This window comes from Ensifer adhaerens (genome assembly GCF_001270265.1).
Taxonomy (GTDB): Bacteria; Pseudomonadota; Alphaproteobacteria; order Rhizobiales; family Rhizobiaceae; genus Ensifer; species Ensifer adhaerens_B.
In genome coordinates this window covers 1-57,671 of the sequence record NZ_LGAP01000027.1, presented here as the reverse complement: position 1 = coordinate 57,671, position 57,671 = coordinate 1, and the positions used below count along the sequence as shown (strand labels likewise).

Here is a 57,671-nt window from a genome sequence, read left to right as displayed (position 1 = left end):
GCGACCGCCGTACTCGGACAATCCGCGACCCCGGAATCTGTTGCGGCATTTGAGCGTGAACTTGGCTTGGATAGACCGGCAGTTGAGCGTTATGTCTCTTGGATCAGCGGCGCTGTCAAAGGTGATTTCGGGGCGTCGTTCACAAGTCGAGGCGACAGCAAGCGGTACGTCTCAGCGATGGTGGCGCCGCGCCTTTTCAACACGATGTTTTTGGCCGCCATTGTCGCGATTATTGCGGTTCCGCTCTCCATTTTTCTTGGAGTGATCTGCGCCTTTTACCGGAACGGTTGGGTGGACCGGATACTGAACAGTACCACGCTCACCGTGATATCCGTTCCAGAGTTCTTCGTCGCCTACATTCTCACGTACTTCGTCATCATGCGCGACAACTTCGTCATGACGGGCTGGGCCCAAGCGCTGCCGACTTGGCTTTCGGAGTGGTTGGCGACCGGTTTCGCGGCGATCCCAGCATTCCCCATCCTCTCGGACGTGGCCCCAGACATGGGGTTTATAGATCGGCTCTGGATGATCACGCTTCCCGCTCTCACGCTGGGCCTCGTGACGGTGGCGTATATGATGCGGATGACCAGAGCTGCGATCATGAATCTGCTCGCAACGCCCTATGTCGAGATGGCGCATCTCAAAGGCGTGAGCCCGTTTTCGATCATCGTGCGTCATGCGTTGCCGAACGCCTGGGGACCCATAGCCTACGTCGTCACGGTGAATTTGGCTTACCTGATCACTGGCGTCGTCGTCGTGGAGGTCGTCTTTGTCTATCCAGGCGCAGGACAGTTGCTGGTCGACGCGGTGCGCTCTCGCGACATCCCGGTTGTCCAGGCGTGCACGCTGATATTCGCGAGCGCCTACATCCTGCTTAATCTCGTGACCGACATCGTAACAATTGTAACCAACCCGAGGCTGCTGCACCCCCGATGAGCACTACAATCAACCCCGTTACGCAGCGGAAACCGTTCAAGCCGGGCCGCAGCCGTCGCACCAGAATATGGAAAGCCTTCGCCCGCGCACCCTTGACTGCATGGTTCGGCGTAGTCGTCGTAGCGTGCTATGCCGTGGTTGCGCTATTTGCGCCGATGATCGCTCCGTACGGCGAAGCGCAGGTGTTTCCGGAGGCCTTCGCTCCATGGAGTTCCGAGTTCATGCTCGGCACCGACCAACTTGGCCGGGATGTTCTTACGCGGCTGATTTACGGCGCGCGCAACACGCTCGGTATTGCGGTGATCACAACGGCACTGTCTTTCTTCTTCGGTGTTTCGCTCGGATTGGTCGCCGCTCTGTTCAAGGGATGGGTCGATCAGGTGCTTTCTCGATCCATTGATATCGTCCTATCCATTCCGGGTCTGATCTTCTCGCTGATGCTGCTGGCGATCTTCGGCTCCAATATTTGGAGCCTAATCCTGATCATCGCGGTTCTGGACTCGACTAATTTCTATAGGCTCGCGCGCACAAGCGGTCTGTCGGTCGCCTCGATGGAATTCATCGAAGCTGCGAGACTCCGTGGAGAGCGCCCGTCGTGGATCGTCTTCCGCGAAATCCTGCCGAACATTTTGCCGCCACTTGTTGCCGAAGCCGGGCTCCGTTTCTGCTTCGTATTCCTGACTATTTCTGCGTTGTCGTTCCTGGGCGTCGGGATCCAGCCGCCAACGGCGGATTGGGGATCGATGGTTCGCGAGAATGCGACCTTGATCACCTACGGCGACATTACTCCTCTTCTTCCGGCGGCAGCGATCGGGCTTCTGACGGTGGCTGTGAATTTCGTCGTCGATTGGTTCTTGCATAATATCAGTGGGTTTAAAGATGAGCACTGACACACGCGGCTTCGAAGCTCGCCAGAAGGGCGGCAATCTTCTCGAGATCCGGGATCTGAGGATCGACGGTTTCAGTAACGATACCTGGCACAAGATCGTCAAAGGCGTCGACCTCGTCGTCAATCGCGGTGAAGTCGTCGGCCTGATCGGAGAGTCGGGAGCGGGCAAGTCATCGCTGGGTTTGGCAGCCATGGGCTACGCCAAACCCGGATGCAAGATTACCGGCGGGCAAGTCTTATTTGATGGCGAAGACCTCGTCGGCTGTTCGGAAAAGCGTCTTCGGGAACTAAGAGGCAATCGGATCGCCTACGTAGCTCAAAGTGCCGCGGCGGCTTTCAACCCGGCCAAGCGCCTTATTACCCAGACGGTGGAGGCTGCAGTCTGCAAGGGATTGAAGACCCGCGATGAGGCCGAAGCGGACGCGATCGAACTCTATCGCAAGCTTCAACTGCCCAATCCAGAGCAGATCGGCTACCGCTACCCCCATCAGGTGTCTGGCGGCCAGCTTCAGCGGATCATGACGGCCATGGCCATGATCTGCAAACCCGATCTTATCATCTTTGACGAGCCGACCACCGCATTGGACGTAACGACCCAGGTCGAGGTTCTCGCATCAGTTCGTATTCTGGTCGAACATTATCACACAGCTGCCCTTTACATTACGCACGACCTCGCCGTCGTCGCGCAAATGGCCGACCGGATTAAGGTACTTCGGCATGGGAATACGGTTGAGGAAGCGCCAACGAGCGAGATGATAGCAGATCCGAAGGAGGATTATACCAAGTCCCTGTGGGCGGTTCGGAACCTCTACAAGGATCCGTCGGAGCGTGACAGTGTGCTGCTTCGGGTGCAAAATCTGTCGGCCTCTTATGGCCAACACAAAGTGCTGGACGATATCAACGTGGATCTGCCGCGCGGGCGAACGATCTGTGTTGTGGGCGAATCCGGCTCGGGCAAGTCGACGCTGGCCCGGTCCATCGCGGGCCTGCTGCCTCCGACGCACGGCTCGGTGCTTTATGAGGGCAAGGCTCTCCCCGGCGATCTGCAGCAGCGTGGTCGAGCGCTTCTCAAGAAGATACAGCTCGTCCATCAGATTCCCGATACAGCGTTGAATCCGCGCCATACTGTTGGGGAAATCCTTTCGCGCGCCGTACAGGTATTCAAGAATCTCAGAGGCGCAGCTCTGGTGGCCGAGACGGTACAGTTGCTCGAGCGTATCGAACTCGGAGAGACGTTTTACGACAGACTACCATCCGAGCTATCGGGCGGTCAGAAGCAGCGTATCTGTATCGCGCGGGCTCTCGCTGCCGATCCAGAACTGATTATCTGTGACGAGGTGACATCGGCGCTTGATCAAGTTGTCCAGGAAGGAATCCTAAAGCTTCTCACGGACCTGCAGCGGCAACTCGGGGTCACTTATATGTTCATCACCCACGACATCAACACCGTTCAGGCGATCGCCGACGAAGTAATCGTCATGAAGTCGGGGAGGATCATCGACCAGGGCCTCAAGACAGACGTGCTCGCTCCGCCGTATCATCCATACACAGAGCTGCTGCTGTCGTCGGTCCCTAAAATGGAAACGGGCTGGCTAACCGGGATCCTCGAAGCCCGATCCGCTGCGCCGTCGGCCGTAGTTTCCTCTTGAACTTCACTCGTCTTCGAAGACCGCTCGCACCGAGGTGCGAGCGGTTGGTGTTTTGGTGACGCTGATCGGCAGAAGTCTTGACGTCGGCTTTCGTCGTGTACTACAAAGACTAATAACATACTCGTTAGTTTGTGGAACGTCCCTTTCGGTTCGTCCTGTCACACGAGAACATTACGAGCAGATAACTGGGAGCGGCAAATCCATGGAGCGGGAGTTCGATTTCATCGTAGTCGGGGGAGGTTCTGCCGGATGCGCATTGGCAGCCCGCTTGAGCGGCGACCCGGCGGTGTCGGTTCTGTTGATCGAGGCCGGGCCGGATGCAAGCCCTTGGCAAGTGAGAATGCCACTCGCTGTAGATTCCCTTCTCACGTCTACCACCTACAACTGGGCCTTTGAGTCCGAGGTCGAAGAGGGCCTTGGCGGACGCGTAATGGCCCATCCGCGAGGGCGGGTGATTGGCGGGTCGTCTGCGATTAATGGCATGGTCTACACTCGTGGAAATCCTCAGGACTATGACGAGTGGCGCGACGACCACGGATGCGCAGGTTGGGGATACGCGGATGTCCTGCCGTACTTCATGCGAATGGAATGCGCCAAGTCCGGGGATGACCGCTATCGGGGCAGGAGCGGCCCATTGCGGGTTACACGTCCAAAGCCGACGAACCCGCTGAATGCTGCGTTTCTAAACGCGGGTCGTGAAATCGGCTACCCGATTTCCGAAGATTCTAATGGTCCGCAGCACGAAGGCTTTTCGGTCGCCGAGCAGACGATCGTAGACGGTCAGCGCAACTCCTCCGCTGCTGCGTTTCTCAATCCGTCGGTGCGGGCCCGCTCCAACCTGAAGATCTCTGCGAAAACCCTCGTCGAGAAGATCGTATTCGAAGGCCGCCGTGCAGTCGGAGTCAAATGCCAAACAGCGAACGGTCCGAAAGTCTTCAAGTCGCGCCGTGAAATCGTCCTCTCCGCGGGCGGTGTGGGCTCGCCGCATATCCTGAAGCTGTCCGGTGTAGGCCCGGCCGACGAGTTGCAGAGCCACGGAATCGCGGTTGTTCACGATGCGAAGGGGGTCGGCGCAAACCTCCAGGATCATCTCGATCTCCCGATCCAATACACTTGCAAGCAGCCCGTAAGCCTCAAGCGCAGCACGGAATGGCCGCGGAAGGCCTTTGTCGGCATCAACTGGTTTCTGTTCAAGGGCGGAGTCGCTGCGAGCAATCAGTTCGAGGTAAGTGCCTATATTCGCACCAGAGCGGGCATTTCCAAGCCCAATTTGAAGTTTGAGTTCTTTCCGCTGAGCATCTCGCACTCCAACTTCAAACCCTATCCACAGGAAGCGTTCCAAATTCACTGCACGGTGGAGACGTCTTATGCGAGAGGCTCACTGCGGCTTCGATCGGCAGACCCTTCTGTGGCACCGCTGCTTCAGTTCAACTACCTTTCCGACGAGCGTGACATGCAAACGTTCCGGGAGGGGATTGCGCTCGTCAGGGAATTGGTCGCCTCACGCTCCTTTGATCCGTTCCGCGGGGCGGAAATCGAGCCTGGAGAGGCTGTAAGGAGCAAAGAGGCGCTGGACGAGTGGATCCGGCATCGCGCCACAACCGCATTCCACATCTCCGGCACCTGCGCGATGGGGCGCAGCGACGACCCGAATGCGGTCATTGATTCCGAACTTAGGGTGCGCGGCGTCGAGGGCCTCCGCGTTGCCGATGCATCGATCATGCCGGTCGTCGTCACCTCCAATCTCAACGCTTCGGCGATGATGATTGGTGAGCGGGCCGCGGACCTTTGCCTCGGCCGTGCGCAACTCAGTCCTTCGAACGAGCCTTACTGGATCAACCCAAATTGGCAGACGATGCAACGATAGGATGGTCATGAACCACCCATATTCCAATCATCAGGCAACCGAACTAGCCGGTCATTGAGGAGACATTTATGGACACCAAACAATCAGTTCCGGAAAAGATGCGCGCTGTCCTCCTAACCGGTTTCGGGGGGATTGATAAGCTCGAGTACCGTGATGACGTCCCTGTGCCGCACCCCGCAGCCGGGGAAGTTCTAGTTCGCGTCGGTGCATGTGGCATGAACAACACCGACATCAATCTCCGCACCCGGTGGTATGACCGCGACGTCAATGAAAGCCTCTCTGAGGACGTGGGACTGAAAGGCGTCGGAGGCTCGAAATCCGATTCCGAGACAAGCGGCACGTGGAAGGAGGAGACGATCGTTTTCCCGCGTATCCAAGGCGCGGCCGTGGTTGGGACGATCGCGCAAGTAGGCGGGTCGGTCGATAGCGTGAGGATTGGCGAGCGTGTCATTGTGGACCCGCAGGTCAGGGATCTTTCGCTCCCCGAGCGGGCCCAGTTGGTCGCCTACCTTGGCGGGGAGCGCGACGGCGGCTTTGCGGAGTATGTGGTCGTTCCGGCGGAGAATGCCTACGCCATCGAGTCCAGCCTCTCGGACGCCGAACTTGCAACCTTTCCGACGTCTTATGACACTGCGGAAGAAATGCTCGTCCGTGCACGGCTCGCCAGGGGTGAGACCGTTGTTATCACCGGCGCTGCCGGTGGCGTGGGTACCGCACTCGTGCAGCTGTCGTTGATACGGGGCGCAACGGTGATCGCCATCGCCGGAGCTGCGAAAGAGGAACGATTGAGGGCTCTCGGCGCGCACCATTTCGTAGCACGGGAGAACCCGGATGTTCGCGGGGCGATCGAGGCGATCGAGGGGGAAAGGGCGGTGCATGTCGTCGCCGATGTCGTCGGCGGTCCCTTCTTCACGGACAGTCTCAAATTGCTTTGCCGCGGCGGACGATACTCCACTGCAGGTGCGATCGCAGGCCCCATCCAACCGATGGATCTCCGGGACCTCATCTACAAGGATCTGGAGATGTACGGGATCACTTGCCCAACCCCTGACACCTTCAAGTCGGTCATCAACCACGTCGCTTCGGGACGCTTGAAGCCCCTGATCGAAAAAACATACTCGCTTAAGGACTTGCCGCTGGCGCAGACCGAACTTGTTAAACGCAATCATGTGGGCAAGTTGGTCGTGGTTCCGTAAGCAACGGGCACACCCTCGCGAATCCTGACGCTGTGACACGAGATACATTTGATGAATGCTGTTGAGAACGCCCTCTCAAGTCTGCCCCCTGAGGTCGTCGTCCGCGATCAGGATATCGTGAGCAAGTACACGACCGACTTTCGTCATCTTTACGCCGGTCGTGCTGTGGCGGTGCTCAGGCCGCGTTCTGTCGCGGAAGTGCAGCAAGTCGTTCGGACACTCACCGCCCACGGCGTACCGATCGTCCCTCAAGGAGGAAACACCAGCTACTGCACGGCGGCGACTCCAGATCGAGGTGGAGGTGAAGTCGTTGTTAGCCTCGAGCGCTTGAACAAGGTTCGGGAGATAGACGTCGGCAACTTGTCTATGATCGTTGATGCAGGATGCATCCTGAGCGACCTGCACGACGCCGCCTCAGACTGCGATTTGATGCTTCCGCTGAGCCTCGGATCGCAACAGTCCTGCCAGATCGGTGGAAACCTATCTACCAACGCGGGCGGAATAGCGGTCGTGAAGCACGGCATGGCGAGGGACTTGGTCCTCGGGTTGGAAGTGGTCCTTCCCGACGGCTCGCTCCTGATCGACCTTAATCCGCTAAGGAAGAACAACTCCGGGTACGATACGAAGCAGTTGTTCATAGGAGCAGAGGGCACCCTGGGCATCATCACGGGCGCGTCGTTGAAGCTGGCCAGAAAACCCAGGGCCACGGTGACAGCCTTTTTGGCGATAAGCGATATCTCTGAGCTTTCGACCCTCCTCGATCGCGCCCAGAGGTTCACCGGAGACGCGGTGACTTCGTTCGAATACGTCTCGAATAGTTCTCTCGAACTTCTGTTGCGGAAGCGCCCCGCTCTCAGGCATCCGCTGGAGCAGGCAAGCGAACATTATGTCTTGCTTGAAGCGGCAACCTCTTCACATCTGCTCGATATTCAAGGGGCCGTTGAGGCGCTTCTGGAGGAAGCGATGACCGATGGTCTGGTCATCGACGGTGCGATCGCGGCTAATGAGGAACACAGGAGTCACTTCTGGCATCTGCGGGAGAACATCCCGGAGGCCGAAGTGCTGAATGGGGGCTCGGTTAAACACGACGTTTCGGTTCGGACTTCGAGACTCGCTTCGTTCATTGAGCAAGCCTCGCAGATCGTAAGATCGCATCGCCCCAGCGCCATTCTCTCGATCTACGGGCATGTCGGTGATGGAAATGTGCACTTCAACGTCGTTCCTCCGGCAGAGGCCGTTCCGTCTGAATTCAAGTCTTCGTTTGAGACTATTGTCTCGCCGCTGATCTACAGCTTGGCTGCCGACATGGGCGGCTCTTTCAGCGCGGAATATGGCATCGGGCGGGTGAAGCTCGATTTGCTCGAGAAATACGGGGACCCCGGCAAGATCGCGGTGATGAAAAAGCTGAAGCACGCGTTGGACCCGGAAGGCCACATGAACCCAGGGAAAGTCGTTCGACAGCTCTCGGCCGCTCCGCCCGACAACCTAATCTACTAGCTGGCCCGCTTTATCTGCGAGACCTTCGCCCGGCTGAACACGGCTTCCGCCATCTCGAAGCTCAGCTCCTTGGCACTCTTCGACTCAGGATCGGAAAAATACTGGAAGCTGCAACCGTCGACGATAACGAGCAATGATTGGGCGATCGTCATGAGGTCCCAATCGCAGGACTCGCCCGAAGCGTCCTGCGCCTGCTTCAAGACGGAAACAATTTCGGTCAAGTAGAGCGGGTACATTACGCTCCGGATGCGGTCGCTGTTGCGCACGGCCCAGAGAAACAGCTCGAACTGAGCTTGGGCATTTTGCGGTACTTCCTCGATCGCATCCCACCAGGCCTGCAGCATGCTCCGAACGGTTGCTCGCATTCCGCCGCCCGTCTGGAAACGCATGGAATCAGGCACCATCTCCTTCAGCCACCGTTCAACAGCGGCGTGGACTAGGTCGTCTTTGTCCTTGAAGCAGTAGTGAACCGCCGCGAGTGACGCATTTGCGCGTTTGGCCACCTCACGCATGGTGACCGATTGCATACCGTTCTCGCGCATAACCTGGATCGTGGCGTCGACGAGTTGTTCGCGCCGAAGCGCTGATGGAATTCGCACTGAACATTCCCCTGTTCGTACCGGGCGGTTGGCCGAAAGGTATCGGCATCGACCGCATCGAAGCAAGGTAACAAATTTGACGTAAAAAGGACATGGGCAATTGACTGAGACAATCGTCCATGTCACTCTACGTACTTGGCGGTATAAATACCGACCGGAGGAGTATCTCGGAAAACCGCGGCCCGTAGGGGCGTTAACGACTTCAAACGTGGCTTCGGTCGCTTTGAAGATCGAAGCGGCGCGTCGGATCGCGGACAAACATCTAGCGAGTTGAAAAACAGGGGAACTACAAATGAACCTATCCAAACTAATCGCGTCGTTTTGTTGCGCGACGGCTCTGGCGGTCGGCTCCGCGGCCTTCGCGGAGCAGCCTGCCCCAACGCCGATCGTAGACGAGGCGAACGGCATTTTTTCGGACCCTGCCAAAAACAGCGCCGAAGCGTTGAAACAGGCAGTTACTGCCGACGACTGGGCTGTGCCGGTGGTCGTCGTGGATTGCGAAACGCCTGGCTGCGATGGATCTCGTACTCCGTCGGTCTACACTCCGCTTCCGGCTAATGAGATTAAAGGAAAGTGGAACGTTTGCGCGGTAATCCCGCATCTCAAGGATCCGTACTGGGTGGGTCAGGATGCCGGGTTCGTCGCCGAAGCCAAACGAACTGGGGTCTCGCTTCAGATTTACGAAGCGGGCGGCTACACGGAAATCTCGAAGCAGATCAATCAATTGAACAACTGCGTGGCTGCGGGCGCGGATGCGGTAATCGTAAGCGCCGTGAGCAGCGAGGCGCTTTCACCGATTGTCGAGCGCATCAAGAACGACGGCACCGTCGTCATCGACCTGGTCAACAGCCTCGCCACTCCGGCGGTCACCGGCCGTGCGTTGTTCGACCACTGCACGATCGGCAAATTCCTGGGCAAATACCTCAAAGAAGCAGGCGAGCCGGTCAAGGCTGTCTGGTTGCCAGGCCCATCCGGCCAAGCTTTGCTTGAGAAACTTATGACCTGCTTCTCGGACGAAGCCGGGGAAAAGATCGAGGTCTTGACGAAGCTTTACGGCGATACCGGCAAGGACGCGCAGCTCGCGCTCGTCGAGAACGCAATCAATGCCTATCCCGAAATGAACTACATCCTTGGAAGCGCGGTTACGGCTGAAGCCGCCGTGAGCCCGCTCGCGCAAAACGGCCTTTCGGATAAGGTCAAAACCGCGTCCTATTACATGACCCCCGGTCTTTACGAGCAGCTCAGGGCAGGCAAGGCTACCTGCGCCAGTGCCGGCAACGAAATGATCTTGTCCCGCATCGCCATCGACATGGCTGTCCGCGCGCTGGAAGGCAAACCTTTCAACGGCGGCAAGTACGTCAGCATGACGGCAAACGTGATCTGCGGCCCGGCGGCAGGCGAGAAGTTCAACAACGTCGACACGATGTCCAAAGAACTCAACCTTCCGCCCGAGGGCTTCCGCCCGGTCTTCAGTGTAAACTGAGGGAGGTGATCCGCTTTGACTCTGCCAGTAGCAGCAACGCGGGGGGTCTGGAAAAGCTTCCAGGCTTCCCCCGCCCTCAGAGATGTGAGCATCGACTTCAAACCAGGATCGGTCCACGTCCTGTTTGGCGAAAACGGCGCGGGAAAGTCCACTTTGATCGGCCTTCTTTCGGGCGTGCACCAGCCGGACAAGGGACAGATCCTCATTGGAGGCGAAGCAACAACGATTTCGAGCCCGCGTGAAGCACGCGAACTCGGGGTATCCACAGTCTTCCAGGACCCGGCCCTCATTCCCCAGCTTACGGTTTGCGAAAACCTGACATTGGGGAGAGAGCCGCTGAAACGAGGGTTTCTTCAGCGGCGACGTCAAACCGCGATCGCTGTCGAAGCACTCGAGCGAATCGGCTCCAGAATCTCGGTCTCGGCGCTGGCCAGCGATTTGAGCCGCGCGGACCAGCAGGTCGTGGAAATCGCGCGTGCCCTTCAGGGCTCGGCGCGCCTGCTGATCTTGGATGAACCTACGGCGACACTGACGGAAGAGGAGACGGAGCGTCTCTTCGCGATCCTTGAACGGCTCCGTGCAGACGGAATCGCGATGATCTACATCACTCACCGGATGGGTGAAATCAGAAGGATCGGCGACGAGGTTTCGATACTTCGGGACGGCGCGCTGGTCCGCACTACCCGCGTCGCCGACGTGAGCGACCGAGAACTTGTCGAACTCATGACGGGACGACGCGTGGATGCGATTTTCCCCGAAGTTCCTCACAGGCCCAGAGATGGTGGGCTGGAGTTTCGGGGAGTCTCGGGAGGTTCCATCGAAGACATCACATTTCACGTAAAGCGGGGCGAGATCGTTGGCCTGACGGGTCTTGTCGGGTCCGGAAAGGGCGAAGTCGGAAAACTGTGCTTCGGTCTTTCCAAGACACAATCCGGCGAGATTTTGATCGACGGCAGCGACGTCGGCCCGGCGTCGCCTGAAAAACGGCTCAAGCGCGGTATCATTTACTATCCGGGCGACCGCAAGAGGGATGGTCTCATAGGTGTGAGATCCGCACGAGAGAACGTGACACTCTCATCGCTGGACGAATGGCAGAATTGGGGTTTCCTCAATCGCGCAAGCGAGAAGAAAGCGGCGAGTGACATCCTTGCCAAGCTTCATTTGAGGCCGGCCAACCCGGACGCGCTGCCGACGACATTTTCCGGCGGCAATCAGCAGAAGATCGTGTTGGGGCGCGGGTTCACCCGGTCGTATGCGGTTCACGTGTTTGACGAACCGACCGCAGGAGTCGACGTCGGTGCACGCGCGGAAATCTACGACGCGATCATGAAGCTGGCCGAGAGCGGAGCCGCAGTGCTCGTCATCTCCTCGGACCTGCCGGAAATCGTCAACCTCTCACACAGGGCGTATGTCGTCGCACATGGTCAAATCGTCGGTGAGTTCTCCGGCGAAGAACTCAGCGAGAAGACGCTGCTTCCCTTCTTTTTCCACGAGCCGACGAGGGCCGTAATATGACAGAACACACCGCAAAGGTCGTAGCGCTTCCGCACGGCCAGCCAATCCATCACGCAACCAGTCATTCTCAGCAAGCCGGCAGTGATTTCTCCACATTCTTCCGTCGGCAGTTCATCAACTACGGCATCCTTCCGCTTCTTCTGGTAGCTCTCATCTTGACGTTCGCGATCATTGAGCCGCGATTCCTGTCTTACGCCAACGTGATGAACGTCACGCGGCAGGTCAGCTATCTGGGGATCATCGTCGTCGCACAGATGCTCTATCTGGTAACCGCCAATTACGATCTTTCGAACGGCGCAACGGTGGCGCTTTCATCGATCGGTTGTGCCTTGGTGATGGCCGCTACGGCTGGCGGCGATCCGGCGACTTCGATCGCGCTTGGATGTTTGGCGGCGCTTGGGGTCTCTCTCTTCATTGGCATCGTCAACGGGGTGCTGATCGCTGTAGTGAAAGTATCCTCGTTCATGGTGACCCTGGGCATGGCTTCCGCAGCGGTCGGCGTCGCGTTGTTGGTTACGGGAGGGGTGCCCGTTTACGGTCTTCCCCCCGAGTTCTCGAGGTACTTCGGCGAATACGCAGTATTCGGCGTTCCATTTCCTGCGATCGTCTTCGGGATTGTCGTGGGCGCGGCCTACGTGTTGCTGAATTGGACCAAGATAGGCAGGCATGCCTTTGCGGTTGGGGGCAATGAGCGCGCCGCCTTCCAATCTGGCGTGAACGTCAGGCGCACGCTGTTGTGCATGTGCATTTCCGGCAGCGTGCTCGCTGGTCTTGTGGGGCTCCTGTTGACCGCGAGAATGTCGACCGGGGAAGCGAACGTCGGAGTCGAGTTTCCGATGCAGTCGATCATTGCATGCGTGATTGGGGGCATAGCGCTCTCCGGCGGCGAAGGGCGGGTGTCCGGCGCGGTTATGGGCGCGCTTTTCATCGTCCTCCTGAGCAACGGCATGGATCTTATCAGGGTCCAAAGCTACGTGCAGGATATCCTGCTTGGAGGCCTCTTGGTCCTCGCGATCATCGTAGACAAGCTGCGCACGCGTGTAAGGCTGCGGCAGGTAGCAGCGCCCCAAGCCGCATAGGTACGAGACAGGTTATGGCTCACGACAAACATTCCTCGGACGCATCTGCGTCCGAGTTCGCGCTCGGCCACTGGGGCTTGCATCGGGTTGCGCGGGACGCCGCGGGCAACGCTAGTCTCCAGCCTTGGGAAGGCGACGGCAATCCAAGCCCGATCGGGCTCGACTTGCTGTCGGAAGAGGTTCAATCGCTCCGCGTTCGCCGACCGGCGTTCCGGGAAAGCTGGCTCCGGGAAGGGGCGGGCGCACACCGCGAGCGACGCGGAAGCGACAGATTCGTCGAGGTCCCTTGGGACGAGGCGTTTGAACTTGTGGCGGGTGAGCTCTCCCGGGTGAAACGCGAAAATGGAAACCGGGGGATCTTCGGCGGATCCTATGGCTGGGGCAGCGCCGGTCGGTTCCACCACGCACAAAGCCAGATCCACCGTTTCCTCAATACGATCGGCGGTTATGTCCGTGGTCGCGACTCCTATAGTTTCGGCGCCGGCTCGGTGATCATGCCGCACGTGGTTGCACCAATGGAGCAATTGCTCGAGCAGCACACCGATTGGAATACGCTCGCCGGCCACACGCAACTGTTCGTGGCGTTTGGCGGTATTCCCCTGCGCAACACGCAGATGACCGCCGGAGGTCCCAGCCGTCATCGCGTCCGCGAATCGCTCGATCTCATGAGGTCGAGCGGCGTGCGCTTCGTGAACATATCGCCGCTTCGCCAAGACATCGACGGTTCCTCGGAGTGGATTCAGGTCCGCCCGAACACTGACGTAGCTTTGATGCTCGGATTGATGCATGTCCTCCTATCCGAAGGCCTGCACGATACCGGCTTCCTGACGCGCTATTGCACGGGTGGCGACGAGGTGAGGGCATATGTCTTCGGCGAAAACGATGGGGTCCCCAAGACACCGGACTGGGCATCGATGATCACCGGGGTGCCGGCACCGAGAATTGTCGAACTGGCGCGCGAGATGGCCAGGTCGAAAACGATGATCAACGCCTCCTGGTCGCTCCAACGCCAGAGCCACGGAGAGCAATCCTATTGGGCATTGGTCACCCTGGCGTCGCACCTCGGGCAGATAGGGACGCCGGGAGGCGGATTCGGCATCGGATATGGTACCCTGAACTCGGTCGGCTCCAGCGAGTTGAGGGTTTCAGGACCAAGACTTTCCCAGGGAAAGAACCTCGTCGACGAGTTCATACCAGTCGCGCGGATTGCGGACATGCTGTTGAACCCCGGCGCGCAATTCGAGTACGATGGAGGCACCTACACATACCCTGACATCAGGCTTATCTATTGGGCGGGCGGGAACCCCTTCCATCATCACCAGGATCTCAATCGTTTCATTTCCGCCTGGCAACGCCCCGAGACGATAATCATCCAGGAGCAGTATTGGACAAGCACCGCTAAAGCGGCAGACATCGTATTGCCTACCAGCACCTCCTTGGAGCGCAACGACATCGGATTCGCCTCACGAGAGGGACATCTAGTCGCGATGCGTAAAGTGACGGACCCGGTCGGGCTCGCTAAAAGCGACTTCGAGATCTTCTGTGGCATCGCCGACAAGATGGGCATGGGCCGTGAGTTCTCGGAAGGACGAACCGCGGAAAATTGGCTGGAGCACATGTACGAGGACTTCCGGCAAAGAGTTGCAGCCCAGGTCCCGCTGCCTGACTTCGGTACGTTCTGGGAACTCGGACGTATCGAGTTTCCGCCATCCAACAAGCCCACCGTCATGCTCGAGGGATTCAGGACGGATCCCGAGGCACACCCGCTTAAGACCCCATCCCGGCGCATCGAGCTCTATTCTGAGAAGATTGCCGGCTTCGGGTACGACGATTGTCCAGGACAGGCGACTTGGATGGAGCCCGTTGAGTGGCTGGGTTCACCGAAAGCGACAAGGTTTCCGTTGCACCTGCTCAGCCAGGAGCCTCGGCTACGCCTCCATAGCCAACTGGACCACTCTCCCCACAGCCGTGCGGGTAAGGTCGACAGCAGGGAGCCTATCCTGCTGAATCTTGCCGACGCCGAAGCTCGCGGGATCCGGGAGGGCGATATCGTTCGCGTGTTCAACGAACGCGGTGCCTGCCTCGCGGCAGCGAAGATTACCGAAGATGTCGTTCCGGGCGTCGCCATCATCGCGACGGGGGCGTGGTTCGATCCACAGGATTGGACGGCGACAAACAGTCTTGAGAAACACGGCAATCCGAACGTCCTCACAATTGACGTGGGTGCGTCGAAACTCTCCCAGGCGACGGTTGCTCAGTCATGCCTCGTCGAGGTCGAATCCTATCTCGAGTCGCCCCCGAAAGTGACCGCTTTCGAGCTTCCGAAGTTCGATGAGTAGCCACTGGTGACTTTCGGAACTGGGTCAGCGGCAAATGGCAAACTTAAATCGTTGTCTCGGATGTAGACATTCTACCAACTAGGATATATTGATACCAATCAGTATGTGTTCGCAACGGCGCCTTTGGAAGCCGGATTTGTTGATGACCACGGCCCGGCAGATGCGAAGAAAGAGGGAGAATCATGGAACACGCGACTAAGTTCTACATCGACGGAAAGTGGGTCGAACCCGCCTCCAACGCGACAGCGCATCTTATCAATCCGGCTACCGAAGAAGTCTTCGCCACTATTGCCATGGGAAGCGCGGAGGATGTCGACAAAGCCGTGAAGGCCGCTCGCCGAGCATTCCCCGCTTTTTCGAAGTCTTCCGTCGAGGAACGCATCCATCTTCTCCAGAAGATTGAAGCAATCTTCCTCAGACGCGAGCGCGAGATCGCCGAGACGGTTACGCAAGAAATGGGCATGCCCATTTCATTGAGCACTACGGGGCTTTTGGACTGGTGCAAAGTTCATACCGCCGCGACAATCGAAATACTCAAGAACTTTCAGTTTGCCGAGAAGCTCGGCACAACGACCGTGTACAAGGAGCCGATTGGCGTGGTCGGCTTGATCACCCCGTGGAATTGGCCGATCGGTCAGATCTTTACGAAGATCCTCCCGGCGCTCGCAACGGGTTGCACCATGGTGCTCAAGCCGAGCCAGCTAACTCCCCTCGACGCGATCATCCTCGCGGAAATCATGGATGAGGCCGGCGTCCCCGCAGGCGTGTTCAATCTTGTCAACGGCGAGGGACGAGTGGTCGGCGAAGCGATTTCGCAGCACCCTGATATCGACATGGTTTCGTTCACGGGCTCGACCCGCGCTGGGATCCAGATCAGCAAGTCCGCGGCCGACACCATCAAACGCGTCGTAAGCGAGCTTGGTGGAAAATCTGCGAACATCATCCTGGACGACGCCGACTTCGACACGGCCATCGAAAGTGCGGTAGCGAATTGCTTCTTTATTAACGGGCAGGCCTGCGATGCCGGTACCCGCTTGCTGGTTCCCCGCACTCGATTGGAGGAAGCAACAAAGCTTGCCGCTGCCGCCGCAAACGCGAACGTGTTGGGTTCGCCTGCCGACCCTAAGACTACGCTTGGTCCGGTGATGAATGCGAACCAGTTCGCGCGCGTGCAGGAACTTATCCAAACGGGCATCGATGAGGGAGCACGCCTTGTGGCCGGCGGAACGGGACGGCCTGAGGGGATCGAGGCCGGCTACTACGTCAAGCCAACGGTCTTTTCCGATGTGAAGCCGGGTATGACGATCTACCGTGAGGAAATTTTCGGTCCGGTACTGAGCATCACGGCCTACGAAGATCTTGATGATGCCGTCCGGATCGCTAACGACACCGTATATGGCCTTGCGGCCCATATCACGGGAAAGAACATGGACACGATCCGAAAGCTCTCACGTGAGCTCCGTGCAGGCTCTGTGTTCGTCAATTCGCCGGACTGGGATCCCAAGGCGCCATTCGGCGGTTACCGGGAGTCGGGCAACGGACGCGAGTGCGGGGAGTACGGCTTCACCGAGTTTCTCGAGATCAAGGCCGTCGTCGGTCACGGTTGACACCTACCATGGGCCGCATTCGATCGATGCGGCCCTTTTGTTTCCTTGCTACCAACGTTGCCTGTGAAACAACTTGGAATGCATCAGCGGGTCATAGCGGGGAGCCTATCGCCCTTGTTGTGAAAAAGTGTCTCGCAGCAAGCAGCCGCGGTGCTGATTTAGACCCTGTTGAACGGTGCGCGGACATTCCCTTTGAGGATCCTCCACATCATCCACGCATGGTCTGCAGCACCCAAGACGAGCCGAGATCCAATCATAAGAGGAGGAGGATACAGATGGATGCAACCGTCTCCAGCGCAAGTCTCGATTTCTGGGTGCCGTCCCAAGAGGCGTGGGCGAACAGCAAGAAGAGAGTGGAACTGCCGAACGGCATGTCTATGGCATACACCGATTTCGGTGATCCTTCCGGCGCGCCGCTTTTGTTGATCCACGGCTATACCGACAACAGCAGAGCTTGGTCTCTTAACGGGCCTTACCTGCGGGGGCGTCGCCTGATTGCGATCGATCTCAGAGGACACGGACAGAGCTCCGTCACTGATACCTATAGTGTCGACGAACTGGCCAACGATGTCGCGCTGTTCATTGATAAGCTCGGTTTGGGTAAAATAGACGTAGCCGGACACTCGCTCGGATCCATAACCGCCCAGGTCCTCGCGGCATTCTACCCAGACAAGGTCAACAGTATCGTTCTTGTGAATTCGACGCTGAAGGTAAATGCCGGTCCCGGAGAGTTTCTCTGGGATACGGTGATGGACCTGAGTTATCCACTCGATCCCGATGGCGCATTGATGAGCGAGTGGTTCTGGAATCCTACCCCTATAGATCCGACTTTCCTGCACTACTCGATCCAAGAAGCAGCTCGAACGGATGAAAGGACCTGGCGAGGTGTGCTTCGGGCGCTGAGCACGACTGATCTTGCACCTATCCAGTCCCTTATCAAAGCCAAGGTCATGATCATTTGGGGCGACTTGGATCCTCTCTTCGATCTTGGATCCCAGGAAGCTCTTCGGGCCGTCCATCCTGACGCGGAGATCCTCACCATCGAGGGGGCCGGTCACAACCCGAACTGGGAGCACCCGGAAAAAGTGGCGAAGGCTATCCTGCGCTTTCTGGCGCGATAGCAGAGGAGGAACGGAGATGGCCGTCCCTCCGCGATAAAGGGCACCCCTTAGGGCCAGCTTCCATTCCGAACTCCCGATCGAACAAGGGCTCATCAAGGAGGGACACTGGAACTCACTCGATTGAACACGTCCTTGCAGGCATCGAGTTGACTCAGCATTTCTCGAGAAACGGCGCCCAGTATAAACCGTCACGACGACGGGTTCCAATCGCGAGGAGGGGCGGGTGCGGGATCAGTGATTGTTCGAATTCATAGCGCACGAACATTGCAGAAAAAAAACAAGATTGTGCAGGAAGGAATATTGTACTAATAGGAATGTGTTTGTACTAATGCGTATATGACTGCCCAACGACGTGCCGAGTGCCGGGGTTGGCCAAATCCGAACAGTCCGGATGGAGACAAGCATGAAGATTCTCGTTCCCGTCAAACGGGTGGTTGATTACAACGTTAAAATCCGCGTGAAGGCTGACGGCTCGGGGGTCGAACTGGCCAACGTGAAAATGTCGATGAACCCGTTCGACGAAATCTCGGTCGAGGAGGCCCTGCGGCTCAAGGAAGGCGGGGAAGCCAGCGAGGTGATTGTTGTCTCGATCGGCCCAGCCAAGGCCGAAGAGACATTGCGCACAGCCCTCGCCATGGGAGCCGACCGCGCTATCCTGGTAGAGACCGAAGACCACGTCGAACCGCTCGCCGTTGCCAAAATACTCAAGGCAATCGTCGATTCTGAGCAGCCGGGCCTCATTCTCGTGGGCAAACAGGCTATCGACGACGATTCGAACCAGACTGGACAAATGCTTGCCGCGCTGCTTGGTTCCTCGCAGGCAACCTTCGCCTCTGCCCTCGAGCTATCCAACGGCAAGGCACGCGTAGTGCGCGAAGTCGACGGTGGTCTGCAGACGATCGACATCAAGCTGCCAGCGGTCGTCACCACCGACCTGCGTCTGAACGAGCCGCGCTACGCCTCGCTGCCAAACATCATGAAGGCGAAGAAGAAGCCGCTCGACAAGAAGTCGCCGGCCGACTTCGGCGTCAACACCGCTGCCCGTCTAAAGGTACTGAAGACCGAGGAGCCGTCGGGCCGCAAGGCAGGCATCAAGGTCAAGTCGGTCACCGAGCTCGTCGAAAAGCTCAAGACCGAAGCGAGCGTTCTCTAGGTTCGAGAAGGAATTAAACAATGGCCATTCTTCTTCTGGCTGACCACGACAATTCAACCCTTTCCGACCAGACCTCCAAGGCGCTGACGGCGGCCACGATGATCGGCGGCGACGTGCATGTGCTCGTCGCTGGCAGGGCCGCAAGATCCGTTGCCGACGAGGCCGCTAAGCTTTCCGGCGTAACCAAGGTCTTGCTCGCCGAGAGCGACGATCTGGAGAACAGCCTTGCTGAGCCTCTCGCCGACCTGGTCATTTCCCTCGCAGCCAACTACGAAACAATTATCTCGGCCGCGACGTCGAACGGCAAGAACGTGCTCCCGCGCGTGGCGGCTTTACTCGACGTCGCACAGGTCTCGGAGATAGTCGAGGTGGTCTCGGCAGATACTTTCAAGCGGCCGATCTACGCCGGAAACGCCATCCAGACAGTGCAAGCTACCGATGCAAAGAAGGTAATTACCGTTCGCACTGCGTCGTTTTCCCCGGCCTCCCAGGGCCCCTCTGCTGCCGTCGAGGCCATCTCGACGGCAGCTTTTTCTTCCAGTCTTTCCGCTGTCGTGTCGACGTCGATCGCGGCCTCAGATCGCCCTGATCTGAATTCTGCCAAGATCGTGATCGCCGGCGGCCGTGCACTTGGTTCCGCTGAGAAATTCAACGCCGTCATCTTGCCCGTGGCCGACAAGCTCGGTGCGGCCGTTGGTGCTTCGCGGGCGGCCGTCGACGCCGGTTACGCCCCTAACGACTGGCAGGTGGGGCAGACCGGCAAGGTTGTCGCTCCTCAGCTCTATATTGCCGTTGGCATTTCTGGGGCGATCCAGCACTTGGCCGGCATGAAGGACTCGAAGGTCATCGTGGCAATCAACAAGGATGAGGAGGCTCCGATCTTCCAGGTTGCCGACTACGGTCTCGTCGGAGATCTGTTCGATATCCTCCCGGAACTCGAGCGCGCACTTTAGGATTGGGAGGCTCTGTTGGCAGCTTCCAATGCAGCATTGAAGCGGAGCGAGGACCTTCTGCTCGAAGACGCCGGTAAGCTCGAAAGTACCGGAGTCATCAAGCGAGCAGCCGGACGTCCAGCAGACCTCCAAAAGGTCGTCCTCGCGATGGGCGACCTTTTCCTAGCGGATTCAGCCCCGTTGATGGCGAAGTTTAACATCGGAAAGATAATCCATCTGCTTGAGAGACCGGGCCGCGTTAGAGTCGACCCGCTCCCCACAGCAGATGGATGCTTGCTCGACGCGGCGAGGGAAGTTCTCTCGAACGTCGCCCTGCACTCGGAAGGTTACAAGAGGTTCTCCGAGGGGCTTCAATCGGTCTTTGGTCGTTTGGAATGGTACACGGGAAGAGGGGGGGCGTTCGCAAGTATAAACTTTGAGCAGAACCATAGGCACGCGTTGCTTGTTGGTCCCGGCGCGGTGGAACATCGGACGGATGTTCGTATCGGGATGACGGTGCTTGGGTCGTATACGCGTTTTCCAGACCACGATCAGTTCCATTCCAGGGTCTTTATACCCTTGTCATTTGGGGAATATCGTTTTGGCAACGATCGTTGGGTCAGCGCAGGCCCTGGCGACGTCCTCTTTAATGCCGCGGGGAGGCAATGCGCTATCCGCTGTACGCGCGAACCTTTGGTCATGCTCTGGTGCCAGATCGAAGGTCGTGACCGATGAATACCAACTGCGCACGCGGTAACGTGCAGTAACATTGGCCAGGGGAGAAATGACATGCGCTTAGTAATGCTTGGTCCACCGGGAGCCGGCAAGGGAACCCAGGGACAACGTCTCTCTGAACGCTTCAATGTGCCACAGCTCTCGACCGGGGACATGCTAAGGGCTGCCGTCAAAGCCGAAAGCCCAGTTGGCATCGCGGCTAAGAGCGTTATGGATGCCGGGGGGCTGGTTGGCGACGATATCGTGGTCGGGTGCGTTGCGGAACGCCTACAGCAATCGGACGCCGTTGATGGCTTCATACTGGACGGATTTCCAAGAACCGTTGCGCAGGCCGTATCGCTGGACAAACTCCTCTTATCACGCCGGCTTTGTCTGACGGCGGTGATTGAGTTGCTTGTCGACGAGGAACTCCTTGTGAAGCGCGTTGAGCAACGCGCCCAGGACGCCCTGAACAACGGACAGTCGCCACGCTCGGACGACACGCCCGAAACGATCCGGAAAAGAATGGCCTCTTACCGGGAAAACACGGTTGTTCTCTCTAACTTCTACCATAATCAGAATCGGCTGATTCCCATCAACGGAATGGGTGCCGTAGATCAGGTAACCGTGGACATCCTCGAGGCACTTTCATGACGGCGACCGTCGATCACGAGACAAACCAGCCGTTAAGGCTTTGGCGCGGTGTCGTTCTGCCCGAATGGCTTGATTACAATGGCCACATGACGGAGCATCGATACCTGCAGGTTTTCGGGGAAGCGTCGGACGCTCTTTATGAACGTATCGGGGTTGACTTCGCCAACGCCGAGGCGGGCGCGTTCTTTACTCTGGAGACTCACATTCGACATCGCGCCGAGTCTAAGGTGGGAACCGAACTTTGGACCGAAACCCAACTGTTGGGCTATGATGAAAAACGCCTGCATATTTGGCACAGGCTGTATAATGTCGGCGGGGAACTGCTCGCGACAGGCGAGCATCTGTCCATCCATGTTCGCAAAACGAAGGTCGAACCCGCATCTGCGGTAATGCTGTCAGAGATCGCGAAGATTTTCGAATCCCAGCGAGATTTGCCGGTTCCCGAGGGCACTGGATCGGTGCTGACGAAACTATTGTCGTTCAGGCGCTGACCGCCCTTCGCGAATGCGTTTGCTGTACGTCCGGGTCTCGGAGTGATTTGCGCATTCCGGGTTCGCGATTCGCCACGCGCGCCGTACTCCTCAGGAGTGCGGCCGGTACGGTTTGCTGGCTGGCTCAATGCGATGTACGGCGTCAAGGTCGAGAAGCTGAAAAACGAAATCGAGAAGATCACCTGCCCGGCGCAGTTGCACTACGGCGACAACGATAACCACGATCCAATTGACGCGATCGGAGCCGTCCGCGGGTGGCTCGTGGGCCGGGCTCGACACGGTGATGAATTCTACACATATCCCGAAGCCGAACACGCCTTTTACAACCGCTTCAGGACAGATCGATTTAACGAACCGGCCCACCAACTCGCTGGTGCGGGGGTGTTGAGGTTTCTGGACGCCAATCTCGCGTCGACTCCAGCTTAGGTGCACAAAAGTCCCCCGGCAGCCGATACATCGGGAGACTTTGCCCTCGTAGTGGTTGGCTTGCCATTGTGCCCACCATGAACTGCTATTTCAGAAGTCGAAATTTGCTTCGTGCTCCAGGGCTCGGTCGATCACGTATCCTTAGCGCATTCGCGCAAAACGTTGTCGAGGATGTCGACAGCTTCGCTGAAGACGGTGTCGGATATCGTTATGGGAGCGAGGAAGCGGATAACATTGCCGTGCACGCCGCAGGTCAAAAGGATAAGTCCTTTGTCCAATGCTTTCTGTCGAACGGCGTTCGCAAATTCGGGATTTGGCGTCGTGGAGCCTGGTAGGTTGAACTCAGCGGCTATCATGAAGCCTATGCCGCGAATGTCAGCGATCTGGGGTACGGCATCTTGCAGGGAGCGGAGACCCTGTTTCAAACGGCGTCCGAGTAGGTCTGCGCGTCCATTCAGGTCTTCTTGCTCGATGACGTCCAATACCGCATTGGCAGCCGCGACTCCTACGGGATTGCCGCCGTAGGTGCCGCCGAGGCCGCCAGGACCCGGAGCATCCATGACTTCGGCGCGGCCGGTGACAGCGGCGATCGGGAAACCACCGCCAAGTCCTTTAGCCATGGTCGTCAGGTCGGCGACAACGTCGAAATGCTCCATCGCGAAATACTTGCCTGTCCGCGAAAAGCCCGTCTGCACTTCATCAGCGATCAGAAGGATTCCGTGCTTGTCCGCAAGCTCACGAAGCTTCCGCATGAAATCACGCGGGACCTCGTAGAAACCGCCTTCACCTTGAACCGGTTCGACAATGAACGCTGCGACCCGGTTAGGGTCGACGTCGGCCTTGAACAGCTTGTCGAGAAGGGATAGTGAATCGTCGACTGAAGTGCCGTGTAATTCGACCGGGAAGGGGACGTGGAAGATGTCGCCCATCATCGCGCCGAACCCGGTTTTATACGGAGCCACCTTGCCCGTAAGAGCCATGCCCATAAAGGTGCGGCCATGAAAACCACCGGTAAAGGCGATGACGGCCGATCGATTGGTGGCTGCTCGAGCGATCTTGACTGCGTTTTCGACTGCCTCCGCGCCCGTCGTGACGAAGATGGTTTTCTTCTTGAAGTCACCCGGGACGAGGGAGTTTAACCTCTCTGCGAGGCGCACATAGTTCTCGTAGGGAACAACCTGGTGACAGGTATGCGTGAAGCGCTCAAGCTGTGCCTTCGCGGCTTCGATTACCTTGGGATGGCGGTGTCCGGTATTGACGACGGCAATCCCGGCTGCGAAATCGATATATCGGCGGCCTTCGATATCCCATATCTCTGCGTTCTCCGCGCGATCGGCATAAACTTGGGTGGTGACGCCCACGCCGCGGGCAACAGCGCTGGCACGGCGCGTGGCGACTTCAGCATTCGACATTTCCAACTCCTCAATCGGGACGTCGTTGATCACATGTTCGGATAAACCGGGCCTTCGCCGCCTTGCGGCGGCACCCAGTTGATGTTCTGGTTCGGGTCCTTGATGTCGCAGGTCTTGCAGTGCACGCAGTTCTGCGCGTTGATGACGAAGGTCGGCTTGCCGTCCTTCTCCACCCACTCGTAGACGCCGGCCGGACAGTAGCGCGTCGACGGACCGGCATAGACATCGTGCTCGGAGCGCTTCTGCAACTCCATGTCCTTGACCTGCAGGTGGATCGGCTGGTCTTCCTCGTGGTTGGTGTTCGACAGGAACACCGAGGACAGCCGGTCGAAGGTCAACACGCCATCCGGCTTCGGATAGTCGATCTTCTGGTGCTGCGCTGCCGGCTCGAGGCTCTGCGCATCGGTCTTGCCGTGCTTCAGCGTGCCGAAGAACGAGAAGCCGAACAGCTGGTTGGTCCACATGTCCAAGCCGCCGAGCGCAACGCCGATCGCCGTGCCGAACTTCGACCACAGCGGCTTGACGTTGCGGACCCGCTTCAGGTCCTGGCCGATGGCGCTGTCGCGCCAGCCGCGTTCGATCTCGATCGGCTCGTCATTGGCGCGACCCGCTTCGATCGCCGCCGCCAGCTTCTCGGCGGCGAGAATGCCCGACAAGACGGCATTGTGGCTGCCCTTGATGCGCGGCACGTTGACGAGACCGGCCGAACAGCCGATCAACGCACCGCCGGGGAAGGACAGCTTCGGCACCGACTGGTAGCCGCCCTCGGTGATCGCCCGGGCGCCGTAGGACAGCCGCTTGCCGCCCTCGAAGGTGCCGCGGATCGCCGGATGGGTCTTGAAGCGCTGGAACTCCTCGAACGGGGCGAGGTAGGGGTTCTTGTAATTGAGGTGCACGACGAAGCCGACGGCGACGAGATTGTCTTCGAGGTGGTAGAGGAACGAGCCGCCGCCGGTCTTCATGCCGAGCGGCCAGCCGAAGGAGTGCTGCACCAGGCCAGGCCGATGGTTCTCCGGCTTCACCTGCCAGAGCTCCTTCAGCCCGATGCCGAACTTCGGCACATCGCGGTCCTTCGAGAGGCCGAATTTGGCGATCAGCTCTTTGGCGAGCGAGCCGCGCACGCCCTCGCCGATCAGCGTGTATTTGCCCAAGAGCGCCATGCCGCGGGCGAAGTTCGGGCCCGGTTCGCCGTCTCGCTCGACGCCCATGTCGCCGGTGGCAACGCCGATCACCGCGCCCGCGTCGTTGTAGAGCACTTGCGCTGCGGCAAAGCCCGGATAGATTTCGACGCCGAGCGCTTCGGCATGGCTTGCCAGCCAGCGACAGACATTGCCGAGCGAGACGATATAGTTGCCGTGATTGTTCATCAGCGGCGGCATCATGAAATTCGGCAGACGGATCGAACCGGCCGGGCCCAAGAACAGGAAATGGTCGTCCGTGACCTCGGTCTTGAACGGATGGTCCGCGTCCGCGCGCCAGTCCGGCAGCAGCCGGTCGATACCGATCGGATCGACGACCGCACCCGAGAGGATATGCGCGCCGACCTCGGCGCCCTTTTCGAGCACGACGACCGAAAGCTCCGGATTGACCTGCTTCAGCCGGATCGCCGCCGCAAGACCCGCCGGTCCCGCACCCACGATCACAACGTCGAACTCCATGCTCTCACGTTCGGGCAGATCTTGCTCGGTCATTCTCGGTTGCCTCAAAAGGTTATTGGATCCGGCGACGCGTTCCGGCATTTGCCTACGAACGGGCGGGGCAAGCGACAACGGACGTGTCGCTTGCCCCTTCCGAGCGTCGTACTTGCAGGGACGGGCACTCGGAGATCTGGCGTCCAAACCAACAATTCGTTGCGCTTAGGCGCGTCAGAAAAATCGGTAGGGACGTGTCCGCGAGTTCGATTAATACGAGGTCACGCTCTGCAGGTTGTCGACCGCTTCGACGTATTCGTTGAGCATGCGCTCAATCTCGGACTTCACGGTGGTGTGCTCGTTCATGTCTCCGACGGCCTGGCCAACAGAATAGGTCCAGTAGTCGAGGTTGCGCCCTCGTTCAGCTCGCTTGAACGGGTAGCCGTTCATAATCGACTGCATCGGCCAATCGAGGGGTTTGGGAGCGTCCGGACGGTGCCAAGCGTCCACATACTTGGTGTACAGCATGCGGCCCTGTTTACCTGTCATGGCCTTGGACAGTCGCGCGTCTTCCGAGGCGGCAGCGAACAGCTTCTCGCGCATTTCCAGGCTAAGGTCGCTTTCCGCTGTTCCTAGCCAGAGCGAGCCCATCCACACGCCTTGGCAACCGAGTGCGAGCGCGGCCAGAATATGCGATCCGCGGGTGATGCCACCAGCGGCCAGTACGGGGATGCCTTGAGCCGCCTCCACGACCTGTGGCCAGAGAACCATGGAAGCGATGTTTCCAACACTTCCTCCGGCTTCGGTGCCCTGTGCGATTAGGACGTCAACACCTGCAGCCCGCTGCTTGGCCGCGTGCTTTCCGTTCCCCACCAACGCGCCGACTTTTACGCCTTTGGCATGGGCCTCCTTAACAACCCATTCCGGCGTGACGCCGAGAGCGCCCACAATGAAGTTCACAGATTTCTTGCTTAAGGCGATCTCGAGCTGTTCGCGGCTCTTCTTGTTGGTCATGGCCATCTTCTCGGCATATTCGGCGAGATAGGCGTCACGGTCCGCCTCCGAGATGTCGGCGATCCCAGCATCGTCGAGCAGACGCTTCACGAAGTTTAGATGATCCTTCGGGATGAGCTTGCGATATTCGTCCGGGGTTTTCTCTGCGTCCTCGCCGCCTGTACCCGGAAAAACCAGATCCACCGAAAATGGCCTGCCATCGACGCGCTCCTCGATCCAGTCGATTGACATCTCGAATTCTTCGGGTGTCATCCAGGCCGCTCCAAGCGATCCCATGCCTCCCGCCTTGGTCACGGCTGCCACGACATCGCGGCAATGCGAGAATGCAAAAATGGGCAACTCGATACCGAGCGTTTTTGTCAATTCAGTTTGCAACTCCGGCCCTCCGACGCTTAGGTGGTTATGGGCAAGCACCGGCCTACCGACTCCACTCGTTTAGCTACTGATGAGTATAATTAACATTATTGTGGGTATCTTTGTAAAGAGGTTTTGCGCGAACGGCGCGGGTTTCCCTCAGCCCGCAAGGCGAAAGAAAACGCCATCCATCCCTGCGGGGCCGTTGCGCAATCTAATTAGTACTGTATTGTACGTACCGGTATGTTGGCGGACTTCGAGGAGGAATTTCGCTTGAGCGTCTTTCCGGCCAAGATCCGATCGCACCCTAATTCCACTGTCCATTCGATTGGACCGAGATAAGTGACGTGAAGCTGAAGGAACGTATGCATGTTCGACTTTAAAGGAAAAGTAGTCGTTATAACGGGTGGCGAGACCGGTATCGGAAGAGCGACTGTGGAAGCCTTTGCTCGCGCTGGGGCGGACGTGACCATCGCCGGCTTTCTCGAGGACCAGGGTCAAGACGTGGTCCAGTCGCTTGCGGCAGAAGGCTATCACGTTGATTTCATCAGAACGGACGTCCAGCAGGAGAGTTCGATCGACAACGTTGTCTCTTCGGTCACAGCCAAGCACGGTCGGATCGACGTTCTCGTTAACAACGCTTCCGTGTTTGACGGTTTTGCGGGAGCGCTCGAGACTTCGAACGCATTGTGGGAGAGGGTGATCAATACCAATCTCCGGGGCACGTTCTACTTCTGCCGTGCAGTGCTGAAGGACATGGTGGCTCGGGGAGAAGGCCGTATCGTTAATGTCGCTTCCGTTGGCGGTATTCTCGGTGGTGCGGACGGCTTGGCATACACCACTTCGAAGTTCGGCGTGATCGGTCTCACTCGCCAAATGGCTGTCGAGTTCACAAAGACGGGCGTGGTCATCAATGCGGTCTGCCCTGGCATGATTCAGACCGATATGCGGGGGAATTCTGCGCGAATTCTCGGGGACGACGCCCCGGACATGGCTCGCGGCGTCGGTGTAAATCCTGATGCGCTGAAGCGAGTCCCGGCGGGCAAAAAGGGGGTACCTCTGGATATCGCGAACGCGATCATGTTTGCGGCTTCCCCTCACGCTGGTTACATGGCGGGGCATTCGCTCGTTATCGACGGAGGCTGGACGATTCAATAACCTCGCGATCCGCCCATGTTGGCGGGTTGTGCGTCGATCCTACGCCTTGGTCCCACGGGGACCGAGGCGCTGTAGCTTGCTAGGTGCTCCATCATAAACGAGGGGACAGTTGCGGAGCGCTCCACGGGCGACAAGACTATGAGAATAGCGAAGGAATACGGGACTGGAAATGAGCGAAGAACTCAGTACGTACAACACGCTTTTCTCGCTGGCCAAGGCCCGATACTCCTGCAGGGCTTTCGCTTCCAAGCCTGTTCCGATGGGCGATATCGAACGGGTTCTCGAGGTCGCGCGTACCGCGCCGTCCGATTGCAACACGCAGCCTGCGAGCGTGTTCATCATTAGCGGACGAGCGCTCGATGGGTTGCGCGAAGAAATGTATCGGGCGGCGATGCACGGCCGGGCAAGGTCATCGGACGTTCCGCCGATCGGAACCTATACCGGAGTCTTCCAGGAGCGCCGGCGGGATTGCGGATGGTCGCTGTACAGCGCAATTGGAATTCAGCGCGGCGACCGCGAAGCCTCAGGGAAGCAGGCTCTCGAAAATTTTCGTTTTTTCGGCGCACCGCATCTGACCGTAGTGACGGTCCACGAAGATCTGGCGGAGCGAGGGCTTTTCGATACGGGCATATATCTCGGCCATTTCTTGCTTGCTGCGCAGGCGCTGGGGATAGCTACGGTCCCGCAGGGCGCAATCGCGCACTACGCCGACATCATTCGCCAGTACGCACCAATCGCCCCACATCTTCGTGTGGTCTGCGGAGTATCACTCGGCTACGCACTAGAGGACCACGCGGCAAACAGCTTCCGCACGGCGCGCGCGGAAGTCTCCGAGAGCGTTGTATTCGTAAGCTGACGTCACAAAGGGCGAGGGGACAACTCATGCCCCCTTCGCAACACCCTTGATAAGTTGGTCGGCGAACGCCGATGCAACTTCCTCGGCGCTGTATTTGGACGAGGAGCGCCTGAACCAGGTGTAAGGCCAGTTGCATGCGCCAATCAGGCAAGACACAGCAAGGAACGGGTCAGTGTCGCGGAACTCTCCGGCTGCGATACCCTGCGCGTAGAGCTCCTGGATTTGTTTGTTGTACTTCCGGCGGTTCGCGGTGACATTGGAGCGCTGGTCTTCTGTCAGTTCGTGTTCGTCGCGGTTGTAGATCGTGGACCATTCCTGGTGCAGCATCACGTTCAGTGAGTGCATTTTGACGATTTTCGACAGCAGTTCCGTGGGGGTGCCACCGGAACTCAGTGCCCCTTCCATGCCCTTGGCGTAGGTTTGGTCAATTTTCTCGAAGATCCGCCAGAGAATCTCGTTCTTGTTTTTCATGTAGTAGTAGACGATGGACTTGGTGAAACCCATCTCAGCACTGATGTCGTCCACGGTCACCGCACGGAAGCCGCGCGCCGCAATGAGCCGAGAAGCGGCGTCAAGAATTTCTTCCTGGATAAGCTCGGTCTTCTGCTGCTTGATCCTGCCACGAATGTTCGGCTTTGGTGACTCGCGCTGCGATTCCATGTCCATACGACACCTTTCTCAGTATGTTTTCGTTCCTTACGGTATAAAAATCCGAAACACAAGCGCAACCTCCGTTATGGGGCGGCTCATAGTCATTGATGAGCCGCACCTGAGCTTATCCTTCATGGGTACAAATCGAACTTGTCAGGTGTTGTAGGAACCTGCATCCCACTTCTTTTCCGCTTTCCAGGTTGGCGATAGACCGGCGAAACGCTCAAGGCTTAGCCCCTCGATGGGCGCGCTCGTGTGTCCTTTCAAGGCGAGCTCCGCCATCGCTATTCCGATCGCCGGCGCCATCCCAAACCCATGCCCGGCACCAGCCGCGACAAGGAGGCCCTCCGGGTGATCGAAACGGTGAATGATGGTCTTCTGGTCCCGGGTGATGTCCAGGACCCCGGCCCAAGTGCGCAGTAGTTGGGCCCCCTTTGCAACCGGAAACGCTTCGATCATACGGCGAACCAGGTTCCGTACGATCGGCGTATTTGGTTTGTTCGGTTCGATATCGGCGTCCAAATCCACCCATTCGTGCGGACCGCCGTTGGCATGCAGGTTGCCGCGCTTGGTCTGCCGGATAGATAGACCATTCAGGCCAATGAAGCCGACCTCATACATCGGAGGTAGAGGAGTGGTTACCAATGCCTCGAGCCGGACGGTTGCCACGGGGAAGACAACGCCGAACGGTTCAAGAAGATTCGCGTTGTATCCGCCAGCACATAGAACGACGCGATCGGCGAGTATATCGCCGGCGGCGGTCTTGACCCCCTTTGCTTTTCCTCCCTCCGCGATAACCGAGTACACGGGTGTGTGCTCGAGTATTGTCCCGCCATAATCTTGGAACGCCCATGCGTAAGCTTGCGAAACCCGCTGAGGATTGGCGTGCCCCGATCGGGGGGTGTAAAGCCCGGCACGCGTTTCCGGTGAAAGGATCGGAATGAGCTCGCGGCAAGCCTGGGCGTCAATGAGCTCGAAGCCGAAGTCGGCTCTGGTGAAAGCCTTGTAAGTCTGATGGAGCTCTTCGAGTTGTTTGTCGGAGAACGCCACCCACAATCGGCCCTTCTGGGTCCATTCGGTCGGGTATCCAAGCTCTTCGTCCAACGTGTCCCAAAGCTTCTCCGCCATGCCGGCGAGGGGAGCTTCGTCCGGGTCATCCGCTCGCAAGCTCAGATAGCCTGTTGCTCGGGAGGAGGCCTCGTAAGCGACCGCGCCGCGATCGATGACGAGCACACGCGCACCGGCTTTTTGCGCATGATAGGCGGTGGAAAGTCCGAGGAGGCCCGACCCGACGACGATCACATCGTAATTCATCATTTCTACCTCTTTGCAGTCCCTGCAACGCTTTCTGGCACCACTTCCTCGTGCATCCAGTGCGGCCATTTTTCACGGGTGTGATAATCGTCGTCCTCGGCCGCGATCAGAGACATGTCGATCGGCCTTACGGGAAAACGATAGCTACCGGGTTTGATGTCCTTGAGCGGTATCCCATAATGCTGAGACAGCAGAACGGCAGCCTCGTCGCGGCAGCGTTTGCCCTGGCAATGTCCCATGCCGACACGGGTCATTCGCTTTGTCAGATCCTGGCTGATCTTGGGTCCGGCGTCGCCGCCGGTCACGGCCACGTGCGGATGCCTCATGCCGGCTTTGAGGTACCGCGGCGGTTGTAGTTCGAGAAATTCACTGCGTGTCACAGTCTCGCACTGGCAAAGCACCACGTCCGAGCCGCCCATCTCCAGGAGCTTGGCGACCCAAACATTGATGTAATCCGCGGCGCGCGCGCCATGCTGAGTGGTTCCGGTCGGTGCTTCCGATGCACTGGCTGCGTCGCCGACCGCCGAGAGGATCCGCGGGATCTGATCGTCTTGCGCGTTGAACGCGGAGAGCCAGTATACGTCTTGTACGCTAGTCTGCAGGTTAGAATCTACCTTCGGCACCCAAGCTGGATGTTCTTCAGCAAACTGCATCTCACAGCCCATCGCTGCAGGTAGTTCGACGTTTGGAAGAACCGCGATCGAGACGCAAATGGTGTCACATTCAACCTCTGCCTGCTTTCCGGAGCCATCCGTCGAGATTACCGTTGCTGACGAAACCTTGTCGGTCCCCCCAGCTTCGAGGATAACGCTCTCATACAGGATCGGAATACCGGCGTTCAGCGCCCATTCAAGTTCTTGATCGCCCGCCTGGAACTTGGAGGTCGGTTCCACGAAGCCCGCTATATCGATACCGCGGTCACAGGCTGCACGCGCGAACTCGACCGCCAGAGGGGCCGTTCCCAGCACAAGACAGCGGGTGCCGTTGAAGCATTGGTAGGATGTGAGAAGCTTTGCTCCGGCCTTGCCGCCGAGAACTCCGGGCAACTCCCAACCCTTGAACGAAGGCACAAAATCCCGCGACCCTGTCGCGAGGATGAGAGCATCGTATTCCAGAAGTTCGTTGCCTTCGCGGGAGACTATACCCACTTTCGGGGTGCCAATATGTTGCGAATTTGGCGCATTGTGAAATGCACCCCAAGCGACCACTCCGATCTTCACGTCGACTTCGTTTTCGACGCACTCCAGCAATAGCTCGTTTGAGCTTAGCACGTTGTCGAACACCGCCGTTTCATCGCTGAGCGATGCCGGCAGACCGGATCCGTAAAAATACGGAGCATCGAATGACATGTTTTTGAGCTCTTGCGGGTGCTCATCGATCAGCGTCACTTCGTAGTCGGCTCCGCGGGCTGCCAACGCGAACTCGCATCCCAGTCTGCTTGCTCCTACGACGACTATACGCTTGCCGCTCATTTCCAATTACCCCTTACGACCCCGCTGCGGTAGCCGATCGTGTTTAGTTTATCTCTTCCGGGCGGAGCAGCGTCGAGGAACATGCTCAGCCCGAAAGAATACCGAAGAACGCGCCTCGCGCGCATTTGCGGTCAAAGCTTGCGCATGGCCGCCGCGACGATCTGCTCGTAGTCGCCGACGATTCCGACATCAGCAATTTTGAAGATGCTGGCTTCGGGGTCCTTGTTGATCGCGACGATCTTTTTGGCACCTCCAATGCCTGCCAGATGATGCACTGCACCGGAAATGCCGACTGCGACATACACGTCTGGGCTGACTTTCTGCCCGCTGAAGCCCACCTGACGAGAAGAGGGTACCCAGCCCATTTCGACGGCTGCGCGGCTCGCTCCGACTGCAGCGTTGACCTTTGCTGCGAATTCCTCGATGAGCCGCCACTTTTCACCCGAGCCAATTCCCAGTCCACCCGAAATGACCTTGCTCGCTCCGCGGAGAGGAATGCCGCCACTATCTGGCAAGGCTTCGGAGGCGACAAAGCGGACAGCCCCTTGCTCTGCGGGTTCCCGGGAGACTTCAACAACGATGTCAGTGCCTTCAGGTGCGGCGAGGTTCTCGCCGCTGTACAGCACGACTGCGTTTCGGTCGCCCAGGGACAGGGTCTTCTGAACCATAGCCCCCATCACCGGCCCCGTAACGCGGAGCGCGTTGTCCGCGACCTCGATAAGCTCGCAGGCGGTCACAAACTCGGCCGAAAAGGATGCGGCGACTTGGGGTGCCCAGTTTCTGTTCGAAATCGTTCCAAAACCAACGACGAGCGAGACAGCTGCGGACGCTGCCTTACCGACAATGTGGACCAGGTAATCGGCACCATCGCCCACGGCCTTGTCCGGAGCAACCGCAGTTACATTGCGAAAAGCGCTGCCGTGTTTGACGTTGACACTCGATGAACCGGTCGTGTCCAGGATAAGGAGATCCGAGGAGTAACCTGCATTGCCGATCGACGTCGCAATAGCAGCGAGAGTGGCAAATTCGGATGACCTTGTGTCTGCGGAATTATGGAGTACGAAGAGGGCGTTCTTCATGTCGATGCCTCACTTATCGAGAGCTGCGAGGAGGGCCGCGGCCTTGTCTTCGTCGCTGCCTTCAATGAACTTGGTTGCCTCTATGGCTCGCTGTCCCTTCTTCGGCGAGTACTTGGACGGTACGCCGGCAACGCCGCCGGGTTCGGAGGCGACTACTTCAATCGTCGCCTTCTTCGCCGCCATGACGCCTTTCAGGCCGGGAGTTCTAGGCTTGTTGATTTCGTTCGAGACCAGCAGCATCGCAGGCAGGGTGAGCTCATATTCGTCAATGCTTGCATCCGCGAGTTTGCCGACGTTGATGGTTCGCTCGCTGGCCGATTTAATCGACACGATCGGAGCGAGAGCCGGAATGCCAAGGCCATGCGCTACAAGGTACGGGACGTATCCGGCGTCCTCGTCCGAAGATTGACGGCCCGCGATAACCAGTGAAGGTATGCTCTTCTGCTTGAGTGCGGAGACGAGTGCTTGCGCTGTCTTGAACGAGTCGCGGCGAGACTTGTCGTCGAGTTCGACACGGATTGCATTGTCCGCGCCCATAGCCAAGGCGCGGCGAAGATACTGATCCGCTGAAGCATCGTCGGCGGTCACGACAGTTACCGTCGCGCCGGCGGATTCTTTGAGGCCGATCGCCGCTTCGACAGCGTTCAAGTCGTAGAGGTTGATCGAATACTGTGACGAGGCGTGCAGGACCACTTCGTCCTGAGCGTCGGAGATTGATACAAATTGCTCCGGGAGGTTTGGATCAGGGACCTTCTTGATCAATACAACGATATCCATTCGAATTCAGCGCTCCTACCGCTGGCAGTTCCCGCACGTGAGGCGTGTCGTTCGAGCTTCCCGAAATCGCAGCTCTACGATGGGCGGTTATTTCGACAATCAGGCAGCCGGCCGCGAGTGGAACATCACTTTCCAGACACCCTGCTGACACACTTCTCCACGTTGATTTCGAACCTCGAGCCAGAAGTTCACGATCCCGCGTGCGGGATTTGAGGTACGGCGGACTTCTTCGACGCGTTGATAAACGTGGATCGTATCCCCCATCTTCACTGGAGCTTTGAGATCCCAAGTCATGCCCAAGAAGGCGATTGCCGTCCCTTCCTTGATCCCGAGGCGGAACTCGAGGCCAGTAATGATCGCGAAAACGGCCGGACCATGCAGAATACGAGCACCGAAGGGCGTTGCCTGGGCGTAGATTTCGTCTGTGTGCACCGGGTTGTGGTCGCCCGTGAGCGCAGCGAACATGACAATATCGGTTTCAGTGATTGTACGCCGCGGCGTCACCCATTCCTGACCAACCTCGAAATCGTCGAAGAACATGGCATTGGAACCGACAGCCAGCGCCTCCAGTTTGTTCGTAGCGTCCATTAAAATCCTCCTTGTGCGCCTCGGCGGGCGCTTGTCTCTTGGGGCGCTGCATTCACCGCGACGCTCAGTTTTACATACTCATTGGAATGCATTTTCTACTAGCGAGTTCGTAGTGTCAAGCGAGCAGTCTGCATGCGGGCGCGTGGATCGCGTTTGTCTTCGTCAATCCGCTCATTGCCAGCCAGCGTCGACAAGGTCGTTTGCCAAGTCACGGCGGGGGCTCGCATATTCAACATGACTGTCCGGGACCAGGCGATTTCGGATGCCCGATTGCATTTCTTCGGAGATATGAGAAATCAGGCCCGGAACGGTAGACAATATCGCCAAACCGCACATTTCTTCAGGCGTGAAACCCATCTGCACCATGATCGCGGCAAGCATTCCGACGTCGTTCAAGACAAGGTCCGGTTTGTTGCTGGCCAGTTGGAACGCACGATGCACAGCTTCGTACCACTCGTTGGCCTCGCCCCAAACGCCCTCGGCCTTGGCGATTGACTTGAGACGCTCCGCCCGCGGATCGACGTGCCTGAAAACCTGGTGGCCGAAACCGGGAACGCGACGCATCGCCGCGCGGAGATCTTGGACGAGGACCGCTGCCGCTTCATCCATTGACCGACCGCTTTCCTTCCACGCGGCGAACGTGGTCGCGATGAAGCGTCCGGTGTCCTCAGGAGAGAGCGCGTGCTGGCCAGCGGCAAGGACGGCGGCACTCAACCCCGCGGTCATTGACGGATTAACCGAAACCACGGCGCGGGCGGCTAGAGTACCGGATTTCTGCAGGCCATAGTCGAGGATCGATGAGAGGATAACGTCCATCATCCGCGACTGTCCCGGCGTTGGAAGCTCGCCTCTAATCAAAAGGTATGTGATCGCGGAAAAGGGCACCGCCCCGACGAGTTCGCTCATCGCATACCCGCGAATGAAGATATCCTGCGTCGTGATCTCGCTCACGCCGGTAACCCAATGCGATGGTGTGCCCTTGGTCATATAGCCCCCGAGTGCCGAATGTGTGTGAGGATCCGGTGCGCCTAAGTGGTCGTGCCCGAGGCCCACGGGTCTAAGAAGAGAGCCGCGTTCCAACGGGAATCAGCCGCCACGGCGTCCGATCCATTTGACGGCATACTAGATAACACCAATTACATACTCAAGAGTACAAATGACAATCCGAAAAAATTCTCAGCGATACGTGATGAGATAATTTTGGCGTAATTGACGGCCTGCATACTTACAGGTACGCAAAAAGGCGCTATTGGTACGCTGTGGCGACGAGCACAGGCGGAGCCGCGTCCCCTCAGAGCAAGGTTATGGAAGGAAAAAGAGATGTTAACCGCAGTTAACCCGCCCGAGGCCAAATGGCCCGGCCTCTCGCAAGGCGTGGTCATCAAAGGCAACGGCTTTTTTGTGTCCGGGGGCCATTGCGGGCTTGATCCTGCCGGCGAACCCGTCACGACCTCCGTCGAAGATCAGATCGTGGCCATGTTCGAGGGGCTCAAGCGGACCCTGGCTGAAGCGGGTCTCGGTTTCGAGCATGTGGCGCGGACCACGTGTTATGTCAGGGAATTCTCCCCTGAACTGCTGAAGACCATCAAAAAAGTCAGAGCCCGCTATTATAACCAGGAGTGCCCCCCGGCCAGCGTTATGGTTCAGGCGGGCTTATACGACCAGCGCCTCCATGCGGAAGTGGAGGTGATCGCAGTGGTTCCGTGACGGACACGCGGAAATGCTGCACGGGCGGAGGTGCCCGTGCAGCCGGATCTTGGACGCCGCGTTAGATCCTGTCGGCAATTCGTTGTCCGAGAGCGAGCGTCTTTGCGGTTCCACCGCAGTCTGGCGTGAGGAGGGAGGTGTCGGTCGTCACCCGAGAGACGGCGGCCACCAATTCCGTCGCTGCTTCGCGCTCTCCCAAATGCTCAAGCATCATCGATCCGCTCCAGATCGTAGCAATGGGATTTGCTGCGCCACTGCCGGCAATATCAGGTGCCGAGCCGTGGACCGGTTCGAACATCGACGGGACACCGCCTCGAGGATTGATGTTGGCAGAGGCCGCAAAGCCAAGCCCTCCTTGGATGGCCGCGCCGATATCGGTGAGGATGTCCCCGAAGAGATTCGAGGCAACGATCACGTCAAGGCTCTCCGGGTGAGTGATCATCCGCGCCGACAAAGCGTCGATATGGTAGCGCGTGACTTCGACATCCGAGTATTCTGCCGCCAGTTCTTCGGTGATTTCGTCCCATAGAACCATGGTGAATTTCTGAGCGTTGGACTTTGTCGTGGAAGCGAGCTTTCCGCGCCGGCGGCGCGCCTGCTCGAAACCGTATCGGAGGATTCGCTCAATCGAATGCCGGGTGAAGATCGCGGTCTCGACTGCGACTTCTTGTGGGGTGCCGACATGAACTCGGCCGCCGGCCCCGGAATACTCGCCCTCGGTGTTTTCACGGATGCAAAGGATGTCGAAGTTGGATTTCACCAGCGGGCCGGATATCCCTGGCAGCAGCCGGTGCGGACGAATGTTCGCGTAGAGGTCGAACTGCTTTCGGATGGGGAGAAGCAGGCCGTGAAGAGATATGTTGTCCGGCACCGTTTTCGGCCAGCCGACCGCGCCAAGAAGGATTGCGTCGAAGCCGCGAAGCGTTTCAATACCGTCCTCGGGCATCATTCGTCCGGAGCGCAGGTAAGTCTCACAACTCCAATCGAAAGTCGTCTCGATTAAGCGGGCCCCGTGTTTCGAGGCGACGGCACGAATGGGGATAAGTGCGCCTTCCACCACTTCCTTGCCGATGCCATCGCCCGGAATGACCGCGATCGTGTAATTCCTCACTGCTCCCAACCTCCACAATTTGGGCGGATCCGAACAGATCGGCGTCGGATTCCGCAGACGCTCCATACCGAATGGTATTTAGAGAGTACTAAATGGAATGTAAATGCCACGTCGAGCACGCGAAAGCTTGCAAACCCAAGCCAACCTCGCTACACATACGTAATCGCACGTCAGCCGTACGCATTAGTATCTATCTGCGTTACGGGCCGTGCCCTCCAACGGGTTTGGAAAGTTCGAGGAGCCAAGAACGGAACGATGACGACGGTCTGTCTCACCTTCGATTTTGATGCGGTCTCGCTGTGGATCAGCACAATGCGGCAGACAAGCGCCACTCCGCTTTCCCGCGGCGAGTATGGCGCGCTCGTTGGGTTGCCGCGGGTTTTGGATCTTCTGAAGACAAAGCAGGTGAGCGCGACGTTTTTCGTTCCAGCCCACACTGCGGGAGCCTTTCCATCGCAGGCTGTCGCGATACAAGAGGCAGGACACGAGATCGCGCTCCACGGATATTGTCACGAGACGCCGGTGGGCCTCTCGCGCGACGAAGAAGAGCGCCTGCTGGATCGATCCATTGAGAAACTGCGGGCGGTACTGGGGAACGAGTTTTCTCCCCAAGGCTACAGATCGCCTGCCTGGGATCTGACGCCGGATTCAATATCACTGCTCGAGGAACGAGGCATCCTCTACGATTCAAGCATGATGGCCGACGACTACCGACCTTACCGCGCGCGGAAGGGCTACGATGCGACAGAGGATCACTACCAGCCTGGAACGCCCAGCAACGTGATTGAAATTCCCGTCGCCTGGGAATTGGACGATTTTCCGCACTTCGCCTTCCTCAATAAGCCTATGTACCTTGGCCTCAGGACCCCCGGCGAAGTCTTCGGGCTTTGGAAAGACGAGTTCGATTTTTGCCATTCGTTGGGCGACGGTGTTTTCACCTTGACGATGCATCCGCAAGTCATTGGACGTGGACCCAGGATCGAGATGTTGTCTCGTCTGATCGACCATATGCGTGCAACGCCGGGCGTTGTCTTCCGAACCGTGGCCGAGGAAGCGCGCAAGCGATCCCTCAGCCTGATCGGATCGGAAGCCGGGCTGGCGAACTTTTCAAACCCTTAGTCGCCTGAGCAGGAAGATTTTCATGGAACACCATCGGCCAACATCAACGTCGGTCTTCAATGCACTCGCCGCCGCAGCACAGAACCGCATGGACAAGGTCGCGATCGTCTACGAAGGGGACGCGATAACTTATGCAACGCTGCTGCAGCGAATTGAACAGGTCATCCGCCGCCTCAAATCGCTGGGCATAGGCAAAGGAGATGTGTTTGCCGTCTACGGGCAAAACCATCCGGAACACTTGTTCTGCTATTACGCTGCTTCAAAGACCGGCTCTGTGTTCGTCCCGGTCAATCCCAATCTCACCGCCGCAGAGGTGGGCTACAATTTCAAGCACAGCGACGCCAAGGTTCTCTTCTTCGACGACCATGTGGAGGAAACAGCGAGGCAAGCCGTGCCCGCCGAGAAACTCTTGCATGTATCCGAGCTGCTCGCAGCACCCTCCGAGGGCGAGGAGCCGCATGCAAACATCGATTTGGACGACGATTTCATCATCACCTACTCGTCCGGAACCACCGGAAATCAGAAAGCGGTGGTACTCGATCAGCGGGCCCAGATCGATGTGGCGGCTTCACTTGCGACGATGTGGGGTATCGGAGAGTCGGACACGACGCTCGTCGCATTGCCGCTAGGCTATCTCTTCGGCCTTTCTACGGCATCGGCTACGGCGCTGGCGGCGGGAGGGACTGTTGTCCTCCTGCGCCGCTTCCATCCTCGTGACGTCCTCGAGGCCTTTGGACGTTATGCCGTGAGCGTTTACCACGGCGTGCCGACGATGTTCTCCATGATGATGGAGTATTGTGAACAACGTGACCTGACATTCGATCTTTCCGCGACCCGCCTCTTGGTTTGCTCGGGCGCGCCTCTGCCTGACGAAGTGGCGGCGCGGTTCGTCGCCAAGTTCGGAAAACCGTTGCAGAACTACTACGCGTTGACTGAAGTCACGCCGGTTTTTGGTCGTTACCACGATGACCCCGCTGCGCTGCCACCTGGCGCCATTGGCAAAGCTGCGCCTGGAGCAACTGTGAAAATATTGAACGCGGATGGTTACGACTGCGGACCGGACGAACCGGGCGAGGCGTTCGTACGCGGAGCAGCGACCGTCAAACGCTACGCGAAGGACGAACAACTGACCGCAGCAACGTTGAAAGACGGCCTATTTCGCACCGGTGACCTCGTAATGCGTGACAAGGATGGGTTCTATTACATTGTGGGGCGGATCAAGGACATCATCATCCGCGGCGGCCACAACATCTCTCCGGCAGAGGTCGAAAAAACCATCGTGAGCCATCCGGCTGTGCAGGACACTGCGGTCGTTGGAATCGCGGACCGCATCTTTGGAGAAGTTCCAATTGCGTTTGTCGTCCTGCGCGCCAACGCGAGTTTGGCGGCTGACGATCTCATCGCCTTCCTTGAGCAGAAATTGGCAGACTTCAAAGTGCCGCGGACGATTTACTTCGAAACCGAGCTTCCCCACGGCAAGACAGGCAAGATCGATAGGAAGGCGCTCCAGGCGCGCGCCGAGCAGAACATCGTCGCCGCCTGACGAAAACATAGTGCGAGAGACTGCGCAATGAACACGAGCGAATACAGGAAGCGCGATGCACTCGATTTTGCGAGGATGCTGCGCAACAAGGAACTAACCCCTCTCGAACTCATGGACTGCGCGATCAGCCGTGCGGAAGAGGTGAATCCCAAGATAAACGCACTTTGCAATACCAACTATGAGCATGGGCGCGAGCTTGCTCACAACGCCACTTTGAAAGGTCGGTTTGGCGCGCTCCCGTTCCTTCTGAAGGATTCGGGACTTGGCTATCCGAACTTGTTGAACTCGTTCGGTTCGCGCCTTTTCGCCGAGCTAAAAATCAACTTCAACTCGACCCTGACTGACAGGTTTCTCGAAGACGGACTGCTTCCATTTGGTCGAACGACGGTGCCGGAGTTTAGTATGGCTCCGACAACCGAGGCCGTTCAGAACGGTGGGCCCACGCGAAATCCCTGGGATAGGAACCGCTCACCGGGTGGATCGAGCGGCGGGGCGGCTGCGGCCGTCGCGGCGGGAGTTGTTCCTTTGGCGCATGCTAGCGACGGCGGCGGTTCGATACGCATTCCGGCTTCCTGCTGCGGCATCTACGGCTTGAAGCCATCCCGGGGGCTAATCCCCGCCGGCCCGGCCCGGGGTGAGGGGTGGGGCGGTCTCGCAACAGATGGTGTCCTTTCTCGTTCCGTCAGAGATACGGCCGCGGCACTGGACGGGGTCGCCGGTATGGAAATCGGTGCTCCCTATGCGGCTCCCCCGAAGACCACCCAGTATGCTGCCTGGCTGGATAAACCGTTTGGACGGCCGCGACGCATCGCTATGTGGAGCGTAGGGTTTGAAGACATTCCGGTAGATCCGGAATGCGTGAAGGCGCTGCAGATCGCCAAGCGTCTGCTTGAGGCGATGGGGCATGAGGTCGTGGATGCGCCGCTTCCGCCTGTTCAGTTTTCCAAGTTCGTCGAGGCGCAGGTAAACGTCATGGCGGCGAACGTGACGGTGACGGTGAATGGCAAGGTTCGCAACGATCTGGCGTCTGGGTGGGAAAAGAAACTGGAACCAGCCATTCTGGATGCCTACCAGCGGGGAAAAGGACTGAGCGCAGAGGCATACGCTTTGGCAATCACGCGGTTCCATACCATAGGCCGACAACTTGCGATCTATATCCGCGACTATGACTTCATTCTGACCCCCACACTGATGCAGCCTCCCGCGGAGCTAGGCCTAATCACGACGGACGACGACTTTTTCAGCTTTCGAACCAAGGTCAGTCGGTACGCGACTTTCCTCGCCATAATAAACGCGTCGGGACAACCGGCCGCCAGCCTTCCGTTGCACTGGTCCGAGAACGGGCTGCCAATCGGTATCCAGCTGATCGCTCCATTCGGCGGTGAAGCTGATTTGCTGAGAATGTCCGCACGCCTCGAGGAGGCTCAGCCTTGGTTCGACAAGATCCCGCAAATCTGACGTGCGGTGTTTAGCGGCTCTGAGAATAGGTGACTGCCATGTTCGATCTTGACGAAGGAAATAAGCGGTTCACCGTCGCGGTGGGCGGAGGTTGCATCCTGATTTGGCCCGAGTCGCCGCAGTCGCCTACGAATGAATATAGACCTCAGGAGCAGGGCATCCTTCAACCTGGACGCACTCAGGCGGCGGAAGGTGTGGGACCGATTGCGAAACTTAGAAGTCTGGTAAGGCGTTGGTTGTGAAGCGGCTCGCGCACTGCTCCGAAGCGGAAGTTCAGATGGATCCTCATGTGCGTACGCTCCGTGGGACTTGCTGAACGCCAAGGAGGGGCCGGTCCGGTCTCGTTGCTGATGTGACGGTGGAGTTCTTTGCGTGAGAGGTCGCGTAAGCGACCCTGGATGATGGGACGACAAATGAAAGCTGGAGATTGTTTCAAGACCTCCGCACTCAAGGTCTCGAGTGATGAAATAGTTGAATTCGCAAGCCTTTGGGACCCGCAGCCATTCCATCTTTCGGACGACGCGGGCAAACAAACGCCGTTCGGCGGACTGATCGGAAGCGGGCTGCAATCGCTCTGCACGATGGTCAAGCTCGGCGTTGAGTCAGGCTTTCTCACCAAAGATGCCATCGCTGGCCTATCGATTGAGAACCTTCGTTTTCGAAGCCCTCTAAGACCTGAAATGCATGTCTATGCGGAATTCGCGGTCAAGGCGGCCCGCCTCTCGTCGAAGGACCCCAGCCGAATTATCGCCACAATCGCCGCGGTTCTTCAAGAAGTGGGTGGTTCTGTCATTGTTACCGCCGATTTGGTGAACCTCTACAACGACGCTCCTTCCGGTGTGTAGCAGGCTGCCGTCGCGGTCCGCTTCCGAACGTGCAAGGGCAGCCCCTCGGGATCACCCGCTGTGCGCGTGGCGGACCGCCGTGATCAGGTCCTTGACGTCTGAGACCTGATTTCAGTCGAACACAGGCTCGCGCTTCTGCAGGAACGCCTTCGCGCCTTCGACGAGATCGGGGCCCCGGAAGAGCTGAGAGTAGGTAGCGCGGAGTTCATCGCATAACTTCGCATTGGGCTCGGCGATTGCATTGATGATGAATTTCATCGCCCGTAGAGAAGCGCGCGACCGTGCCGCCAGATCTTCTGCGTAGGAATCGACAAGGTCTGTTAGGCCCTCAGGGGCGACGACCCGGTCGACCAGTCCCCAGGAAAGCGCCTCTTGCGACGCGATCGTTCTTGCTGACAGGAGCATATCCTTGGTCCGCGTCACACCGATCTTTTCAATGAGGCGAGCGCAGTCTTCGGCGCTGTATGAAATGCCGAGCTTCGACGCAGTAACTGCAATTTTTGCAGTTTCATCGGAGAACCTGAGGTCGGCCGACAATGCGAGTCCAAGCCCGCCCCCCAGACAGGCTCCCCGGATTTCGGCGATTACAGGAACACTCAGGTTTCTCAAGACCGTTTCAGCCGCGCGATAGCCACTGTTATACTGTTCCGCAGTCGCATCGGACGCGTAGGTTTCCGCGAATTCCGAGATATCGGCGCCACTGCAGAAATGCGGACCTACACCGCCAAAAACAACAACTCGGACTTCCGGGTGTTCCGAAAGCCGCCCGCAGGCTTCTGTTATGCCGCGCCACATTGCGCGGTTCATCGCGTTCCTTTTGTCCGGCCTGTTGATCTTTAGGCGCGCCACGCGCCCGATCGTCAGCGCGATCTTTCCGTCTTCGAAGGTCTCCACGGGCACATTCACCTCCTTGTAATTCGTGAAACCGAACGGAGTCACCGTTCTCGTGCGCGACGTCCTTCAATGAATTAAAATATACCAGAAAGGCCATTGAAGAAACTAACAGGTGATGCAATCATACCCTTGAGTATGGAGGACGACGAATGGAGGCGACGTTTGCAACCCACGGCACTCTACCCCCGAAGGCACAGGGAAACACGCCCCGCTCTCACGGCTGTCCTGATCCGGCCGAGTACGTTGTTTTCGACCGGGTTCAAAAAAGCTACGACGGGCTATCGCTCGTCGTAAAAGATCTCAATCTTGCCGTCTCGAAGGGAGAGTTCCTGACCATGCTCGGGCCGTCCGGCTCGGGCAAAACCACATGCCTGATGATGCTCGCCGGATTTGAAACCGCAACCCACGGCGAAATTCGACTTTCGGGACGCGATATCAACTTGGTGCCGCCGCACAAACGCGGAATCGGTATGGTATTTCAGAGCTACGCCCTGTTCCCCCATATGACCGTCGCGGAAAACCTCTCCTTTCCGCTCGAAGTCAGGGGCATCGCGAAGCCGCAGCGCGAGGCACAGATCAAACACGCGTTGGATATGGTCAAGATGGGAGCTTTTGCCGACCGTCGGCCAGCTCAGCTTTCGGGAGGTCAGCAACAGCGCATCGCATTGGCACGAGCACTCGTCTTTGACCCCGCGCTTGTGCTGATGGATGAGCCACTGGGCGCGTTGGACAAGCATTTGCGCGAGCATATGCAACTTGAGATCAAAAGCCTGCACGAGCGGATTGGGATTACGGTCGTGTATGTCACTCACGATCAGAGCGAAGCTTTGACCATGTCCGACCGGATCGCGGTATTCAATGACGGCCGCATCCAGCAATTGGCCACTCCCGCCGATCTCTACGAGCGTCCTCAAAACAGCTTTGTTGCCCAGTTCATTGGTGCAAACAACAGCCTGAGGGGCCTCGTGGAGGAAGTCAAAGGCGACAGGGCGCTCGTCCGCCTGTCGAATGGCGAGTTGATCAGCGCAACGGCGGTGGGCGTTAATGCGAAAGGCCAGGAAACGTCGGTCTCGATCCGCCCGGAAAGGGTCGAGTTCAAGCCTGAACTGATGCCGGCAGGCGCACACACCATCGACGCCTCGGTGATCGACACTGTCTACATGGGGGACATTCTGCACTGCCGTCTCAAAGCGGCGGGCAACGACAACTTCATCGTGAAGATGCGCAACACACTGGGACAGACCAAGTTGTCTCCTGGTGAACGCATTAGGATCGGGTGGCATCCGGAGGATGCTAGAGCGCTTGATCCTATCTGACTGCCGGACGGGAGCGTCCGGGCAATAAAGAGAGTGCCGAAAAGGCATACGCAATCTGGGAACAGTCAAATCTAACGGGAGAACCGAGTATGAAGACGTATTTTCTTACGACGGCAATGGTCCTGGTCCTGGCAGCTTCGGCCAAGGCTGATGTTGTCGTGATGTCGTGGGGTGGCGACTACGGAGCCGGGCAAGTAGCTGCATTCAACAAGCCGTTTACCGAACAGACCGGCATCAAATCCAGCATGGTCGACTCAGACAATCCGACGGCGTTGATTAAGTCGATGGTCGAAGCCAACAATGTGACGGTGGATGTCGTTGAGGTCGAGTATCCGGACGCGATCCGCGGATGCGACGAAGGGCTTCTCGAGCAGATTGATCCGGCAATCCTCCCGGCCGCGTCCAACGGTACTGCGGCCAAGAGCGATTTCATGGAAGGAGCGATTACCGAATGCGGCGTGGCAACTGTGGTCTATTCGTGGGTGTTCGCCTACGACAATAAGAAGTTCCCGCAAGGCCCCGCCACTATGGCAGAGTTCTTCGATACACAGAAGTTCCCGGGCAAGCGCGCCCTCCGCAAGCAACCCAAGTTCGCTCTTGAGATGGCGCTTATGGCGGACGGCGTTCCCGCCGCCGAAGTATACAAGGTGCTTGCAACCCCGGAAGGTGTGGACCGCGCCTTCAAAAAGCTGGACTCCATCAAGGGGGACCTCGTTTGGTATCAGGCAAATGCGGAAGCCGCTCGTCTCCTCGCCGACGGCGAAGTGGTAATGTCGACAGGTCCCGCGAACCGCTTCTTCAATGCGGCTGTTTCTGAGGGCAAGCCGTTTTCCACGGTTTGGGACGGCCAGATCTACGACTTCGCGATGTTCGTCATCCCCAAGGGCGCGCCGCACCTCGACGATGCTAAAAAATACCTGGCCTTCTCGACAGACACCAAGCAGCTTGCAAGCATGGCGACCGAGCTTCCGTTCGGTCCCGCGCGCAAGTCCGCCGTTCCGCTCGTGCACTTCTTCAAGGACGGAAAGACAGACATTCGTCCCCACATGCCGACCAACCCCGAAAATCTGAAGAACGCGCTTTCAGTCTCTTCGGAGTTTTGGGCGGATCACGAAGCAGAGTTGACGGAGCGTTTCAACACCTGGCTCGCCTCAAACTGACGTCGCAGTCGAGGCGGGTCTGATATCGTTTGGACCCGCCCGGCCGTCATTCATCGCGAGGATCGGAAAATGGCCGCCCTACTTGAAGTCACGACTGCCGACGGTCGTCCCCTGCGCGTAGCGCTGGATGCGGCGCGGGGCAGGGCCCGTCTGCGCGCCATGGCGCTCGTCGCTCCGCTGCTGATCTTCATAGTCATCACGTTTGTTGTGCCGATTGGCCAAGTTTTGTTCCGTTCGATCAACAACGAAGGGTTTGCGCAGACGGCGCCAAACCTCACCGCGTGGTTCGATGCGAACCCCACGAACGTCGCACCGGACGAAACGGCGTATACGGCGTTGGCCGCTGATCTTGAGCTGATGCGACGCAACCGAACTGCCGGAGCGGCCGGAACGCGGATCAACGACGTTCTGCCTGGATCCAGGTCGCTATTCACCTCATCCGCGAGGGCCGCTGCCGATTTCGCGGCGCCATTCAAGGATGCGGTATTGGCGAAGGACGCCAGGTGGGCGGATCCTCGCGTCTGGCATGCGATGCGCACGGCTTCGAACCGATACTCGCTAGACTACTACATCATAGCGGCCGACCGTCAGCGGGATGCCGACGGTCGCATTGTATCCGTTCCGCCGGAGCGCCGCCTTTACGTGGGGCTTTTCGCCAAGACGCTTTGGCAGTCGGCGTTTATCACGCTTCTCTGCCTCGCTCTGGCCTTCCCAATCGCGCACCTGATCGCCACGGTGAGGCAGTCGACCGCCAATCTGCTGCTTATTCTGGTGCTGCTGCCTTTTTGGACGTCGCTTCTGGTCCGAACCTCAAGTTGGATCGTGCTGCTGCAGGGACAGGGCGTCGTCAACAATGTTCTGGTCGCCATGGGCCTGATCGACACCGATCATCGTTTGAAGCTCATATACAACAATGTGGGCACGATAATCGTCATGACGCACGTCCTGCTGCCTTTTATAGTGCTGCCACTTTACTCAGTGATGCGCATGATCAATCCGGCCTACGTTCGTGCGGCACGAAGCCTCGGGGCGTCGAGTTGGACGGCGTTTCGTCGGGTCTATTTGCCGCTCACATTACCTGGCGTCGCGGCCGGCTCGCTGCTCGTTTTCATCCTGGCGGTCGGCTACTACATCACGCCGGCCCTGGTGGGTGGCGCGGACGGCCAGCTCATCTCCAACATGATCCAGTATCATCTTGGCGCGTCGAACTGGTCTCTTGCTGCAGCGCTAGCCTTCATTCTTTTGGCAGGCGTCATCGTTCTCTACTGGATCTACGACCGGTTGGTGGGCGTCGACAAACTGAAACTTGGCTAGCGACTTCGCAGCACAACCGAAGCCGCCACTGATAATCCGGGAGACAAACATGAAGTTGCCTGCCCACGCAGAACCGAGTGAAAGAATTTGGCGCTGGGTCTATCTCACGATCTGCTCGTGCATCTTCATGTTCCTGGTTATCCCGGTCCTAATCGTGATTCCGCTGAGTTTTAATGCGGAGCCTTATTTCTCGTTCACCCACAAGATGTTGGCACTGGATCCCGAAGGGTATTCCTTCCGGTGGTATGAGCTTCTGGTCAAGTTCGGGATGGCGCAACCCGACGCGCCCTTTGGGATTGAATGGCTGGCCGACATGTGGAGCAATTCGACATGGTTCAACGCCGCGAAGAACTCCATCCTGGTAGGAGTTTGCTCGACCATACTGGCGACCATTCTCGGTACTCTCGCAGCCCTTGGGCTGGTTCGTGATGAAATGCCCTACAAACGTTTTGTCACGGCCATCCTTTTGGCTCCGATGATCATTCCGGTCGTCATAATCGCAACGGGCTTGTTCTTCTTTTATTCGAACCCCTGCGGGATCGTGGGCTTCGAATGCGGTCGACTTACGTCCACGTTCACCGGGCTCGTACTCGCTCATACCGCGCTTGGCGTCCCCTTCGTCGTAATCACTGTCAAGGCCACCCTAACTGGCTTTGACAGTTCACTTGCGCGCGCTGCCGCAAGTCTCGGGGCATCGCCAATCAGGACCTTCTTCAAAGTAATTATGCCGCTTATTCTGCCCGGCATCATATCGGGAGCGCTCTTCGCGTTCGCCACATCGTTCGACGAGGTTGTCACGGTTCTATTTGTCGGTGGCCCCCAGCAAATAACCATCCCACGTCAGATGTGGGGCGGCCTGCGCGAGCAGGTGAGTCCTGCGATCTTGGCTGCGGCAACCCTTCTCATCCTCGTGTCGGTCGCATTACTGGCTACCGTTGAGGTGTTGCGCCGGCGCTCCGAACGACTCCGAGGTCTTCGACCATAACGTCTTGATCCGGCTTGGCGTACTCCTCAGTCGAAGACTGCCAGCGGTTCCCCCAGGAGCTCGACGTCAGGTTCCACTCCAAGGCCGGGCAAATTCGGTGGCGGCATGTGCCCGTTGACCGTCCTTGCGCCGCGCTGAGGCGCAGGATCTACTGTGATGTAGTCCTGGCACGACCAGGCGCCACAAAAACGGTTGGCAGGAATTGTCTGGGCAAAATGGGCAGCGACGGTATCGTTAATAACCGTGCCGGCCATGCACATCATGAACATGTTGATGTCGTACGCAAGGCATAGGTCGCGAATTGCTCTTGCCTTGGTAAGGCCGCCGACGCGCGCAAGTTTGATGCTAACGAGTTCACAGCCGCGATCGGACAGCGCGCGCACAAAATCGCGCAGCTCGACCATGCACTCGTCGAGCGAGATGGGCTGACGCGTTCTCGTTCGTACGACCATGCATTCTTCATACGTCAGGCACGGTTGTTCGAAAGTCGTGTCCAGGTGACCTACAGAGTTCATGACGCGGGATGCTTCGTGGGGACTCCAACCGCCGTTTGCATCGAAGATGAACAGTTCACCGGGCCGCCTTTGTTCAGTCACGGTGCGGATCGTCTCGATGTCGTTGTCGATCCCGCGCCCCATCTTGACCGAGAAGTTTCGGAAACCCGCGGTCCTCTTCCGCTCGATTTCAGCATTCATCTGATCGTTCGTATCGAGATGGACGGAAGCCAGTCGCGGTACCGGGTTTTCTTCCTTGCCGCCGAGCAGTTCGTATATGGGCCGGGAGGTTGCCTTGCCCATTACGTCCCATATGGCGAAATCGACGGCCGCTTTCGCATAAATGTGGCCGGCCAAAATGCGATCCATGTGCCGTACCAGGACGTCTGGTCGCATCGGATCGTGACCAATCAGTTGCGGAGCCATTTCCATCAGGGCCGCTCTCACGCCGCCTGGAAATGCGGCTAGATACGATGATCCCCAAGGGCAAACCTCCCCCCAGCCTGAGACACCCTCATCGGTGTCGATCTTAATAAAGGTGGATTTGAACTTGTCGAATGTCCTCCCGCGCGAGAGGGTCTGCGGCGTCTCGAGCGGCAGATCCAGCCCATACAGCGAAATTCCCGATATCTTCATAATCCTCGCCTCGCTCGTCAGAAAGAAACAGGGTAAGTCCGTCTTTTAAGGCAGGTGGTGCATTCGCGCCGCCCGCCGCGTTGCCTCAGCGGACGAAATTGCGGCTTGTCCCGCCCTCCGCAGACGTTCCCACCAAAATCCCCAACGGAGCTTGTGGTTGAATCCATACGCAGTCAAGCAAAAACATACGCAAAAGAATGTTGAAAAGGCCGGCGGGTAGGGGGCGTTGAAACCGTTTCACCAGCAGAAGGTTGCTACTACCGAACCCCTAGAGCCGATCGCAACGGAATGCGGCAATGGCGGAGTGAGGAAGCCTGTTCATTGAGCCAACTTGTAACCCGGTGTCGAGTTCCGGAAACAGGCCCGACGGCGTCATCAGCCTGAACGCCGGTGGAGACGCGAGGCCAATTCCACTGGCTCCGGTGGGGCCTGCCCAAAAGGGCCCCACGGGCGCCGGTAGTGCCCGCCCACGCTACGCTATGAGGACGGTATTCTGAACCGATTGAGGATACCGTCTTCGTCGGTCGAACAACACTCTTGGATTAATTGAGCCGCTTGGTCCGCGCGCTCTTTCCTCGCTGGGTCATTCGTCACGTAGAGAAACGTCAGATTGTGACGCAAGTTGATGCCCGGGCCTAGCGGACAGCGCACGAGCTCGCCCCGTTGCAGCTGTGGCGACAAGATGCGCAATGACTCAAGGCCAATCCCCACGCCATCGATGAGCGCAGAAATTATGTGCGCTGCGCGGTTGAAGTAAAGACGCTTCGCACTGCGACCGGATATGCCGTTTGCCTGCAACCAGTCGTCCCAAGTCACCGTGGCGGTCTCATTCACAAGAAGGGGAACACTTATCCGTTGATCGGAATTTGCGAGTAGTGCCGCAACGTCAGGGCGGCATACAGGTGTGAATACGTCAGCGCCTAAGCTGATTGCACCGGGATTTTGACCAGCCTGACGTCCGTAGAAAAGAGAGACATCGAACTCCCGGTGAGAGCTGAAGTCCTGCACTTCATCGGACACGAACCGCACGTCCGAGACTTCCTGACCGATCAGTCTCTGAATCACCGGCGTGAGCAGGGGAGCAAGTCCGGGAGGGCTGCTGATAGACAACGGAGCCACATATGATGCCGTTATGGCGTCCAGGCCGAGGCGCATATGTTCGATTCCCATCTCGACCTCACGAAGCAAGCGCGCCCCTTGGGTATTGAGTGTCACGGCATTTCCGGTGCGATCGAACAGCCTGCATGAAAGGCGACCTTCGAGTTTCCGCACGGCTTGACTGACGGCGCTTGTCGAAAGTGAGAGGCTTTCGCCGGCCTTCCGGAACGATTGAAGGCGGCCGGCTTCCGCAAATATCTCAAGTGTACTCAGCGGGACAGATAGTCTCGGCATCGATCTACGTTAAGCTCCGCTTCACGCGAGGTTGAATGGTTATCGTTTTCGTTGCGTCTCTTTTCAATCTAAAAATGAACGCAGAGACAAGTATTTCGGAGACGGCTTCTGAGCGGACAGAGAGAGCGCTGGGTCGAGGTTCTCAACAACCCACTCGGTAACTGAAGTCGAAGATTCATGGATATCTCGGCCATTGGCTGAGAGGCCCTAGCGGCGTGGAGGCGCCGAAAAAGGGTTTCCAATGAGCCGAGGGCGACAGGTATTTTCAGGATTCCAGATCAAGGGAGGAACCAACATCCTCGAGCGAGATTGAAAATCACAATGCAAGATTTGATCGAACTGGTTCTGCGCGCCGGGCGCGTCGCGGTGGACGTTTCGCTTTATACCCTCCTTCCCATCATGGTGGTGATGATGGTTTTGATGCGGTTTCTCGAAACCTACGGTGTGATCGATAGGCTGATCGCCCTCTTAGCTCCAATACTCAAACCATTCGGATTGACGGGACTTTCCGCCGTTGCGCTGATTCAAACAAGTTTAGTGAGCTTCATCGCTCCGTTGCCGACTCTTGCGCGGATGGAAAGGCAAGGTACGCCCGAGAGACAGGTTGCAGCGACACTGGCCGCCGTACTCGTGGTCACGCCCGCTAACGCCATTTTTCCAATGGCAGCTTATGGCGTCAATACAGGTGGGAATCTTTTGATCTCGATTGCGGGGGGGCTCGTTGCAGCCAGTTGTTGCTACTACGGGTTCGGCCGCCGACTCGCCGCATCCGGCAGCGACGCAGCCGCTGCCGAAGGAAAAGCCACGCAGGTTGCTTCGTTCCTGAAAACCATCGAAGCAAGCGGCGTTGAGGCAATCAGCATTGTCATCAGAGTGATCCCAATGCTGCTGATTTCATTGGTGTTCGTCTACGGGATGCAGGACATGGGCATGTTTGCAATGCTGGCGGGTTGGCTACGCCCGATTTTGAGCAGTGCGGGCTTGTCTCCCGAGATCGTCACACCCGCCATCACGAACTACCTTGCGGGAAGCACGGCACTTCTCGGTTTCTATCATCAGGTAGCGCAGGAAAAGCCAATGCCCGGCGTCCTCCTCGACAACGCTACGATCGGATTTCTGGTCCATTCGCTCAACCTGGTAACGATCGCGATCTTGCTTTCTACTGGGCCAAAGATCGCTCGTTCGACACCTCCGGCGATAGCAGGTGCCATGGTTGGCATCGCGGTTCGGATTGGTCTCGGGACGGTGATTTAATCCCATCGGCAACGCCCCAGCGTTGACATCGGTGACTTGCAAAAGGTACGCATAAGTACAATAAATAGACTGGGAAGAACAATGCACGACTTAGGAGGAGAAGTAATTTGCGTCTCCGGGACCGCGAAGGACAGGACGGGGAAGCGCGCATACGCAGGCAGAACATGTCAGGCCAACACGCAGGGAATCAAAATGGCAGGCAAAAACCAAACATTCATCGCCTCTGATGGCGTCCGCATCGTTTACGACGATGAAGGCACCGGACCTGTGATCATGCTGGTTCACGGCTACAGCGCCGACAAGAACTACTGGCACTTCCAGAAGGATTTTCTCGTTCAGTCGGGATATCGGATCATCGCCATCGACCAGCGAAATCATGGTCGTTCGGATCGCCCCCTGTTTGGTCAACGGATGTCTCGTCATGGCTTAGACATCAAGGAGCTCATTGTTGGGCTCAAGTTGGACGGTGTAACCCTGATTGGCCATTCGTTCGGTGTGAACGCTATTCTCGCTATGTTCAGCCTGGCCGGATTTGACGGCGTTTCACGCTTCGTCGCAGTCGATCAATCACCGAAAATCATGAACGACGAGACTTGGCAATGGGGGATCAAAGGCGTCTCTTGGGCGACATTTTGGGATCAAGTCACCTTCAGAACCCCTTTTGGGCAAGATCTTGAACCCGCGCGTCCTCCTCATGTACGCGAAGTTTTTGGAGAGGAGACGGAAGATCCGTTTGACGGCTACGATCATCGCCATGTGGCCCAGCTCCTAGTGGACCATTTTGTGACCGATTGGAGAGACATTCTGCCTCAGATCAGAGTCCCCTCGTGGATCGTGACGGGCCGACACACCCCCTACTATCATTTAGAGGGAATGCAATGGTATGCGCAACAACTGCCGAACGCATATTTGACATGTTATGAGAACAGCGGGCACGACCCCGCTTGGTACGACGCAGAGGCATTCAACGCGGAACTCCTTGCCTTCTTAAAGCGATGAATCGCGGTAGCGGACCGAACTTCGAGAGGAGAAGGGGAAAATGAGAAAGCTGGTCGCCGGCAAGCTTCACGGCATACGGGTAACCGATGCCAATCTGAACTATCACGGCTCCATCACCTTGGACCCGGATCACTGCGAAGAGGCTGGTCTCCTTCCCATGGAGTTTGTCGAGATCTGGAACAAGAACTCGGGAGCTCGCATATCGACCTATGTCATTCTTGGTGAACGAGGCTCAAGGTGCTGCATTCTCAACGGCGCTGCCGCGCGCACGTGCCAGCCAGGCGATCAGGTGATCATCTGCAATTCGGTATATTTGGATGACAACCAGCTAACGGCACTGAAGCCGCGTATCCTGACCTTCGACGACGACAACAATATCAGCAGTCGCCTCACGTATTCCGTCAGTGTCGACGCTGTCGGTCGCTACAGGTTTGAGATCCTGGATGACGCTGGCGAAGTTCAACCGATCCCACTAAAGGCCGCGGCAGATTAGTCTAACTTGCCACAAGCCCGAAGCTTGAGTTTCGCGCCGATCGGTGTATGGGCTGGAAAAACTGGCAGCAAAATTCGCTTGAATCTCGCCCTCGGAGGCCAGCTATTCTTACTGTTTCGCGGAACGGGCGCTTGCGCGCGAGTAGGTGCTCAATGAACGCCACGACATACCGCGCGTTCAGCGCCGGCGGGTCGTGCATGTTGTCGCCGAAGCGATGATCGAGAAATGTTCCGCGAACCGGAGCCCATGATAGACCGAGCGCGGACTGAGGCCGCGCTGCCGCAGAAGATAGGATTCGTTGCCCAGCAGTTCCTGGCGTTCGGCTTGCGTAGGCGTCAGGGGTGGTCGTGTCGCCACCCCGATTTCAATAAGATGCGCGCCGAACAGCCTGGCAAGATTAGGGATCTTGATCTGGCTCTTCGGCGTGGTCGGCAACTGACGTCCTAACTCGACAGCAAGGCCCGGCGTCAATACCGACGGCGCAATGCCCTCGGCGTCGAGCAAGCGACCGAAGCGACGCAGCAGGTAGCGATAGTTCGACAGGGTCTCGGGTTTGTAGTTCCGAGACGAAAGGCTATCCTCGAACGAAACGAAGTAGGGATCGAGGCATGTTGTCTGGTCGGATATTTCCATTCTTGTGCTCCATGTTGTTGCAGCGACAATCTTCGTGCCCAAGGCTCCCCTTTTGACCAGTTTTACGGCAGCTTCCGACCCGCTGCCGTGATGAATTCGAGACGATGTGCATGACCCTGCTTGATGCGCTGATCCCCATCAGAAATGTGCGTTTGATCGGGGTCACGATCTCGGCGTTGCGGCCGAGCAACTCGACCTGTTGTTTTGAAACCGGCTGTTAGGCGGCCGCAATGATGCGATATTTGCTGGGTGGCACGCCATGATACTTCCTGAAGGCTCGGCTGAACGCGGCCTCTGACTGATATCCGACCTCCGACGCCACGAGCCCGAGTGGCAGCTTGCCGCCCTCGAAACGCCGTGCAGCCAAAGTCATGCGCCAAGCTGTAAGATAGCCCCGCGGCGTGTCGCCAACCCGTTCGGTGAAGCGCCGTGCAAAGGCCGCCCGAGATAGTCCGGCTTGCCCAGCCATCGCCTCGACTGTCCAATCGGACTGTGGGGCGGTGTGAATGGCGCGGAAAACCCGCGCCAGTTGCGGGTCATGCATCGCAGACAGCCAGCCGGGGCCGTGCCCTGCCTGTGCCGCGGCGTTGCGCAGCACGTAAATCAGCAAGCCGTCGGCCAGTCTTTCGACCAACATTTCGTTGCCCTGGCGATCGCTATCCAGTTCGGCTGTCAGAAGTGCCGAGACCGCTACGATTCCGCGGTCGTGCTCAATGTCGGCTGCCTTGAGATGCACAAAGGGCGGCAAGGCCGCCGCACCGATCTGGGCGCGGATCGCATCAGGCCGAAACTGTCCGCAAAAGATTTCCGTCGCTCCACCAGTCGCGGCCGCATCGAAGCTACGGCGCGCGAACTGTTCGACAGGTTCGGCCAACGTCTGCGGACTGTCGACGACTTCGTGGGCAACGCCATCGCTCAGGACAACCAGGTCGCCCTCGTTGAGCTGCGTAGTGGGACGCCCGTCGATCCGTAGCCAGGCTCTGCCTCGCCGGATCAAATGGAAGGCCAGTGCCGAGCCGGCTTCGAGTCGAAAGCCCCAGCGGCCGCAGGTCACGCTCCGTGCCAGGCGATATTTAGGATGGGCGAACATACGCAGCCAGTCATCGAGCACGTCCACAGCGTCCTCCTCGTGAGACGATCGGCAATCTTATCGAGCGCCTCTATCATTGCTCGTCTTCCAGCTCCAGTGCAAATATGAACCGCAACATGGAGGCCATCATGACAAAGACGATTTTGGTAACTGCAGCGACTGGTACAGTGGGCCAGCACCTGGTCCCGCGACTGCTGGCCCTGGGGCACAGTGTAAAAGCGGCGTCGCGGAGCGGCTCAACCGGCCAGGACAATTCAGTCCCGCTCGACTTCGCAAGGCCGGAAACCTTTGAAGGTGCTTTGGCCGGCGTCGACGCCGCCTACCTCGTGATTCCCACCGGAACAGCGGATCCCTTGGCGCTCGCTGGCTTCATCGACGCCGCTGCTGCTGCCAGTGTAAAGCTCGTTGTGCAGACGGCTATCGGCGTCGATGCCAGCGAGGACATACCCTATCGCAAGCTTGAGAGGCTCGTCGAAAAGTCCGGCACGCCCTATGTCTTGCTGCGCCCGAACTGGTTCTTCGACAATTTCCATCACTATTGGCTCAAGGGTATCCTCGGTCACGGGTTGATTGCCTTACCCGCTGGCGATGCCAGGACGAGCTTGATCGACGCACGCGATATCGCAGACGCTGCGGTCGCCGCTTTGACCACTTCGGACCATGACGGACAGGCGTTTACGCTCACGGGCGCCGAAAGCGTCACCTATAGTGAGGCCGCCGAAATACTTTCCGCAGTGCTGGGCCGGACCATCCGCTATGAAGCCGTCGACACCGCAGCCTTCGTCGACTTTGCTGCAAAGTTGGGGCTTTCGGAAGGGCATGCACAGATGCTTGCGTCGATCTTTTACCCTGTGGCCCAAGGCTGGACAAGCGCCGATAGCGGGGACACCGCACGCCTCACAGGGCGCCCGCCTCGCCGATTTGTTGACTATATCGCCGATAACGCCGCGCACTTCCGTTAAGAGTGGCGCCCGGTCAAGGCTTTCGGGCGAAGGAGACTGGTGGGCGATGATCTCTCCAGTCTCACGCCAGAGTATGATAAGCATTTTGGGTACTCGATGTCCGCTGTCGATACCGGCGCTCCGAAGCTAAAACGCAGGCGTGACAGCCGGAGGCGATCGAAGTGTGTCCTCGAAGTCGCCGAAGACAAAGCGAGACCGCTGCGGGCGAGGCATGAAGCTAGATAGACACAGGGCTTGACCTGGCCGCCTTCAAGGCGATCGACGTGATGGAGCATGCGGGCCCACAGCTTGAAATCCGAGTGAAGTCGGCGGATCAGATTATTCTTGAACGCTGTGGCGGACGAACCGGACCATACGCTAGACTAGGAGCCTGTCCGAGTAGTCACTGTTCAATTGCGTGCGAGTCTGATTCAATCTTTTGCCATGAGCAAATATTTTCGCCCCTGGAATATCGATCAGACACTGCTTCTTCCGCCGAGCGTGCAGGACTTCGTGCCGAAGGACCATGTGTCGCGGTTCATCGTTGAACTGGTGCGTGAGAACCTTGATCTCAAGGAGATCACGGGCAGCTATGTGAGCGGGCTCGGTCAGCCGCCGTTCGACCCGCGGATGATGGTGGCGCTTCTGCTGCACGGTTATGCGAGCGGGCTGTATTCGTCGCGGCGGATTGCCAAGGCCTGCCGCGAGCGCAACGATTTCGTGATGATCGTAGCGCTCGATGCGCCGGATTTCCGCACGATCAGCGACTTCCGCAAGCGGCATTTGACGGCGCTCGAGGCGCTGTTCGTGCAGGTTCTGAAGCTGTGCGAGACGGCGGGATTGGTCAAGCTCGGCCATGTCGCGCTGGATGGCACGAAAATCAAGGCGAACGCGTCGAAACACAAGGCGATGAGTTATGAGCGCATGAAGAAGCGCGAGGCGGAATTGAAGGCCGAGGTCGCCCGCATGCTGGCGGCGGCCGAGGCGGCGGATGCCGAGGAGGACGCGACTTTCGGCAAGGACAAGCGCGGCGACGAGATGCCGGATTGGGCCGCCGACAAGCAGAAGCGGCTGGCGAAGATCCAGCAGGCGATGGCGTCGCTGGAAGCCGAGGCCAGGTTGGCGGCGCAAGAAGAGCGCCGGATCGAGGCCGAAAAAGAAAAGCAGCGCCAGGCCGAAGGCCGCAAGAAGCCGGGCAAACCGGCGGCGGCGCCATCGGAGGAGCCCGATCCCAAGGCGCAACGCAACTTCACCGATCCGGAAAGCCGCATCATGAAGTCGAAGGATGGCTTCGTGCAGGCCTATAACGCCCAGGCCGCCGTGGACGCCCATGCCCAGGTCATTGTCGCCCACGACCTGACGCAGTGCGGCAACGACCAGGGCCAGCTGGTGCCGCTGATCGAGGCCATCGAGAACAATCTCGGCGCCAAGCCCAAGCAGGCCTCGGCCGATTCCGGCTACTGCAGCGAAGCCAATCTCGAAGCGCTCGACGCACACGGTATCGACGGCTATGTCGCGCCCGGACGCGCCAAGCACCCGACCACCGCGAACGGAAAGGCCGGCGGACCGCTGACCCAACGAATGCGAAAGAAGATCGATGACGGCGGCTTTGAAACCCCCTACCGATTGAGGAAGCAAGTGGTGGAACCGGTGTTCGGACAGATCAAACAGGCACGCGGCTTCCGACAGTTCCTGTTGCGGGGCGTCGAAAAAGTGCGTGCCGAGTGGGCCATGATCTGCACCGCCCACAACCTCCTCAAGCTGTTCACCCTCGCAAAGCCCGCCTGAGCCGCCTATCCTGCAACAAATGTCCGTCGCAACGACCTATCTGGAC

The 57,671-nt window shown here is 58.2% G+C and carries 51 protein-coding genes (1 of these 51 running past the window's edge); 34 read left to right on the top strand and 17 right to left on the bottom strand.

What is annotated here, in order from left to right; all coding sequences use genetic code 11:
• The 6 genes from AC244_RS27275 to AC244_RS27250 all read left to right on the top strand — a co-directional run.
• Nucleotides 1-936, top strand: partial view of an ABC transporter permease gene (locus AC244_RS27275; RefSeq protein ID WP_082367176.1) — the 3' portion only. 195 nt of this gene lie to the left of the window's left edge; only the last 936 of its 1,131 coding nucleotides appear in the window; its start codon lies off the left edge, out of view; the stop codon is at nt 934-936.
• A complete protein-coding gene (locus tag AC244_RS27270) occupies nt 933-1,826 on the top strand; it encodes an ABC transporter permease (protein WP_053251962.1) in 894 nt (297 codons plus the stop codon). Before AC244_RS27275 ends, AC244_RS27270 begins: the two co-directional genes overlap by 4 nt.
• Complete coding sequence (locus AC244_RS27265) at nt 1,816-3,474, top strand: ABC transporter ATP-binding protein (RefSeq protein WP_053251961.1); 1,659 nt, start codon at nt 1,816-1,818, stop codon at nt 3,472-3,474. Before AC244_RS27270 ends, AC244_RS27265 begins: the two co-directional genes overlap by 11 nt.
• A 202-nt stretch (nt 3,475-3,676) precedes the next feature.
• Nucleotides 3,677-5,341, top strand: coding sequence for a choline dehydrogenase (locus AC244_RS27260; RefSeq protein WP_053251960.1), 1,665 nt, complete (start codon nt 3,677-3,679; stop codon nt 5,339-5,341).
• Between the two features lie 68 nt (nt 5,342-5,409).
• Complete coding sequence (locus tag AC244_RS27255; protein WP_053251959.1) at nt 5,410-6,537, top strand: alcohol dehydrogenase family protein; 1,128 nt, start codon at nt 5,410-5,412, stop codon at nt 6,535-6,537.
• A 51-nt stretch (nt 6,538-6,588) separates the two neighbouring features.
• Nucleotides 6,589-8,034, top strand: coding sequence for an FAD-binding oxidoreductase (locus AC244_RS27250; protein WP_053251958.1), 1,446 nt, complete (start codon nt 6,589-6,591; stop codon nt 8,032-8,034).
• On the opposite strand, the gene AC244_RS38640 is transcribed toward AC244_RS27250, so the two are convergent.
• A complete protein-coding gene (locus tag AC244_RS38640; protein WP_082367186.1) occupies nt 8,031-9,041 on the bottom strand; it encodes a TetR/AcrR family transcriptional regulator in 1,011 nt (336 codons plus the stop codon). The two genes, AC244_RS27250 and AC244_RS38640, sit on opposite strands and share 4 nt — an antisense overlap.
• On the opposite strand from AC244_RS38640, the gene torT reads away from it, so the two are divergent.
• The 12 genes from torT (at nt 8,926) to AC244_RS27185 (ending at nt 22,147) form a co-directional block, all read left to right on the top strand.
• Nucleotides 8,926-10,116: a TMAO reductase system periplasmic protein TorT gene (torT, locus tag AC244_RS27240; RefSeq protein ID WP_053251956.1), complete on the top strand. Its 1,191-nt coding sequence runs from the start codon at nt 8,926-8,928 to the stop codon at nt 10,114-10,116. The two genes, AC244_RS38640 and torT, sit on opposite strands and share 116 nt — an antisense overlap.
• Nucleotides 10,117-10,200: 84 nt before the next feature.
• Nucleotides 10,201-11,631: a sugar ABC transporter ATP-binding protein gene (locus AC244_RS27235; RefSeq protein ID WP_053251955.1), complete on the top strand. Its 1,431-nt coding sequence runs from the start codon at nt 10,201-10,203 to the stop codon at nt 11,629-11,631.
• Entirely contained in the window at nt 11,628-12,710 is a 1,083-nt protein-coding gene (locus AC244_RS27230; protein WP_053251954.1) for an ABC transporter permease, read from the top strand. Before AC244_RS27235 ends, AC244_RS27230 begins: the two co-directional genes overlap by 4 nt.
• Before the next feature lie 14 nt (nt 12,711-12,724).
• A complete protein-coding gene (locus tag AC244_RS27225; RefSeq protein ID WP_053251953.1) occupies nt 12,725-15,049 on the top strand; it encodes a molybdopterin-dependent oxidoreductase in 2,325 nt (774 codons plus the stop codon).
• A 182-nt stretch (nt 15,050-15,231) separates the two neighbouring features.
• The gene (locus AC244_RS27220) at nt 15,232-16,656 is read left to right on the top strand and encodes an aldehyde dehydrogenase family protein (protein WP_053251952.1); all 1,425 of its coding nucleotides are present in this window, start codon (nt 15,232-15,234) and stop codon (nt 16,654-16,656) included.
• 275 nt (nt 16,657-16,931) lie between these two features.
• Complete coding sequence (locus AC244_RS27215; RefSeq protein ID WP_053251951.1) at nt 16,932-17,777, top strand: alpha/beta fold hydrolase; 846 nt, start codon at nt 16,932-16,934, stop codon at nt 17,775-17,777.
• A 403-nt stretch (nt 17,778-18,180) separates the two neighbouring features.
• Nucleotides 18,181-18,930, top strand: coding sequence for an electron transfer flavoprotein subunit beta/FixA family protein (locus AC244_RS27210; RefSeq protein WP_053251950.1), 750 nt, complete (start codon nt 18,181-18,183; stop codon nt 18,928-18,930).
• 20 nt (nt 18,931-18,950) lie between these two features.
• Nucleotides 18,951-19,883: an electron transfer flavoprotein subunit alpha/FixB family protein gene (locus AC244_RS27205; RefSeq protein ID WP_053251949.1), complete on the top strand. Its 933-nt coding sequence runs from the start codon at nt 18,951-18,953 to the stop codon at nt 19,881-19,883.
• A gap of 15 nt (nt 19,884-19,898) precedes the next feature.
• Nucleotides 19,899-20,597 (top strand): dimethylsulfonioproprionate lyase family protein, encoded by a 699-nt coding sequence (locus tag AC244_RS27200; protein ID WP_152976120.1) that lies wholly within the window; start codon nt 19,899-19,901, stop codon nt 20,595-20,597.
• Between the two features lie 54 nt (nt 20,598-20,651).
• Nucleotides 20,652-21,230, top strand: coding sequence for an adenylate kinase (locus AC244_RS27195; RefSeq protein WP_053251947.1), 579 nt, complete (start codon nt 20,652-20,654; stop codon nt 21,228-21,230).
• The gene (locus tag AC244_RS27190; RefSeq protein WP_053251946.1) at nt 21,227-21,721 is read left to right on the top strand and encodes a thioesterase family protein; all 495 of its coding nucleotides are present in this window, start codon (nt 21,227-21,229) and stop codon (nt 21,719-21,721) included. Before AC244_RS27195 ends, AC244_RS27190 begins: the two co-directional genes overlap by 4 nt.
• 132 nt (nt 21,722-21,853) lie before the next feature.
• Nucleotides 21,854-22,147: a dienelactone hydrolase family protein gene (locus tag AC244_RS27185; protein WP_053251945.1), complete on the top strand. Its 294-nt coding sequence runs from the start codon at nt 21,854-21,856 to the stop codon at nt 22,145-22,147.
• Nucleotides 22,148-22,278: 131 nt separating this feature from the next.
• Here the strand turns inward: AC244_RS27185 and AC244_RS27180 are convergent, their stop codons facing one another.
• The 3 genes from AC244_RS27180 to AC244_RS27170 all read right to left on the bottom strand — a co-directional run bounded on the left by AC244_RS27180 (nt 22,279) and on the right by AC244_RS27170 (nt 26,579).
• The gene (locus AC244_RS27180; RefSeq protein ID WP_053251995.1) at nt 22,279-23,559 is read right to left on the bottom strand and encodes a 4-aminobutyrate--2-oxoglutarate transaminase; all 1,281 of its coding nucleotides are present in this window, start codon (nt 23,557-23,559) and stop codon (nt 22,279-22,281) included.
• Nucleotides 23,560-23,588: 29 nt separating this feature from the next.
• Complete coding sequence (locus AC244_RS27175; RefSeq protein ID WP_053251944.1) at nt 23,589-25,250, bottom strand: electron transfer flavoprotein-ubiquinone oxidoreductase; 1,662 nt, start codon at nt 25,248-25,250, stop codon at nt 23,589-23,591.
• Nucleotides 25,251-25,460: 210 nt separating this feature from the next.
• Complete coding sequence (locus tag AC244_RS27170; RefSeq protein ID WP_053251943.1) at nt 25,461-26,579, bottom strand: nitronate monooxygenase; 1,119 nt, start codon at nt 26,577-26,579, stop codon at nt 25,461-25,463.
• Between the two features lie 348 nt (nt 26,580-26,927).
• On the opposite strand from AC244_RS27170, the gene AC244_RS27165 reads away from it, so the two are divergent.
• Complete coding sequence (locus tag AC244_RS27165; RefSeq protein WP_053251942.1) at nt 26,928-27,716, top strand: SDR family NAD(P)-dependent oxidoreductase; 789 nt, start codon at nt 26,928-26,930, stop codon at nt 27,714-27,716.
• Between the two features lie 169 nt (nt 27,717-27,885).
• On the top strand, nt 27,886-28,572 hold the full coding sequence (locus tag AC244_RS27160) for a nitroreductase (protein ID WP_053251941.1): 687 nt from the start codon (nt 27,886-27,888) through the stop codon (nt 28,570-28,572).
• A 24-nt stretch (nt 28,573-28,596) separates the two neighbouring features.
• Here the strand turns inward: AC244_RS27160 and AC244_RS27155 are convergent, their stop codons facing one another.
• The 7 genes from AC244_RS27155 to AC244_RS27125 form a co-directional block, all read right to left on the bottom strand.
• Nucleotides 28,597-29,238 (bottom strand): TetR/AcrR family transcriptional regulator, encoded by a 642-nt coding sequence (locus AC244_RS27155; RefSeq protein WP_053251940.1) that lies wholly within the window; start codon nt 29,236-29,238, stop codon nt 28,597-28,599.
• Nucleotides 29,239-29,376: 138 nt separating this feature from the next.
• Nucleotides 29,377-30,540: an NAD(P)/FAD-dependent oxidoreductase gene (locus AC244_RS27150; RefSeq protein ID WP_053251939.1), complete on the bottom strand. Its 1,164-nt coding sequence runs from the start codon at nt 30,538-30,540 to the stop codon at nt 29,377-29,379.
• 2 nt (nt 30,541-30,542) lie between these two features.
• Nucleotides 30,543-32,009 (bottom strand): FAD-dependent oxidoreductase, encoded by a 1,467-nt coding sequence (locus tag AC244_RS27145; RefSeq protein WP_053251938.1) that lies wholly within the window; start codon nt 32,007-32,009, stop codon nt 30,543-30,545.
• Nucleotides 32,010-32,140: 131 nt separating this feature from the next.
• The gene (locus AC244_RS27140; RefSeq protein ID WP_053251937.1) at nt 32,141-33,088 is read right to left on the bottom strand and encodes an electron transfer flavoprotein subunit alpha/FixB family protein; all 948 of its coding nucleotides are present in this window, start codon (nt 33,086-33,088) and stop codon (nt 32,141-32,143) included.
• A gap of 9 nt (nt 33,089-33,097) precedes the next feature.
• Nucleotides 33,098-33,865, bottom strand: coding sequence for an electron transfer flavoprotein subunit beta/FixA family protein (locus AC244_RS27135; RefSeq protein WP_053251936.1), 768 nt, complete (start codon nt 33,863-33,865; stop codon nt 33,098-33,100).
• Nucleotides 33,866-33,964: 99 nt separating this feature from the next.
• On the bottom strand, nt 33,965-34,453 hold the full coding sequence (locus tag AC244_RS27130) for a MaoC/PaaZ C-terminal domain-containing protein (protein WP_053251935.1): 489 nt from the start codon (nt 34,451-34,453) through the stop codon (nt 33,965-33,967).
• Nucleotides 34,454-34,624: 171 nt separating this feature from the next.
• On the bottom strand, nt 34,625-35,440 hold the full coding sequence (locus tag AC244_RS27125; protein ID WP_053251934.1) for a citryl-CoA lyase: 816 nt from the start codon (nt 35,438-35,440) through the stop codon (nt 34,625-34,627).
• A gap of 333 nt (nt 35,441-35,773) precedes the next feature.
• Here AC244_RS27125 and AC244_RS27120 point away from each other — a divergent pair, with 333 nt between their 5' ends.
• Nucleotides 35,774-36,160, top strand: a complete 387-nt coding sequence (locus tag AC244_RS27120) for a RidA family protein (RefSeq protein WP_053251933.1) — start codon at nt 35,774-35,776, stop codon at nt 36,158-36,160.
• Nucleotides 36,161-36,221: 61 nt separating this feature from the next.
• Here AC244_RS27120 and AC244_RS27115 read toward each other — a convergent pair whose 3' ends face one another.
• On the bottom strand, nt 36,222-37,271 hold the full coding sequence (locus AC244_RS27115) for a tartrate dehydrogenase (RefSeq protein WP_053251932.1): 1,050 nt from the start codon (nt 37,269-37,271) through the stop codon (nt 36,222-36,224).
• 255 nt (nt 37,272-37,526) lie between these two features.
• On the opposite strand from AC244_RS27115, the gene AC244_RS27110 reads away from it, so the two are divergent.
• From AC244_RS27110 to AC244_RS27095, 4 genes are all read left to right on the top strand, one after another.
• Nucleotides 37,527-38,390, top strand: coding sequence for a polysaccharide deacetylase family protein (locus tag AC244_RS27110; RefSeq protein WP_053251931.1), 864 nt, complete (start codon nt 37,527-37,529; stop codon nt 38,388-38,390).
• A 22-nt stretch (nt 38,391-38,412) separates the two neighbouring features.
• Nucleotides 38,413-39,933, top strand: coding sequence for a class I adenylate-forming enzyme family protein (locus AC244_RS27105; RefSeq protein ID WP_053251930.1), 1,521 nt, complete (start codon nt 38,413-38,415; stop codon nt 39,931-39,933).
• Between the two features lie 27 nt (nt 39,934-39,960).
• Nucleotides 39,961-41,391: an amidase gene (locus AC244_RS27100; protein ID WP_053251929.1), complete on the top strand. Its 1,431-nt coding sequence runs from the start codon at nt 39,961-39,963 to the stop codon at nt 41,389-41,391.
• A gap of 413 nt (nt 41,392-41,804) precedes the next feature.
• Nucleotides 41,805-42,236: a MaoC/PaaZ C-terminal domain-containing protein gene (locus AC244_RS27095; RefSeq protein ID WP_053251928.1), complete on the top strand. Its 432-nt coding sequence runs from the start codon at nt 41,805-41,807 to the stop codon at nt 42,234-42,236.
• 111 nt (nt 42,237-42,347) lie between these two features.
• On the opposite strand, the gene AC244_RS27090 is transcribed toward AC244_RS27095, so the two are convergent.
• A complete protein-coding gene (locus AC244_RS27090) occupies nt 42,348-43,130 on the bottom strand; it encodes an enoyl-CoA hydratase/isomerase family protein (RefSeq protein ID WP_234717039.1) in 783 nt (260 codons plus the stop codon).
• A 149-nt stretch (nt 43,131-43,279) separates the two neighbouring features.
• On the opposite strand from AC244_RS27090, the gene AC244_RS27085 reads away from it, so the two are divergent.
• The 4 genes from AC244_RS27085 (at nt 43,280) to AC244_RS27070 (ending at nt 47,905) form a co-directional block, all read left to right on the top strand.
• Complete coding sequence (locus AC244_RS27085; RefSeq protein ID WP_082367170.1) at nt 43,280-44,446, top strand: ABC transporter ATP-binding protein; 1,167 nt, start codon at nt 43,280-43,282, stop codon at nt 44,444-44,446.
• A gap of 89 nt (nt 44,447-44,535) precedes the next feature.
• A complete protein-coding gene (locus AC244_RS27080) occupies nt 44,536-45,606 on the top strand; it encodes an ABC transporter substrate-binding protein (protein WP_053251926.1) in 1,071 nt (356 codons plus the stop codon).
• A 69-nt stretch (nt 45,607-45,675) separates the two neighbouring features.
• Nucleotides 45,676-46,920, top strand: a complete 1,245-nt coding sequence (locus tag AC244_RS27075) for an ABC transporter permease (RefSeq protein WP_053251925.1) — start codon at nt 45,676-45,678, stop codon at nt 46,918-46,920.
• Between the two features lie 49 nt (nt 46,921-46,969).
• Nucleotides 46,970-47,905: an ABC transporter permease gene (locus AC244_RS27070; protein ID WP_053251924.1), complete on the top strand. Its 936-nt coding sequence runs from the start codon at nt 46,970-46,972 to the stop codon at nt 47,903-47,905.
• Nucleotides 47,906-47,931: 26 nt separating this feature from the next.
• Here AC244_RS27070 and AC244_RS27065 read toward each other — a convergent pair whose 3' ends face one another.
• Nucleotides 47,932-49,035, bottom strand: a complete 1,104-nt coding sequence (locus AC244_RS27065) for a mandelate racemase/muconate lactonizing enzyme family protein (RefSeq protein WP_053251923.1) — start codon at nt 49,033-49,035, stop codon at nt 47,932-47,934.
• Between the two features lie 477 nt (nt 49,036-49,512).
• Nucleotides 49,513-50,427 carry a LysR family transcriptional regulator gene (locus AC244_RS27060; RefSeq protein WP_053251922.1) on the bottom strand — a complete coding sequence of 305 codons (915 nt, stop codon included), beginning with the start codon at nt 50,425-50,427 and terminating at the stop codon, nt 49,513-49,515.
• Nucleotides 50,428-50,748: 321 nt separating this feature from the next.
• On the opposite strand from AC244_RS27060, the gene AC244_RS27055 reads away from it, so the two are divergent.
• The 3 genes from AC244_RS27055 (at nt 50,749) to panD (ending at nt 53,173) form a co-directional block, all read left to right on the top strand.
• Nucleotides 50,749-51,681, top strand: a complete 933-nt coding sequence (locus AC244_RS27055; protein ID WP_053251921.1) for a nucleoside recognition domain-containing protein — start codon at nt 50,749-50,751, stop codon at nt 51,679-51,681.
• Nucleotides 51,682-51,873: 192 nt separating this feature from the next.
• Entirely contained in the window at nt 51,874-52,680 is an 807-nt protein-coding gene (locus AC244_RS27050) for an alpha/beta fold hydrolase (protein ID WP_082367182.1), read from the top strand.
• Between the two features lie 40 nt (nt 52,681-52,720).
• Complete coding sequence (panD, locus tag AC244_RS27045; RefSeq protein ID WP_053251919.1) at nt 52,721-53,173, top strand: aspartate 1-decarboxylase; 453 nt, start codon at nt 52,721-52,723, stop codon at nt 53,171-53,173.
• 177 nt (nt 53,174-53,350) lie between these two features.
• On the opposite strand, the gene AC244_RS27040 is transcribed toward panD, so the two are convergent.
• Nucleotides 53,351-53,806 carry a hypothetical protein gene (locus AC244_RS27040; protein WP_202596125.1) on the bottom strand — a complete coding sequence of 152 codons (456 nt, stop codon included), beginning with the start codon at nt 53,804-53,806 and terminating at the stop codon, nt 53,351-53,353.
• A 217-nt stretch (nt 53,807-54,023) separates the two neighbouring features.
• Nucleotides 54,024-54,923 carry an AraC family transcriptional regulator gene (locus tag AC244_RS27035; RefSeq protein WP_053251918.1) on the bottom strand — a complete coding sequence of 300 codons (900 nt, stop codon included), beginning with the start codon at nt 54,921-54,923 and terminating at the stop codon, nt 54,024-54,026.
• Between the two features lie 101 nt (nt 54,924-55,024).
• On the opposite strand from AC244_RS27035, the gene AC244_RS27030 reads away from it, so the two are divergent.
• Nucleotides 55,025-55,858: an SDR family oxidoreductase gene (locus tag AC244_RS27030; RefSeq protein WP_053251994.1), complete on the top strand. Its 834-nt coding sequence runs from the start codon at nt 55,025-55,027 to the stop codon at nt 55,856-55,858.
• 423 nt (nt 55,859-56,281) lie between these two features.
• Nucleotides 56,282-57,625: an IS1182 family transposase gene (locus AC244_RS27025; protein WP_053251917.1), complete on the top strand. Its 1,344-nt coding sequence runs from the start codon at nt 56,282-56,284 to the stop codon at nt 57,623-57,625.
• The last annotated feature ends 46 nt before the right edge of the window (nt 57,626-57,671 follow it).

Excerpts from the sequence above, each read along its gene's own strand:
- AC244_RS27270 (WP_053251962.1), top strand. The coding sequence starts at position 933 with ATGAGCACTACAATCAACCCCGTTACGCAGCGGAAACCGTTCAAGCCG.
- AC244_RS27265 (WP_053251961.1), top strand. The coding sequence starts at position 1,816 with ATGAGCACTGACACACGCGGCTTCGAAGCTCGCCAGAAGGGCGGCAAT.
- AC244_RS27260 (WP_053251960.1), top strand. The coding sequence starts at position 3,677 with ATGGAGCGGGAGTTCGATTTCATCGTAGTCGGGGGAGGTTCTGCCGGA.
- AC244_RS27255 (WP_053251959.1), top strand. The coding sequence starts at position 5,410 with ATGGACACCAAACAATCAGTTCCGGAAAAGATGCGCGCTGTCCTCCTA.
- AC244_RS27250 (WP_053251958.1), top strand. The coding sequence starts at position 6,589 with ATGAATGCTGTTGAGAACGCCCTCTCAAGTCTGCCCCCTGAGGTCGTC.
- torT (WP_053251956.1), top strand. The coding sequence starts at position 8,926 with ATGAACCTATCCAAACTAATCGCGTCGTTTTGTTGCGCGACGGCTCTG.
- AC244_RS38640 (WP_082367186.1), bottom strand. The coding sequence starts at position 9,041 with ATGCCGTTCGCCTCGTCTACGATCGGCGTTGGGGCAGGCTGCTCCGCG.
- AC244_RS27230 (WP_053251954.1), top strand. The coding sequence starts at position 11,628 with ATGACAGAACACACCGCAAAGGTCGTAGCGCTTCCGCACGGCCAGCCA.
- AC244_RS27225 (WP_053251953.1), top strand. The coding sequence starts at position 12,725 with ATGGCTCACGACAAACATTCCTCGGACGCATCTGCGTCCGAGTTCGCG.
- AC244_RS27220 (WP_053251952.1), top strand. The coding sequence starts at position 15,232 with ATGGAACACGCGACTAAGTTCTACATCGACGGAAAGTGGGTCGAACCC.
- AC244_RS27215 (WP_053251951.1), top strand. The coding sequence starts at position 16,932 with ATGGATGCAACCGTCTCCAGCGCAAGTCTCGATTTCTGGGTGCCGTCC.
- AC244_RS27210 (WP_053251950.1), top strand. The coding sequence starts at position 18,181 with ATGAAGATTCTCGTTCCCGTCAAACGGGTGGTTGATTACAACGTTAAA.
- AC244_RS27205 (WP_053251949.1), top strand. The coding sequence starts at position 18,951 with ATGGCCATTCTTCTTCTGGCTGACCACGACAATTCAACCCTTTCCGAC.
- AC244_RS27195 (WP_053251947.1), top strand. The coding sequence starts at position 20,652 with ATGCGCTTAGTAATGCTTGGTCCACCGGGAGCCGGCAAGGGAACCCAG.
- AC244_RS27190 (WP_053251946.1), top strand. The coding sequence starts at position 21,227 with ATGACGGCGACCGTCGATCACGAGACAAACCAGCCGTTAAGGCTTTGG.
- AC244_RS27185 (WP_053251945.1), top strand. The coding sequence starts at position 21,854 with ATGTACGGCGTCAAGGTCGAGAAGCTGAAAAACGAAATCGAGAAGATC.
- AC244_RS27180 (WP_053251995.1), bottom strand. The coding sequence starts at position 23,559 with ATGTCGAATGCTGAAGTCGCCACGCGCCGTGCCAGCGCTGTTGCCCGC.
- AC244_RS27175 (WP_053251944.1), bottom strand. The coding sequence starts at position 25,250 with ATGACCGAGCAAGATCTGCCCGAACGTGAGAGCATGGAGTTCGACGTT.
- AC244_RS27165 (WP_053251942.1), top strand. The coding sequence starts at position 26,928 with ATGTTCGACTTTAAAGGAAAAGTAGTCGTTATAACGGGTGGCGAGACC.
- AC244_RS27160 (WP_053251941.1), top strand. The coding sequence starts at position 27,886 with ATGAGCGAAGAACTCAGTACGTACAACACGCTTTTCTCGCTGGCCAAG.
- AC244_RS27155 (WP_053251940.1), bottom strand. The coding sequence starts at position 29,238 with ATGGACATGGAATCGCAGCGCGAGTCACCAAAGCCGAACATTCGTGGC.
- AC244_RS27150 (WP_053251939.1), bottom strand. The coding sequence starts at position 30,540 with ATGATGAATTACGATGTGATCGTCGTCGGGTCGGGCCTCCTCGGACTT.
- AC244_RS27145 (WP_053251938.1), bottom strand. The coding sequence starts at position 32,009 with ATGAGCGGCAAGCGTATAGTCGTCGTAGGAGCAAGCAGACTGGGATGC.
- AC244_RS27140 (WP_053251937.1), bottom strand. The coding sequence starts at position 33,088 with ATGAAGAACGCCCTCTTCGTACTCCATAATTCCGCAGACACAAGGTCA.
- AC244_RS27135 (WP_053251936.1), bottom strand. The coding sequence starts at position 33,865 with ATGGATATCGTTGTATTGATCAAGAAGGTCCCTGATCCAAACCTCCCG.
- AC244_RS27130 (WP_053251935.1), bottom strand. The coding sequence starts at position 34,453 with ATGGACGCTACGAACAAACTGGAGGCGCTGGCTGTCGGTTCCAATGCC.
- AC244_RS27125 (WP_053251934.1), bottom strand. The coding sequence starts at position 35,440 with ATGACCAAGGGCACACCATCGCATTGGGTTACCGGCGTGAGCGAGATC.
- AC244_RS27120 (WP_053251933.1), top strand. The coding sequence starts at position 35,774 with ATGTTAACCGCAGTTAACCCGCCCGAGGCCAAATGGCCCGGCCTCTCG.
- AC244_RS27110 (WP_053251931.1), top strand. The coding sequence starts at position 37,527 with ATGACGACGGTCTGTCTCACCTTCGATTTTGATGCGGTCTCGCTGTGG.
- AC244_RS27105 (WP_053251930.1), top strand. The coding sequence starts at position 38,413 with ATGGAACACCATCGGCCAACATCAACGTCGGTCTTCAATGCACTCGCC.
- AC244_RS27100 (WP_053251929.1), top strand. The coding sequence starts at position 39,961 with ATGAACACGAGCGAATACAGGAAGCGCGATGCACTCGATTTTGCGAGG.
- AC244_RS27095 (WP_053251928.1), top strand. The coding sequence starts at position 41,805 with ATGAAAGCTGGAGATTGTTTCAAGACCTCCGCACTCAAGGTCTCGAGT.
- AC244_RS27085 (WP_082367170.1), top strand. The coding sequence starts at position 43,280 with ATGGAGGCGACGTTTGCAACCCACGGCACTCTACCCCCGAAGGCACAG.
- AC244_RS27080 (WP_053251926.1), top strand. The coding sequence starts at position 44,536 with ATGAAGACGTATTTTCTTACGACGGCAATGGTCCTGGTCCTGGCAGCT.
- AC244_RS27075 (WP_053251925.1), top strand. The coding sequence starts at position 45,676 with ATGGCCGCCCTACTTGAAGTCACGACTGCCGACGGTCGTCCCCTGCGC.
- AC244_RS27070 (WP_053251924.1), top strand. The coding sequence starts at position 46,970 with ATGAAGTTGCCTGCCCACGCAGAACCGAGTGAAAGAATTTGGCGCTGG.
- AC244_RS27065 (WP_053251923.1), bottom strand. The coding sequence starts at position 49,035 with ATGAAGATATCGGGAATTTCGCTGTATGGGCTGGATCTGCCGCTCGAG.
- AC244_RS27060 (WP_053251922.1), bottom strand. The coding sequence starts at position 50,427 with ATGCCGAGACTATCTGTCCCGCTGAGTACACTTGAGATATTTGCGGAA.
- AC244_RS27055 (WP_053251921.1), top strand. The coding sequence starts at position 50,749 with ATGCAAGATTTGATCGAACTGGTTCTGCGCGCCGGGCGCGTCGCGGTG.
- AC244_RS27050 (WP_082367182.1), top strand. The coding sequence starts at position 51,874 with ATGGCAGGCAAAAACCAAACATTCATCGCCTCTGATGGCGTCCGCATC.
- panD (WP_053251919.1), top strand. The coding sequence starts at position 52,721 with ATGAGAAAGCTGGTCGCCGGCAAGCTTCACGGCATACGGGTAACCGAT.
- AC244_RS27040 (WP_202596125.1), bottom strand. The coding sequence starts at position 53,806 with ATGGAAATATCCGACCAGACAACATGCCTCGATCCCTACTTCGTTTCG.
- AC244_RS27030 (WP_053251994.1), top strand. The coding sequence starts at position 55,025 with ATGACAAAGACGATTTTGGTAACTGCAGCGACTGGTACAGTGGGCCAG.
- AC244_RS27025 (WP_053251917.1), top strand. The coding sequence starts at position 56,282 with ATGAGCAAATATTTTCGCCCCTGGAATATCGATCAGACACTGCTTCTT.